Raw genomic sequence first — 56,885 nt, 5'->3', positions numbered from 1 at the left:
AATGTATGTTCGCAACATACAATGTACTACATGTGAACCATGCAACCGGTTAGGAGGCGAGTGTGATGAAACTGCTGAAGGTATATATCATGACAGTTCCGGCACCATTGCGCAAAATTATGCGGCTGTTTTACAAAACTACGTAAATAAGTGCTCTTTTCTTTATAACCGCTCCGGGTTGGGGCGGTTATTTAATTTATTTTCAATGAATAGACTGAAAAGAAGGAAAATTTAAACGACAAGGAGAAATGGAAAAATATTGCTTGTTTGTGTGTGTCTTTGTGCATGTCTTTGGTGCGAACTGCCAATATCTTGAGGAGGGGGTTCAGTATGAGGGATTATAAAGGCGACAGAATACGAAATGTAGGAGTTGTGGCTCATGGCGGTGCCGGCAAAACATCTCTGGTAGAGGCCTTTCTGTTTGACAGCGGCGCAGTAACCCGGCTGGGAAGGGTAGACGACGGTACGACTACGACAGACTTTGAGCCGGAGGAAATGAAACGCAAGGTGACGATCAGTGCGGCGTTGGCGCCCTGTGAGTGGAAAGAACACAAACTCAATTTTGTCGATACGCCCGGCTATGCCGATTTTGTATCGGAGGTTAAAGGTTCTTTGCGGGCTGTCGACAGTGTTCTGATGGTGGTATGCGCCGTATCGGGCGTGGAAGTGGAGACCGAAAAGGTTTGGCAGTATGCCCAGGATTTGAATAAGCCTTCCTTGCTGTTTGTTAACAAGATGGACCGAGAGAATGCCGATTTCTTTGCTGTTTTGGAGCAAATTCGCGCTTCCTTTGGCAGTCGGGCGGTACCTGTGCAGATTCCGATAGGCTCACAGGAAACCTTCCGCGGCATTGTTGACTTGCTGACAATGAAAGCTTTTTTTTCGGCTAATCCGGCGGGAACGCAGGTGCGGGAAGACGTTGTGCCGGAAGAAGTTATGGAACAGGCTCTGCAGGCCCGGCAACAGCTTATTGAGTGTGCGGCGGAAGCTGACGATGAACTGCTGGAGAGGTATCTGGAGGGGGAAGAACTAAGTGCGGAAGAAATCAGAAAGGGACTGCTGCTGGGTATAGCCCGGGCGGAAATTTTCCCTGTTTTATGCGGTTCAGCTTATAAGAATGTCGCTGTCCAGCCGTTGCTTGACGCAATCGTGGACTATCTGCCGGCGGCGGCAACCGCAGTGGCCGAGGGATATCATCCTGTCACCAGAGAAGCTGTGACGCGAAACAGTCAGGACCCCTTTTCAGCTATTGTGTTCAAGACGACGGCGGATCCGTTTGTTGGCCGTTTGACCTATATCCGGGTTTTTTCCGGCGCTCTCAAACCGGACAGCGCTGTATACAATGCTTCGAAAGGAAAAATCGAGCGCATTGGTAATGTCTTTACACTTCGCGGCAAACACCAGGATGCGGTGGGGGCTATTGGCGCGGGCGATATTGGGGTGGTTGCCAAGCTGCAGGACACGGCGACCGGTGATACCCTGTGCGATAAGGATAATCCGGTAGTCTTCCTGCCGATTGAGTATCCTCAGCCGATGTTCTCCATGCGCTTAGAGGCTAAAAACCGTAACGATGAGGATAAAATCGGCGGTGCGCTGGCCCGCCTGTTGGATGAAGACCCAACGCTCAGCGTGAAGAAGGCTACCGATCCGGTGCAACTGGTGGTCAGCGGAATTGGTGAGCTGCATATTGATATTATGGTGGAACGGCTGAAGCGGAAATTCGGTGTGGATGTAGTCCTGCAGTCGCCGAAAATTCCTTACCGGGAAACCATCCGGAATTCGGTAAAAATCGAAGGAAAGCATAAAAAACAGAGTGGTGGGCATGGACAATACGGACATGTCTGGCTCCAGATTGAGCCGCTGGCACCGGGAACCGGTTTTGAATTTCACGATTCTATCTTTGGCGGTGCTGTGCCGCGCCAATATATACCGGCGGTGGAAAAGGGCGTCAAGGAAGCCTTGCAGGGTGGTGTTCTGGCCGGCTATCCCATTGTGGACGTAAAAGTGACCCTGACCGACGGTTCCTATCATACGGTGGATTCCTCGGAAATGGCCTTTAAGATTGCCAGCAGCCTGGCCTTGCGCAAAGGAGTGCTTCAGGCTAAACCGGTACTATTGGAACCGGTCTACAATCTGGAAGTGGAAATACCGGAAACCGATATGGGTGATATTATTGGTGATATTAACAGCAAGCGCGGCCGGATATTGGGAATGGAAAACATCGGCAAAGGTCTCGGTGTCGTCCGGGCCCAGGTTCCGCTGGCCGAAGTCTTTCGTTACGCGCTGGACCTGCGGTCGCTGACACAAGGACGAGGCAGTTTTGCCATGAAGTTCTCCCATTACGAAGAACTGCCACAGCGCATTGCCGAACAGGTGATCAGCTCCAGTAAGAAAGACAAAGTGGCAGAAGAAGGCTAAAGGGCTATCTGACATGGTCAGGCCCCTCCCGAAAGGGAGGGGCTTTTATTTTAGGCATGGTAGTTTATGAATATGCTGTAAAAAGAGTGCTGTTTCTGTCTGAAAAGCAAGGAATTTGCGAAGAGGAATTTATTTCCATTTATCGAATATATGTAAAAAAATGGAAAGAAGGTTTTCGATGATCGCACCGGTGCCTTGCATTTACAAAGCAGAAATCAGGCAACAGCCCAAACCGGCTTTTGTCTGTACATCAAAGAAGAAGGAGGAGAAGAGTTTTAAAAATATACTAGACCATGCGGTGAAACGGGGGGAGGAATACAGCATAAGCATACGGATCTAAGCCGGATAACCGGTCGAACTACCTGAATGGGAGGAGGCTTGTTGGAAAAATTTTCGCTTTTTACTTATGAAATATTGCTTTATTAGCCATACTAGTACTGTAACAACTTTGAAACAGAAAGATAATGGCGTGGCAAAATTATGACCGTCAGCAAATTCTTATTTCAAGGTTGGTGCAACACTAGGATCAGGAGGTGATAAAGCGATGATTTGGTTTTTAGTAATCGGTCTGGTATCCGGTTGGCTGGCCGGTATGATCGCCAAAGGCGGCGGTTTCGGTATCTGGGGTGACCTGGTGACCGGTGTGATTGGTTCTTTTATTGGCGGCTTTTTATTTAATCTTTTGGGAATCAGCACTTATGGCACCATTGGGTCCATCATATCCAGTACAGTAGGAGCCATTGTGCTTTTATGGGTGATCCGCATGTTTTCCCATGTTGCACCGGCCGCTCAGAAAAAAGAGTAGAGCAAAGACGTTAGCAAAAGCCCTATCTGCTGTTGATAAGCGGATAGGGCTTTTTGTCGTCGGAAAAGCTTTGGCATTTTCCCCCACTACTTTTGGTTGGCGGATGTTTGTTTTAATTAAGATTTGAATTATAAAATATCAACCAAGGAAGAAATATATATGATATAATATATAAATTAGCTAATTTCTAAATGAGGGGGGAGAATTGATCGTAGAGGGATAATGAAAAGAGGGAATAACAATGGATTATCCGGCATTAGAAGATTTGTTGGAAAAAGTGGATTGTAAGTATACTCTGGCTGTACTCGCCGCCAAGCGGGCAAGAGAATTGAGAGAGGGTAAAACCTGCTTGGTCAATCCTAAGTCTTCAAAAATAGTTACAATTGCTCTGGAGGAAATTGCACAAGGGAAAATATCGTACCAACGGCATAAGGTGGGTATAAAATAGTATATAACCCTTGCAATATCAAATAAATTCTTAAGAAAAACCCATAAAACGGCAAGATAAGTCCCCGCTCCGGTTTAGACCGGGCGGGGATATTTATATTGCATATTAAATTTAGACGGAGTCTGGGGACTTTGACTAAAATAAAAAAATTCCAACCATTATGGCAAGAATTCTATTTGATACAGCATTATGCTTACTTCTGGTTATCCACAAGAACAATAAAAATAAGCATTTCATTATGGAATTTTAGTTGGCCCAACTATCGGGATTAGTTGAATAATAAGTGGTCGGGGCGACAGGATTCGAACCTGCGGCCTCTTAGTCCCGAACCAAGCGCGCTACCAAACTGCGCTACGCCCCGCTGCTCACATTTACATATTATACACATGAAAGGCGATATTGTCAACATAAGTATTAGTGAAAAGAATATTTTTATGGCGACTTAAAAAATGGAAGGATTTTGGAAAAAAATAAAGAATAGTTTCACTATTAAGAAAATACAAAGGGGGGTTTTATGAAAAAGAGCGGAAAAATCATTCTTTGTTGCTGTTTTTTTTGTTTAATGGTTTTGGCCATGATGCCGGCGGCACTGGCGCAGGTTGCGCTTAAGCAGGGAGCATCGGGTAATGAGGTTTTTATGCTTCAAACAAAACTAAAAGAAATCGGTTACTATCAGGGGGAAGCGGATGGAGCCTTCGGTTCCGGTACCCGCAGTGCGGTGATTAACTTCCAATTGGATTGCGGCCTGACTGCCGATGGCATAGTCGGGACACAAACCTGGCAGGCTTTACGGGATTACCGGGTGAGTGATACCAGCCGCGGACAGGTAGACCGGCGCTTAGGACAACGGATTGCCGGGTATGCCCAGAATTTTTACGGTGTGCCTTATGTCTGGGCCGGCCGTTCACCGTCGGGGTTTGATTGTTCAGGTTTTGTTTCCTATGTATTCGCTCAGAACGGAGTTTCTCTGCCAAGGATGGCAGATGAGCAGTACAATGTGGGTATGTGGGTGAACCGGGCGGATTTACAACCAGGAGATCTAGTGTTTTTTTCCACCTATGAGGCCGGAGCTTCTCATGTGGGGATTTACATCGGCAACGGACAGTTTGTTCATGCTAGTTCCGGGGCGGGACAGGTGGTCAGCACCTCTTTATATAGTCAGTATTATCAAGCCAGATATTTGGGCGCCCGTCGTGTCGCATAAAACAGCCGAGTTTTCGGCTGTTTTTTCATTTTTATAATTGTAAAAAAAGTATTGAAGAAAAGAAAAAACAGTGCTATTATTGGTATATACAACATATCAATATATCAAATTGCGGATATCGGATTATAGGCCAAACGGAGGTTGCTATGAAGAAAGTAGATAAAAATTCGCCTGTCCCGCTGTATTACCAGTTGAAAAATATTCTGGTTGAATTAATTGAGAATGAGGAATTGCAGCCCGATGATCCCATACCGCCTGAGCGGGAATTGTGTGAATATCATGGGGTTAGCCGCATGACGGTGAACAAGGCGATTATCAGCCTGGTCAATCAGGGCGTTTTATACAGGGAACAAGGGAAAGGAACTTTCGTGGCGACCCATAAAGGAAAGTATACGCTGTCCGGCTTGTTTGGCTTTACCGAAGATATGGAACGGCGGGGACTAAGTGTACGCACCACACTTATCTCTTTTGAAAAGAAGGCGGCGACGAAAAAAATCCAGGAAACTCTGAAACTGGAAGAGCACCAGCCGGTTTTTGAAATCACCCGGCTGCGTTATGTGGAGGAAGAACCGTATGCACTGGAAACGGCCTATATTCCGGTGTACCTGTGTGAAACGTTAACGGCCGACATGCTCCAGGATCATTCCCTGTATAGTTTGCTGGCCGGTGAGTTCGGTCTGCAGATTGAACATGCTTACCAGACCATCGAACCGGTGTTGATGAACGATTATGAGAGCAACATGCTGGATGTGAAGAAAAATAAACTGGCGTTGCTCTTTTCTCGGAGAACCTATATCAAGGGCACTATTCCGATGGAAATGACTAAAGCCATTTACCGGAGTGACCGGTACAAGTTTGAGGTCACCTTGCAGCGTTAGCCGGCACGTCGGGGGACGTGCAAAAAATAAAGGGGGTTAAGAGATGAGTAATTGGTTTGGAAGTGTGCAGAAGATAGGTAAAGCCTTGATGCTGCCAGTGGCAGTATTACCGGCTGCGGCCCTATTGCTGCGGTTTGGAGCGCCGGATGTTTTGAACATTCCGTTCATCATGCAGGCCGGCGGTGCCATCTTTGACCATTTGGCATTACTATTTGCCATTGGTATTGCCGTTGGGTATTCCCATGACAACGGCGGAGCAGCCGGTCTGGCCGGTGCTGTCGGGTATTTTGTACTGACCGAAGGGTTGAAGGCGATTAATCCCGACCTGGATATGAAGGTACTGGCAGGGATTATCACTGGTTTGGTTGCCGGTCTGATCTACAATCGATATTATAATATTAAACTTCCCGATTATTTAGGTTTCTTTGGTGGACGGCGGTTTGTGCCGATTGCCACCGCAGCGGCCGCCGTTGTGCTGGCCGGATTGTTTGGCGTGATCTGGGCGCCCATTCAGGCGGCCATCCATGCAATTGGCGAATGGATTATCGGTGCCGGTGCTCTTGGGGTATTCATTTTTGGCTTCTTCAACCGTTTACTGATCCCCGTTGGATGTCATCATATTCTCAATAGCTTTATCTGGTTTGTTTTTGGCAATTATACTGATAGCACAGGAAAAGTGGTTACTGGGGATTTGAACCGGTTCTTTGCCGGTGACCCCACAGCGGGCAATTTCATGGCAGGTTTTTATATCATCTTCATGTTTGCTTTACCAGCGGTAGCCTTTGCCATGTATACGACGGCTAAACCGGAAAACCGGGCTAAAGTAGGCGGTATGCTATTTTCCGTAGCCTTTACATCCTTCCTGACAGGCATTACCGAACCGATTGAGTTTATGTTTATGTTCTTGGCTCCGGCGCTGTATTTCTTCCATGCGGTGTTAACCGGTCTGGCTTTGGCGGTATCCTATTCTTTCGGGATTCTTCACGGTTTCGGTTTTTCGGCCGGGCTGATCGACTACTTGCTGAGTTGGAAACTGGCCACCAATGCCGGCATGATTATTCCACTGGGGCTGGCTTTTGCCGCTATTTATTATGTGACCTTCGTCTGGGCTATTCGCCGTTATGACCTGCCGACTCCTGGACGGTATGAGGATGAACTGGATAATTCGGCAACTGCTAATATCAATATCAGCGACTTCTCCGTTAAGATGTTGGAAATCCTTGGTGGCAAGGAAAATGTGGCTACACTGGATTCCTGCATTACCCGTCTGCGGATGAATATGAAAGATGCAGGTATTATCAATGAGGATAAATTAAAGGCTTTGGGTGTCCGTGGTGTTATCAGAAAAGGCGACAGTGTGCAGGTGGTTGTGGGCACGCAGGCCGAACTGATTGCGGAAGAATTGAAAAAGTTGATTAGATAAACAGTAAGAAGCGGGATTAACGAATGCGGTTTGTAGATCTGTCTTTAAAAACGGTGACGGCAAACCGCATTCTCTCGCAATATATGCATGGAGCAGGAGGATATATGAGTCAAATCAACGAGAAGACAGTGCATATTGATGAACTGGCCACGTGGGATATGGCCGCTCTTTTTAACCAGGAAGATAAAGTGGTGGCGTGGGCGGTGGAAAAATCCCTGAATGCTATCGCAAAGGCTATTGACAGGATTACCGTCTGTCTTGCCGCCCAAGGCCGGTTGTTCTATATCGGCTCAGGCAGTGGTGGCAAGATCGGGGTGCTGGATGCTACCGAATGTCCGCCGACTTTCGGGGTGAACGATGGAGTAGTGATCGGCGTGATTTCCGGTGGCGCCGAAGCGCTGGCCGGCTGGCGGGAGGATACGGAAGACGATGGGGAACTGGCGCGGTATGATCTGGAAGAACGGGAATTTTCGCGTAACGATATTCTGGTTGCCTTGAGTGCCAGCGGCAATACTCCTTACGTGTTGGCAGCGGTGGAATATGCCAAGAAACTGGGGGCGCCGACCATCGGTGTGTGCTGTAATCCCGGGGGGCTGTTGGAGTCGGTGTCCGACTTGTGTATTACGGTTGATGTGGGTCCTGAGGTCATTATGGGGTCAACGCGCTTGAAGGCAGGTACGGCGCAAAAGATGGTGCTTAATATGCTATCCTCCTGTGCCATGATTAAGCTGGGAAAGACGTATGGCAATCTAATGGTTGATGTAAGACCGATCAATCAGAAACTGAAGAAGCGAGTCATTGATATTGTGCAGATCGCTACAGGCAAAACACGGGAAGCTGTCATGGCCACTTTAGAAGCGGCTGAGGGTGATACAAAGGCCGCGATTGTCATGCTTCTCTTGGATGTGGCGGCACCGAAGGCACGTGATTTGTTAAAAGCGCATAACGGCTTTGTGAAGAAGGCAGTGAGAGAATATGATGAAAGCAATTGTTAATGCCAACATTGTCTTGGAAAATAGCATACTTACCGGTTATGCTATTTTGTTTACCGATAAGATCGTCGATATCGTGCCGGAGCAGGACATTGCCGGACATAACGACCTGGAACTCTTAGACGGAGCGGGCCAGTACGTATCGGCCGGATTTATTGACACCCATGTCCATGGTTGCGCCGGTGTCGATACGATGGATGAACAGGAAGATAGTATCGGCCATATCAGCCGGCATATTGTGCAAACCGGCGTAACAGCTTTTTTGCCGACTACCATGACGATGAGTCTGGACCGGATTACTCAGACGCTGGGCCGCATTAGGCAGTTTATGAAAGACGGCTTGGCTGACGGCGCTCAAGTGCTGGGCTGTCATTTGGAAGGTCCGTTTATTAATAGAGCCTACAAGGGAGCGCAAGCCGAAGAATATATTCTGCAGCCCGATTTTTCTTTGATTGAGCCGTTTGAGGATATCATTAAAATTGTCACTATGGCGCCGGAACTGGCCGGCAGCGAGAAATTTATCAGACAGTGCGTCCGGCGCGACATCGTCGTTTCCGTCGGACACAGTGCGGCTACCTATGAGGAGACAACCGCTGCCATTGCGGCCGGTGCATCCCATGTTACCCATATCTGTAATGCCATGCCTTTGCTAAATCATCGCCAACCCGGCATTTTGGGGGCGGCCTTTGAACATAAAGAAATGACCTGTGAGCTTATTGCCGACAACATTCACGTACATCCGGCTGTGCAGCGGCTGGTGCTTGCAGTGAAAGGCAATCATGCTGTACTGCTGATTACCGACGCTATGCGGGCTTGCCTGCTAGGCGAGGGAGAATACGATCTGGGCGGGCAAAATGTCATTGTCAAACAAGGAGAAGCCAGGCTGGCCAGCGGCGTGATTGCCGGCAGCACCTTGACTTTGAATAGGGCGGTCTACAATTTTATGAGAAATACAAACTTGAGCATCACGGAAGCCGTTGCGCTTGTCACCTCGAATCCCGCCAAAAAGATTGGCGCGTTCCGGCAGAAAGGAAGTATTGCTATCGGAAAAGATGCCGATTTTACTTTGTTTAATCAGGAGTTCGACGTTTTTGGCACGGTTGTTCGAGGAAATCTGGTGTATCGGAGGTAATGAGTATGCGTGTGTTTATTGTGAAGGATTATGAGGAATTGAGTGTGCAGGCGGCACAGATTGTGGCCGGCCAAATCTATGTGAAGCCGAACAGCGTGTTGGGGCTTGCCACCGGCAGCACCCCGCTATTTATGTATCATCATCTGATCAGAATTTACAAAGAGTATGGGCTGGATTTTTCCGAAGTGACTACCTTTAATCTGGATGAATATGTAGGATTGCCGGAAGCAGACAAAAAAAGTTATCATTATTACATGTACGACAATTTCTTCCGGCACGTGAACCTGGACCAAAAGAAAATTCATCTTCCTGATGGCATGGCTGCCAGTGTCGACGCCGAATGTCTGGCCTATGAGAAGGCTATTCAAGAATGTGGCGGCATTGACTTACAGGTGCTGGGCATCGGTCAGAATGGGCATATTGGCTTTAATGAGCCCGATGAAAAATTTGAAGCCTATACCCATGAAGTGAAGCTGAAACAAGATACCATAGAAGCTAACGCCCGCTTTTTTGCCGATATAAGCGAAGTACCGACCCGGGCCATCAGCATGGGAATAAAGACCATTATGCAGGCGAAAAAGGTAGTGCTGTTGGCCAATGGCAGCAATAAAGCGGAGGCTGTTTATCGCGCTGTCTGCGAAGGCATTACGCCGGAAATTCCCGCTTCCATTCTGCAATTGCACCAGGACGTTATCGTTATTATTGAGGAGGGGGCGGCCCAGTATTTAAAGGATAGATTGACTTTTCAACAAAAGGAAAAAATTCTTTTCTTTAACAAAATTCATGAATGCAGCAAGATTATTGCGTCGTAATTGACAGCTAGAGGTTTTGCAAAATGCCGGTAAATGGGCGGTTCGCTAAAAATATGAGGGCCGGGTGGGAAAAAACATGTTTAACTTTTTTGGTAAAAAGAAACAGGAAATCAGTCTGTATGCGCCGCTGCAGGGTAAAGTCATTGGCATTGAGGCGGTGGATGACCAGGTGTTTTCACAGAAAATCATGGGTGACGGTATTGCCGTCGAACCGACCAATAATCAACTAGTAGCCCCCTGCGACGGGCAGATTATATTGGTGGCAAAGACGAAGCATGCCATTGCTATCCGGGCGCAGGGCGGTCTGGAGGTTTTGCTGCACGTAGGAATGGATACGGTGGAGCTGGAGGGCGAGGGATTTACCTGCCATGTCCGGGAAGGGCAGGCAGTGAAGCGGGGCGAACTCCTGTTGGAATTTGACCGGCAACTGCTTGCGGCCAAGGGCAAAAAGCTGACTACACCGCTGGTGATTACCAACGGTGAGGAAAAGGTAAGTCAATTGGTCAGATCGAACCCGGGGGATTCCGGTCCGGTACTGCAAATTACTTTAAAATAGTTTATGCAAACCGGTGGGAATGAAGAAACGTTTCTTCGTTCCCACCGGTTTTGCATTTTCACTGCTTTTATGCCATAATTTGAAGTATAAATTTCGAGCATTATCAAGAAAAATATGTTAGAATGTAACGGTAGAGGTAGATATATGCGAATTATTACAGGAAGCGCCAGGGGAGCCAGACTGAAAGCGCCCCGGGGCATGGAGACACGTCCCACCGCTGACCGGGTGAAGGAATCGGTTTTTAACATTCTCGGGACGCGGGTGCGGGAAGCGCGGGTGTTGGATTTATTTGCCGGTACGGGCAATCTGGGATTGGAAGCTCTCAGCCGGGGAGCCAAGTCCGCCGTTTTTGTCGATAACGGCAGCTCCAGTGTTGCCGTTATCCGGGATAACGCCTGCCACACCAAACTGCAGGACAGAACAGTGATTTACCGGAAAGATGTATACAAGGCGATTGAGGCTGCGATACATAACCGGCAGATTTTTGATATGATTTTTAGCGATCCGCCATACAATAAGGGTTTGGCGGTTGCAACGATAGATAAACTGGATGCGGCCGGCATTCTGGCGCCTGACGGGATTATTGTCATAGAGCATTCTTGTCATGAGGCACTTGACGCAAAATGGAGCTGCCTGCGCAAGATTCGCAATGAAAAATATGGGGAGACGATGGTCAGTTTTTTTACCAATCAGGAGATACAGCAGTCAGTTAATGAACCAGGAGGAATACATGAAACAGATAGCCATATGTCCGGGCAGCTTTGATCCGATCACTAACGGACATCTTGATATTTTTGAAAGAGCTAGCCGGATGTTTGACGAACTGATTGTGGCGGTTTTTCATAACCCGAATAAAAAGCCGCTGTTTACCATGGAGGAACGGGTTGCGCTGCTGGCGGAGGCCACCGGACATATTCCCAATATCCGGATTGATTCATTTTCTGGTCTTTTAAATGTGTATGTCCGCGAGAAGAACGCCCACGTCATTGTCCGGGGATTACGGGCGCTGAGCGATTTTGAGTATGAGTTTCAGAGGGCACTGCTCATTAAAAAGATTGACCCGGTCATTGAGACGGTGTTTATGATGACCAGCAGTGAGTATTCTTTTGTAAGCTCCAGCGGAATCAAAGAGTTGGCCAAGTTTGGCGGTGTCATTACCGGCCTTGTGCCAAGTTGTGTGGAACGGGAAATTATGCGGCGAAGCGCCCAAATCTGAGATTATAATCTAGGCGGGAGATGGATCGATGAGTATTGAGCAAATATTGGACGAACTGGAAAATTTGCTTTTAGAAGCTGCCCGGGTGCCGTTTACCAATAAGCGGGTTGTAGAGGAAGATGAGCTGGCCCGTTTACTGGATGATCTGCGGGAGATCATACCGGGAGAGATTATGGAAGCCAGCCGAATCGTGAAGGATCGGCAGCGGATTATTGAGGATGCCCAGCGCGAGGCCCAGCAGATTGTCGAGCAGGCGAAGAACTATATTGCCAAATTGACGGACGAAAATGCCATCACTAAGCAGGCGCAGGAACAGGCCAACGAAATCGTCCTGCAATCGCGTAAGAGTGCGCGGGAACTACAGGTGGATGCCATTGGCTATGCCGAGAATGTGTTTAAGCATTTGGAAGATAATTTAACCAGAGCCCTGGAAGTTATCCATCAGGGGCATCATGAATTACAGCAATCAAAAAATGATCAGTCTAAAGCGGGATAAGGAGCCTAAAGCTCCTTATTTTTTTATGGCGTACGTGTAGACGCCGCGGAGAATATGCAGGGTGATGGACAGTGAGACAAGGATTGCTAAGAGAAGCAGGAGCTGATAGGAAACCTGTTCCAATCGGGTAAGCCAGTACGCTGCGGAAAGGTTGCCGGTCTGATCGAACAGTACGGGAGTTACGAACAGACGACTAACGGTATCCATATGATCAAAGAATAGCAAGGTCAAGAGTCCGGCCAATAGGGCATGCAGAAAACGGGCGACCATATAGGGAGCCATGCGGATGCCTGATTCAATAACAATACTGGCAACCTGACCATGTACCGATAAGCCGCTCCAGGCGATAATTGCGCTGGTCATAACGGTTTTTTGCCAGAGTGGAGCATCGGCTTGGCTGGCGGCCAGCGTCCCCAGGTCAATTTCAAATAGTCCGCTGACCAGTGATTCGGCCAGATTGCCGCTTAAACCCAACCATTGGAGTACTCCTGAGAAAATGGCTGCCAGCGTGTCGGTAGCTCCGATAATGGATAACATACGGAGAAAGACGGAAAATAGTATAATAAAGCCGCCAATCAGCAAAGCTGTATTCATGGAGCTTTTTACGGAATCACCAAGCAGCAGGCCGATAGGGCGGCCATCTTCCTGCTTTGCCTGGTAGAGAGCCCGGAAGGCTCGGCTGACCAAATTGCCGGAAGACTCCTGTTGCGATGGTTTTGGGGGAACATCACGGTCTGTACCGTGAAAACGGAAAATAATACCAACCAGAAAACTGGCGAGATAATGGGCCAAAGCCAGGATGACACCCAACTCGGGCATGCCGAACATGCCGACCGCCACAGCACCGAACATGAATAAGGGGTCTGCCGTATTAGTAAAGGATAAGAGCCGTTCGGCCTCGACTGCGCTGCAAAGCTGGCTTTTGCGGAATTTGCAGGTGATAACGGCGTCCATTGGATAGCCGGAAGCGAGGCCCATGGAAAGGGCAAACGCCCCGACGCCGGGGACGTTGAACAGTGGCCGCATGAGTGGCTCCAGCAGTACTCCGATAAAATGGACAACACCCAGCCCCATCAAAATTTCCGACAAAATGAAAAAAGGCAGCAAGGCGGGAAATACGACGCTCCACCATAAATTTAACCCCATGATGGCCGAGTCAAACGCATCTTTGGGGTATTGGACCATGCATAGAGTTATAAAAACAACACCAAAGGCCATAGAATAAGCAGAGAGACGGGAAAGGTAACGTTTGCTGCTCCGAAAATTCATAAATCACAATCTCCTCCTCTACTGCCGGAACCGCTGACAGGGTAACGCCGTGAGACAGGCAGCGCTTTCCAGACATTTCTGTAATATATATTGTGGCGGCGGGAGGAATATCACAAGAAAATCGCTGGGGAGGTCAGGTATGCGTCCGAAAGTTGGCTTGGCATTGGGGTCCGGAGGACTGCGCGGGTTGGCCCATGTGGGAGTGCTTCGCGTACTGGAACGGGAAAACATTCCGGTTGATTATATTGCCGGCTGCAGCATCGGCAGCATGATTGGCGCTTTATACTGCGCCGGCCAGCAACCCGATACCATATTAAAGCTGGCCCGCCATTTGAAAAGAAATTATTGGCTGGATTTTATCATACCGAAAATGGGGATTGTTTCCGGTGAAAAGGTGCTGCAGGTAATGCGGCTCCTAACCCAACAAAAGAGTTTCGCCGATTTAAAAACTCCCTTGGCCGTGGTAGCCACTGAGATCAATCACGGCAAGGAAGTCGTGTTTACCGAGGGTGATCTGGCTAAGGCGGTCAGGGCCAGTATTTCCGTCCCAGGCATATTTGTACCCTATCAGTGGGATGACATGCTGCTGGTAGACGGTGCGGTGCTGAATCCGACGCCGATTGATGTGGTCAGAAAGATGGGAGCAGACATTGTGATTGGTGTGGATTTGGCATACGCCTCAACCGTTTCCAGTATAACCAATATGTTTGATGTCATTATTCAGTCGATTGATATTATGGAACGGGAGTTGAGCAAGCACCGCCAGCCTCACTGTGATGTGCTGATCCGTCCCGAGATTTCACATATTTCACCAAGTTCTTTTGAGTCGATTGAAGAATGTGTTGCCTTAGGCGAGGCGGCGGCTGAACTGGTGGTGGGCGAGATTAGACGGTTGCTGGAGGGCGAGTCGTCAGATATACCGGAGACTGGCGAAAATCCCAGCCACCATAACGCAAGGCCGGATTAGCAAAGCCCAGGCTATAGATATCGCTGGCGGTACTATCTACAGCAAGCATTGTCTGCAGCGGTGTCAGCGGAGCCATATAACGCTGTTGGCTGTTTAAAAAATGAGTGGTTTTGGTAATCAGCGGAATAGTTGACTGCTGCGAGGCTTGCCGCAGCAGTTCTTTGCCTTGTTCGCTGAATGCCAGAACCCGGGCATACAGCGGACCGGCATGATCGAATTCTTCTATGGCCGCCTTAGTAGTGCCCAGCAAGGCGTGCAGCAGGATGCGCTGCAACCGGGTGTGGGTGTAGCGTTTGCATTTTATGGCGGACAGTAGTTCGTCCCAGCCGGTGGCGGTGAGAGCTGTGTCGGCAATTCTATGCTGCAGTCCTTCCGTTACATCAGGCAGTTCGGCGATGGCTGACAGCGGCATGGTGCGTAGCCTGGCCAGCAGCGCGGTTTCGAAAGCCCCGGCGATAACCGGACCGCGGCCGCTGTGGAGCGCCTTTTCGATGATTGTTTTACTGGCCGGTGGGATGACGGCCGCCGCAGTTGGCGGCACACAGCCGTTTTCCAGAACGGATTTTCTGATGGCGGTAGCGCTGGCAAAGGGAGCGCTGATGTCAACCTCGTGATACCCGGCATGTTGGCGTTTGACCGGGCAGGGAAGGATGGCGGCAGCATAGCGGTTGAGTGCCCGCAAGTATTCGATGGCCAATATATTATTAGGCGTGAAGGCAATCGTTGCCGGCTCTGCCTGACTTTGTGTCAGCAGTACCTGACCAAGTGCCGCCGGGTAGGAAAGGCCGGCTTTTAACTTTTGCCTGACCAAGGAACCGGTATTAGCCGTATCGGCTAGGTCCGCCAATTTTTTTAGAGCCGCCAGATTGTTATCCTCCACACCGAAGGAGAGATGGCTGATAATTCCCAGCGCCTGCAGCAGGCGGACGCCGCCGGCGGCAAAATACTGAGCGCTGCGCAACGCAAATACAGCCGGCAGTTCGATGACCAGATCGGCCCCTGAACGCACGGCCATTTCGGCCCGCAGCCACTTATCGAACAGGGCCGGTTCACCGCGCTGGACAAATTGACCGCTCATGACAATGACGGCTGCCGGACAGCCTGACAAGGATTTCGCTGTATTTAGCTGCCACTGATGGCCGCTGTGGAAAGGATTATACTCTGCAATAATACCTACTGCTTTCAAAGAAATATTCACCTCTAACGCATAAATATCCTTATTATATTATAACCTATTTCGGGTAAAATGCAGGCCGATTATTATTCGCGGTAAGCAGGTATCCGGCTTTTGGTGTCGAAGTGTGAACTTAATTGTAATATTATAAATTGCAGGTTGTTTTGAATAATTTAATTTTTGTACATAGGAGGATTGGAAATTGAAGATTTTGGTCATTAATTGCGGCAGCTCTTCCCTGAAATATCAACTCTTTGATATGACCGATGAATCGGTGCTGGCCAAGGGTTTAGTGGAACGTATCGGTATTGAGGGCTCGGTGCTTACACATCAGCCGGGAGATAAAGCCAAGGTAAAAATCACCGGTGCGGTGGATAATCACAGCACGGCGATTAAAATGGTTGTCGAAGCGTTGACTCATCCCGAATACGGTGTGATTAAAAGCATGCAGGAGATTGCTGCCGTAGGTCATCGCGTGGTACACGGGGCCGAGAAATTCGCCGATTCGGTCCGTATTACGCCGGCGGTTATGCAGGCGCTGGAAGAGTGTGCCGAAATGGCGCCGCTCCATAATCCGCCAAACATTCTGGGCATCAACGCCTGTGCCCAATTAATGCCGGGCATTGCCCAGGTAGGTGTGTTTGATACCGCCTTTCATCAAACCATGCCTCCTAAAGCCTATATTTACGGCCTTCCCTATGAAGTGTACGAAAAATACGGCATCCGCCGCTATGGCTTCCACGGAACGTCTCACCGCTTTGTATCGCAGCGGGTAGCCGAGGTTCTGGGAAAAGATATTAAAGACCTCAAGATTATCACCTGCCACTTAGGCAATGGCTCCAGCATCGCGGCGATTGACGGCGGCAAATGTGTGGATACCAGCATGGGCTTCACACCGCTGGAAGGCCTGGTCATGGGTACCCGCAGCGGCGACCTGGACCCGGCTATTTTGCCCTACCTGATGAAAAAAGCCGGTATGAGTGCCGATGAAATTGACAATTATATTAATAAAAAGTCCGGTGTCCTGGGGATTTCCGGTGTTTCCAGCGATTTTCGCGATATAGAAACGGCGGCTCAGGAAGGCAATGAACGGGCCCAACTGGCCTTGGATATCTTCTCCTACAAGGTATTGAAAGATATCGGTGCCTATGCGGCGGCCATGAACGGCGTGGATGTCATTGTGTTCACCGCCGGACTGGGAGAAAACTCCAAGGAAATGAGAGCGATGATTTGTAAGAACCTCAGCTATCTGGGAGCCGTCCTAGACGCTGAACGGAACAATGTCCGGGGGCAGGTCCGGGAGATCAGCACCGAAGCTTCCACGGTCAAACTGTTTGTTATTCCTACCAATGAAGAACTGGTTATTGCCCGTGACACAAAGGAAATCTGCGATCAAGGCGGATGCCGGATTTAATGCTGGCTTGACCGATATGCGGCAGGTTAATACTGCCGCTTTTCTTTTGCTATTCATTTCTTGACAAACCATATGGGGGTCGCTATAATAAATGAAGGTTGAGGTGGAAAATCAATGAAAATTAATGTAGCACAAGTTAAAAAAGAGATTGGCAGCCGACAACCGTTTACATTTATTACTCCCGCCTGCAATATGGATGTCAGCCAGTTGCGCTTCGAGCTTGTCGATGATGTGAAAGTGACAGGAGAAGTTGTTAACAACGGTCGTGCTCTGGAGGTTTCGGGAGTGATTTATGCCCGGATGGCGAGTCGTTGCGACCGTTGCCTGGAGGCATTTGACGCTCCTTTGGACATCGCGTTCCAGGAAGTTTTTCAGGAAACGGTTGACCAAGTTGCGGATGAAACAGCAGATGTAGCTTATTATCAAGATGACGAAATCGAACTGGCAGGCTTAGTGGAAGAAAACCTTTTAATGGCTGAACCTTTGAAGGCTCTGTGCAAACCTGGCTGCCTTGGTCTATGTCCTCAATGCGGTGTGAATCGAAATGTGTCGCCATGCCATTGTAGTCATGACGATATAGATCCGCGATTGGCTAAATTGCGACAGCTTTTAAAAGAATAGCTCGAAAGGGAAGGCTCAGCGGATGAGTCTGAATTTGTTTTATTGTTAAGGAGGTGTAGAAGTAAATGGCAGTACCAAAGCGTAAAATGTCTAAAGCACGCCGCGACAAGCGCCGCGCAAACTGGAAGCTCACTGTTCCCGGATTGGTGGAATGCCCGCAGTGTCATGAAAAGAAAATGCCCCATCGCGTTTGTCCTGAATGCGGTCATTATAACGGCAAGGCAGTTGTGAACGCGGAATAATAAAAGCGTATATAAGCAAGATAGAGTATATTTAGGTACTTTATCTTGCTTATTTCTTTTTGCTTGCATTTTGACAATGAACTGTCTATAATAAGTACTAGCAATTAGTCTTAGTACTAACTTATAAAAATAGGTGATGGTATGGCGCGTATCCAAAAAAAAATCAGACAACAGCTGCTAACCGAAAAACTGGACGCTAGCCCTTTTCTAACCGATGAGGAGTTGGCGGCACTGTTAAACGTGAGCGTACAAACAATTCGCTTAGATCGTTTGGAACTCGGCATACCAGAAGTCCGGGAACGGACCAAGAAGATGGCCGAAAACGTGCAAAGCAAGCTGAAGACGCTGGGTAGCGAGGAAATTATCGGCGAGCTTATTGATCTGGAATTGGGCCGTGCCGGCATCTCCATTATGAAAATTACCGCCGATATGGTTTTTGAAAAAAACCAGGTTGCGCGGGGTCACTATGTTTTTTCACAAGCTAACTCCCTGGCGCTGGCGGTTATTGACGCCAATGTTGCCGTAACCGGAGTGGCCAATATAAAATATAAGATGCCCATTCATGTTGGCGAAAAATTAATTGCCAAAGCAGAAGTTATGAAAAAAAGAGGAAATAAATATTTTGTATGGGTTAAAACTAGAAACGATAAACAGGAAGTATTCCGGGCTAAGTTTATTATAGTGTCTTTAGAACAGGATGAGAAGTGAATGGACTGACGAAGGGAGATTTCGGATGAGAATTGCCGTTGATGCCATGGGTAGCGATTATGCACCAAAAGAGATTGTACTGGGCGCGGTTGCTGCTGCAAAAGAGTATCAATGTGATATTATTTTGGTAGGCGATCAGGAGCAGATAATGCCCGTTTTAGATACATATAGCAATTGGCGAGAACTGGGGATTTCGGTGCAGCAGGCATCGGAAGTTATTGAAATGCATGAACATCCCGGCGTGTCCGTCCGCAAAAAAAAGGATGCCTCCGTGGTGGTGGCTACCCGGCTGGTCAAAGAGGGCATTTGTGATGCTGTGGTCTCCGCCGGCAGCACCGGAGCGGCTGTAGCGGCGGCGTTATTCGGTCTGGGGCGGATTAAGGGAATTGAGCGGCCGGCGATTGCGACCCATATCCCCAATTTAACCGGGACCACTATTATGCTTGATTCGGGCGCCAATGTGGACAGTAAGCCCAAAAACCTGGTGCAAAGTGCCATTATGGGTTCCATTTATGCCGAATATGTGCTGGGCATGAACCGGCCGCGGGTGGGACTTTTAAATATCGGTGAAGAAGATAGTAAGGGCAATGAACAGGTGCTGGCAACCTTCCCGCTGCTCAAACAATTAAAAACCATTCATTTTATCGGCAACGTGGAAGGCCGGGATACTTTTAACGGTTCGGTGGATATTGTTGTTTGTGACGGCTTTGTCGGTAATGTGGTGCTCAAGACAGGCGAAGGGCTGGTCAGTTTTCTGACGACACTTATAAAAAATACGATAAAAAACAGCGGCTGGCTTGCCAAGCTGGCGGCCTTTCTGCTGTTGCCATCCATAAAAAAGCTGAAAAAGAAGCTGGATTACGATGAATACGGCGGGGCACCGCTGCTCGGCGTTAATGGCGGCTTTATCATCTGCCACGGAAGCTCAAAAGCAAAGGCTATCAAAAATGCGATACGCGTTGCCTGCGAATTTTCGGAACAAAAAGTTGTGGAGCATATCAGTGAAAACATCGTAAAGGAAGGTGTTAGTGCGAATGAGTGAGCAAGGCATATCGGTAGGTATCGTCGGTATTGGTACCTATGTCCCCGATAAAATAATAACTAATCATGACTTGGAACAAATGGTTGACACCTCTAACGAATGGATTGTCGAACGTACCGGTATCCGGGAAAGGCATATTGCCGAACCGGATATGGCTACCTCCGATCTGGCTGTACTGGCCGCCAGAAAAGCGCTGGCCGATGCCGGGGTTTCAGCCGAGGAAATTAATTTGATTATTGTGGCTACGGCTACTCCCGACATGTTTTTTCCTTCTGTAGCCTGCATCGTACAGGACCAGCTTGGTGCCGTCAATGCCGCCGCCTTTGATCTGGGCGCAGGCTGCACAGGTTTTGTCTATGCTGTGGCAACAGGCAGTCAGTTTATTAAGTCGGGCTTATATAAAAAGGTCCTGGTCATCGGGGCCGAGACTTTATCCAAGGTGGTGGACTGGACCGACCGCAATACCTGCGTTCTGTTTGGTGACGGCGCCGGCGCTGTGGTGCTGAGCGAAGTAAAAGCGGGCTATGGAATTTTGAGCATTGACCTTGGTTCCGATGGTTCGGGCGGGGAGTTTTTGAAAATTCCGGCCGGGGGAACACGGGTGCCGACTACGGAGCAGACGGTCAGTGACAGGCAGCACTATTTGTATATGAACGGCAGTGAAGTATTTAAATTCGCCATCAAGGTTATGGGGGAAGCGGCTGTAAAAGCGTTGGATGCCGCCGGGCTTGATCATCACAGTGTAAATTGCCTGATCCCGCACCAAGCCAACATCCGCATCATTCAATCGGCGGCTAAAAGACTTAAGCTGCCGATGGAAAAGGTTATGGTCAATGTCGATAAATACGGAAATACTTCTGCAGCCTCTATTCCGCTGGCTTTGGAGGAAGCACTGAAAAGTTGTCGAATACAACAGGATGACATAGTTGTACTTGTTGGTTTCGGCGCAGGCTTAACCTGGGGTGCGTGTGTTATAAAATGGTGTAAGGAGGAAAAGACTATTGTTTAACAGTAAAATCTGTCAATTATTAAACATTAAATATCCAATTTTACAGGGCGGTATGGCATGGGTTGCCACGGCCGAACTGGCGGCAGCCGTATCTAATGCCGGCGGCCTGGGCGTAATTGGAGCGGGACATATGCCTCCTGATGCGCTGCGCAGCGAAATTGTCAAAGCAAAATCGCTGACAAATAAACCGTTTGGTGTCAATATCATGCTGATGTCTCCTTTTGTCAAGGAAGTCATGCAGGTGGTGATTGAAGAACGCGTGCCGGTTATTACCACCGGTGCGGGAAATCCCGGTGAATACATTCCGGCTCTGAAAGAAATCGGCAGCAAGGTGATCCCGGTGGTGGCTTCGGTAGCTTTGGCCAAACGATTGGAACGGGTTGGCGTAGATGCGCTGATTGCCGAAGGCATGGAAAGCGGCGGCCATGTTGGTGAAGTATCAACCATGGCGTTGATTCCGCAAATTGTTGATGCCGTCAGTATTCCGGTCATTGCCGCCGGCGGCATTGGCGATGCCAGAGGTGTCGTTGCCGCCTTGGCCTTGGGAGCCCAAGGCGTACAAATCGGTACTCGGTTTGTTGCTTCCGTTGAATGTACGGCTCATGATAACTATAAAGAAGCGGTGATTCGCGCTAAGGAGCGTTCAACAGTGCTTACCGGCATGACGACAGGCCATCCGGTGCGCGTTATCGCCAATAAGCTTACCCGCGAATACCTGGAACTGGAAAGAAACGGCGCATCGGTGGAAGAATTGGAGCGCCTGGGCGCAGGCAAGCTGAAAGCAGCAGTTCGTGACGGCGATGTGGAACGCGGTTCGATCATGAGCGGACAAATTGCCGGTATGGTGCGTGAAGTAAAACCGGTGGCGGCCATCATTGAGGAAATTGTCAGTGAAGTGCCTGCTATTGTCGCTGCCGTTCAAAAATTTACGCAAGGCTAACAGGAGGCTTGAGAATGAGTAAACGTGCATTTGTATTTCCCGGACAAGGTTCGCAGACAGTAGGGATGGGCCGGGAGCTTTACGAAAAGTTTGCCGTGGCGAAACAGGTGTTTGAGGCGGCTGATGCGGCGTTGGGGTTTTCCATTACCGATATGTGTTTTCAAGGGCCGGAGGAGGAGCTTCGCAAAACCTTTAATACACAGCCGGCTATTTTGACGGTCAGTGTTGCTTGTTATGAAGTTCTTAAGGAACATGGACTGCAGGCCGATATCGTTGCCGGCCACAGTCTTGGCGAATATTCGGCGCTGGTTGCTGCCGGTTCGCTTGCTTTTGCTGACGCCGTACGCCTGGTGCGTAAGCGCGGCCAATTTATGCAGGAAGCAGTACCCTTAGGGGAAGGCGCTATGGCGGCTATTTTAGGACTGGACCGTGCCAGTGTGGTGGAGGTATGCCAGCAGGTAGAGGCTGAAACCGGCTCGGTGCAGGCCGTTAACTTCAACTGCCCCGGACAGATTGTCATTGCCGGCAAGGTTGCGGCGGTGGAAAGAGCTGCCGAACTGTTAAAAGGCCGCGGTGCCAAACGGGCTGTTATGCTGCCGGTAAGCGCTCCCTTTCATAGTACACTGATGCAGCCGGCGGCGGAAAAGCTGGCTGCTGAGCTAGATAAAATCACGGTTCAGGACGCACAAATACCGTTGGTGGCCAATGTTAACGGTGAAATTGTTACCGCTGGTGGCCAGATTAAGAGCTTATTGGTCGAACAGGCGGCAAGTCCCGTCAAATGGGAGGATTGTGTGGCCCGGATGGTTGCTTTCGGCGCTGATGAGTTTGTTGAGGTCGGTCCGGGAAAGGTTCTTACAGGATTTACCAAAAAGATAGCGAAAGAAGTTAATAACAATAATATTGAGGATGCTGTTTCTTTGGAAAAAACCCTTGATTATTTCAAGGAGGTTCGCTAAAATGCTTTTAGACAATAAAGTGGCGGTTGTCACCGGGGCTTCCCGGGGGATTGGCCGGGCAGTGGCCCTGGCGCTGGCTCAGGCGGGCGCAAAAGTAGTTATTAACTACGCAGGCAATGCGGCGGCGGCCCGTGAAGTGGAAGAAAAGATCACAGCCCTGGGCGGGGAAGCATTGGTTGTACAGGCCGATGTGGCCCAACTGGAATCGGTTGAAGACCTGGTAAAACAGGCTATCGAGAAATTCGGCCGCATCGATATCCTGGTCAACAATGCCGGAATCACCAGAGACAATCTGTTGATGCGCATGAAAGAAGAAGACTGGGATGCCGTAATCAATACCAATCTAAAGGGCATTTTCAATTGTACAAAAACAATTGCTCGTGTTATGATGAAACAGCGTAGCGGTAAGATCATCAATATGAGCTCGGTGGTTGGTGTTACCGGCAATGCCGGTCAGGCCAACTACGCAGCAGCTAAGGCCGGTGTGATCGGCTTTACCAAGTCGATGGCCAAGGAACTGGCTTCGCGGGGTATTACCGTTAATGCGGTGGCTCCCGGCTTCATTGCTACCGATATGACGGCTGTGTTATCCGACCAGATCAAGGAGGAGCTGGCTGGCCGGGTACCGTTGGGACGCTTAGGCAGTGCCGAGGAAGTTGCTTCGGCAGTACTTTTTCTGGTTTCCGACGCAGCTACCTATATTACAGGACAGACTTTACATGTCGACGGCGGCATGGTAATGTAGCAGATGTGTAATTTTTGTTATTATGACATATAATCTTGGAAGGAGGTGAATTTATCATGACAACTTTCGATAAAGTAAAAGAAATCGTAGTTGAACAACTAGGTGTTGATGAAGCTGATGTTGCTATTGACTCTACTTTTATTGATGACTTGGGTGCTGACTCTTTGGACATTGTTGAATTGATTATGGCTTTTGAAGAGGAATTCAATATTGAGATTCCTGATGAAATAGCTGAAAAAATCAAAACAGTGAAAGACGCTGTGGGGTACATAGAACAGGAGAAGCAAGGCTAAAAGTATTACCTGTTCCAAAGGGAGTCCCGTGAAACGACAGTTCGCGGGACTTTCTTAAAGGTAGTACGCGTGAATGGAGGAGTAATTACTTGAAACTTCCAGAACTGAAAATTGGCCATTTGGTGGCCAAGATACCGATTATTCAGGGTGGCATGGCAATCCGCATCTCTACAGCCCGGCTGGCTGCTGCTGTGGCAGAACAGGGCGGTGTCGGTTTAATTGCTGCATCAGGTATGAGTTTTGATGAGTTGCGCAGCGAAATTCGTCTGGCGCGTTCCCTTACTAAAGGCATTGTTGGCATTAATATTATGGTTGCGGCGAGACAGTTTGCCGATATTGTAAAAACGGCGATTGACGAAGGTATTGACCTGGTAGTTGCCGGAGCGGGTTTTTCCCGTGATGTGTTTGGCTATGGAAAAGAATCGGGTACACCGATCGTGGCAATGGTTTCTTCTGTAAAGGCCGCTAAACTGGCTGAAAAGATGGGCGCTGCCGCTGTAGTCGTGGAAGGTAAGGAAGCCGGCGGGCATCTCGGCACTGATAAGTCGATGCGGGAACTGCTGCCGGATATAAAAAAAGCCGTTCAAATTCCGGTCATTGGTGCCGGCGGTGTCATTGACGGGCACGATGTAGTTGAAGTTATGAAGCTGGGAGCCGATGGCGTGCAAATGGGTACGCGTTTTGCTGCAAGTGTAGAATCCAATGCAGCTCCCGAATTAAAACAATTTTATTTGAAAGCAAAACATGAAGATGTCGTTTTAATCAAAAGTCCTGTGGGACTTCCTGGACAGGCCATAGGCAATCCCTTTGCTAAGAAAATTATTGAAGGTACTGTGCCTGCTCCTGATTCTTGTGACGCCTGTCTGAAGCACTGTTCGAAAAGTTTTTGCATTATCAAAGCTCTTATCCGTGCACAACAGGGCGATGTGGAATCCGGACTGGTGTTTACCGGCGAGTACATTCATCGAATAGAGGAAATACTTTCTGTTAAAGAGATTTTTAGCAGAATTCTGGCAGAAGTTGAAGCAAGCAATGGATAAACATAGACAAAAAGAATATGGTGAGGTGAAGAGTTTGAAGAGGCGAGTTGTAATTACAGGATTAGGGGCTATTTCACCGATCGGTGTAGGCAAGGATGATTTTTGGCAAGCTCTGATGGAGGGCAAATGTGGCATTGGACGGATTACCCGCTTTGATCCAAGCGAATATTCGACGCAGATCGCCGGCGAAGTAAAGGATTTTGATCCGGTTAAATATATTGATAAGAAAGAATCCAAGCGGATGGACCGGGCGTCGCAGTTTGCGATTGCCGCCACCAAAATGGCTTTTGAAGATGCGGCCATGGATTTGGACAAGGAAGACCGTACCCGTATCGGCACGTTGGTGGGAACCGGTATTGGCGGTATTGAAACGCTGCATGAACAATATAAGATTTTGTTTGAAAAAGGACCCAACCGGGTGAGCCCGTTTTTTGTGCCGATGATGATCGGCAACATGGTAGCAGGCCATACGTCGATTACCTTTGGTTTGCAGGGACCAAACAGTTGTGTGGTCACCGCTTGTGCCACCGGCACCAATGCCATTGGCGACGCTTTTAGAATTATTGAACGGGGCGAGGCCGATGTGATGGTAGCCGGCGGTACGGAAGCGGCTATTTCACCGGCGGCGGTTGCCGGATTCTGCTCGATGAAGGCTATGTCTACCCGCAATGACGAACCGGAAAAGGCTTCACGGCCCTTTGAAAAAGAGCGTGACGGTTTTGTTATGGGTGAAGGCGCCGGTATTGTTATCTTAGAATCGTTGGAGCATGCATTGGCCAGAGGAGCGCGCATTTATGCGGAAGTAGCCGGCTACGGCCACAATGCGGATGCTTACCATATTACTGCACCGGCTCCGGAAGGTGCCCAGGCAGCCAGATGTATGGCTATGGCTTTGGCCGATGCCGGTTTAAAACCGGAAGACGCCGATTATATTAACGCTCACGGAACATCGACACCGCTTAATGACAAAAATGAAACACTGGCCATCAAATCCCTGTTTGGCGATCATGCTTATAAGTTGGCGGTAAGCTCCATTAAATCCATGACCGGTCACTTGCTGGGAGCTGCCGGGGGGATTGAGTGCATCGCTACGGCACTTACCATTGCCAACAGCATGATTCCGCCGACCATCAATTACGATACGCCTGATCCGGAACTGGACCTGGATTATGTTCCTAACAAGGCGCGGGAAGGCGTAGTGAATGTGGCGCTGTCCAATTCGTTTGGTTTTGGCGGCCATAACGCTACCATCCTTTTGAAAAAGTACCAAGCGTAAGCGATGAAAACGTTGCTGGATAAACCACGGCTCCAGGCGTTGGCCGCCTTGAGCGGGGTATTAGGTGTCGAGTTTAAGGAAATTTCTTTGCTGAATCAGGCGCTTGTTCATACTTCATTCGCCAATGAGAATAAGCATATGGGCGTTATGCATAATGAACGGCTGGAATTTCTGGGCGATGCCGTTCTTGATCTGGTGATCAGCCAATTCCTTTTTAACCGCTTTCCCAACCTAACGGAAGGCGAACTGACCAAGGCGCGCGCCGTCATTGTCTGCGAGCCGACCCTGGCCCGACACGCGGCCAGACTGGGAATCGGCAAGTATTTGCTGCTAGGGAAGGGCGAGCTTAGCTCAGGCGGTAGGGACCGTATCTCCATTCTGGCCGATTCCTTTGAGTCTCTCATTGGCGCCGTATATCTGGATGGCGGCTTTGAGCGGGCGGCGGACTTTGTTCTGCAGCAGTTGAAAGAGGAACTGGTATTGGTTGAGCAGGGGCAGTATATAAAAGATTACAAGACTCTGCTGCAGGAATCCATCCAAAAGCATAATGACAGTAAAATTGTCTATGAAATTGTATCGGAACGAGGGCCTGATCATGATAAAGTATTTGAAGTATCCGTTGTGGTCAATTCAAATACCTTAGGATGGGGAACTGGGAAAAGCAAAAAGGAAGCGGAGCAGTTTGCCGCTAGACAAGCCTTGATCAAACTCCATATCATCGATGAAAAATAAACAGGGGCGGCCAGTGGGTCGCCCTTGCGTTCTACCTGAGAAGGGTAATATTAAGAGGGCTATATGAAGCACTTTATCATTCCTGTTTTTATCCCGCACTTTGGTTGTACTCACCAGTGCGTTTTTTGCAATCAAAAGAAAATTACCGGCAGCAGTGCCACAAGGTTAAGCGGCAAAGACGTTGCGGACTTGATTGAGCTGCATTTGGCCAGGCTTGACCGGCCGCGCCGGGTTGAAGTGGCTTTTTATGGCGGCAGCTTTACCGCTCTTTCTTTAAACTATCAGCGCGAGCTGCTGACACCGGCTGCTCAGGCGCAGCGGGAGGGACGAATCCATGCTATTCGCCTTTCGACCCGTCCTGATGCCATTTCCTCCGATATTTTGCAGCAGTTGATTTCTTATGGTGTCAGTATCGTTGAGTTAGGAGCTCAGTCGCTGGATGACGGCATCCTGGCGACCGCGGCGCGAGGGCATACGGTGAACGATATTGAGCAGGCGGTTTGCCTGCTGCGGGAAGCGGGACTGTCCTGTGGCCTGCAGCTGATGCTGGGGCTGCCCGGTGAAACCTGGGAGCTGTTGCCGCAGGTGGCGGCCCGGCTGCTGCGTTTGAAGCCCGATATAATGCGGCTTTATCCTACTCTGGTAATTGCCGGCACGCCGCTGGCTGATTTGTATCAGAACGGGCGCTATGTGCCGCTTGCCTTGGATGAGGCGGTGCGGCGGGCGGCTTTTCTCAAGCTGCTTTGCGAACAACAGGGAATTTCCGTCATCCGTACAGGGCTGCAGGCTACGGAAGAGCTTGATCAGCCTTCGGTGGTGCTGGCTGGGCCGTATCACCCGTCTTTTGGCGAAATGGTGGAAGCCCACCTTTTTTCTCTGATGTTTCAACGGTTTGCGGTCGGGAAAGAATTGAGCGGCCGTCAGCTTGCTATTCTACATCATCCGCGTGATCATTCAAAACTTCGGGGCTTAGGCAATGCCAATCTTAGAAATTGGCAGGAACAGTATGGTTTTAACAAGCTGAGCCTGTATCCGGCAGGGGATAAAGCGGGTGAACTGATAATCGAATATGAAGGTCTCTCCCATGTGGTAAACAAACAGATGCTCTGTCAGCTTTAGAGAACTACTGATTCATTCCCACTGTGCGTCCTGACGGAGCTTTTTTCGTCTGGCTGTGTCAATAGAACCTTGAAATAGCTGAGTTTTTTCAAGGTTGTCCCCGCTTGGCATATGGAAAAATTTCCCGTTATACCGGCAGGCTTAATACATCATCAGTTCCTTAGCTGACAAAAGAGGAATTTTTAGGAAACCTCCCGAATATCCTATTGATATACAAGAAAGTTTATACAGCCCCAATAGTTATTGATGAGGAGGTTTACTAATGGAAATCCTTAAAGTATCTGCACAATCGAGTCCTAAATCTGTAGCAGGTGCTCTGGCTGCCGTATTAAGAGAAAAGCATTCCGCAGAAGTGCAGGCAGTGGGGGCAGGGGCGGTCAATCAGGCCATTAAGGCTATTGCCATATCACGGGGGTTTGTGGCGCCAAACGGTATGGATCTCATTACAATACCTGCTTTTGCTGAAATTTCAATTGAGGGCGAAGAACGGACTGCAATCCGGTTTATTGTGGAGCCACGGTAAAGTTTTTTATTGGCGGAGACCTGTTTGCAAAATAAGCAAACAGGTTTTTTAATACATAGCTGAGAGGGACAGGCTTTATCTGAAAGTCTGTCCTGAGAAAAGTTTGGAATGTGTGGTGAATTTGTTGCTGTTACGTAGGTTGGAGGCTTATGGATTTAAGTCATTTGCGGATAAAACAGAAGTGGATTTTGGACCGGGCATTACGGTAGTGGTTGGTCCCAATGGCAGCGGGAAAAGCAATATCTCCGATGCCATACGCTGGGTGCTTGGCGAGCAGAATATCCGGAATTTACGCGGCTCCAGGGTAGAAGATATTATTTTTTCCGGCAGTACCGGACGGCGCGCGCTGGGCGTGGCGGAGGTTTCGCTGGTTTTTGATAATACCGACGGCGTGCTGCCGCTGGATTTTAATGAAGTAACGATTACCCGCCGGGTTTTCCGGTCTGGCGAGAGTGAGTATTTCATTAATAAGGCACACTGCCGCTTAAAAGATATTCATGACCTGTTGGCCGATACCGGACTGGGGCGGGAAGCTATGCCGGTTATCAGCCAAAACAAGGTAGATGAAATATTAAACAGCAAACCCGAGGAACGGCGCCTGATTTTTGAAGAGGCTGCCGGCATTACCCGTTATAAAAACCGGAAAAAGGAAGCTTTACGAAAACTGGACGATACGGAGCAGAATCTGGTCCGCCTGGAGGATATCATTTCGGAAATCGAATTACAGCTTGAACCGCTGGAGGCCAGTGCTGCCCGGACTTCGCGCTACCAAGAGCTGCAGGAGGAATTGACGGCCTGCCGCATTACTTTGCTGGTGGACAAGCTGAAAAAGGCGGAGCAGATGATGGAAAGCGCCACTTTGCAGGAGTTTGCTCTGAAAGAGGAAGAACTGACCGTGGGCAATCAGGTTCTGCTGGGCGAGGCCGAACTTGAACGTCTGACCGCTCAACTGGCGGAACTGGAAGAAAACTTGCGTGGAACTGGAGAGAGCCTGCAGCAGGCTTACCGGGAAACCGAGCGGCTGGAAGGCCGAATTGCCTTGCTGGCTGAAAAAATCTCCCAGGGCTCGGCTGTCGGCGAACGAATAGCAGCCGAAGAGCAACAGAACCGGGAACAGGCGAAAACTTTGCAAGACCGTCTAGCGGAAAGCGGCCGCCAACTGGCAGAAAAGCGCGAACAGGTTCTGGTGCTGCAGCAGAACCTGACCAAAAGCCAGGATGCCTATCAGCAGACTGCGGCGGACATCCAGGCGGCGGAAGCCCGGTTGGAGCTTTGCAAGGAACAGTCTTTTGATTATTTGCAGGAATTGGTTAGTGCCCGTAATGAGATTGGCACGTTGGAAAAAGATATGGCTAAACTGCTGACCAATCAGGGGGAGTACGCCCGGGAATTGGCGGGATACGGCGAGCAGCTTACACAGACCGGCCAGGCGGCGGAAACAGCGCTGGCTGAGAAGACCGGTTTGGCCGAAAGAATGGCTGAGCTACTCAAGGAGGAACAGCGGCTTGCTGAAGTAAAACAAGCTCTGGAAGCGGACTGCCGAGATTTGCAGAACAAAGAAAAGGCTTTGCAGGTAAAACTGAATGAGTTTGCTTCCAAACATAAAATCCTGTCTCACATGCAGCAGGATTTTGATGGATTTGGTCGCAGCAGCAAGAGTGTCCTGCAGAACCGGGCAGCCTGGCGCCAGGGAATTTGCGGCGCGGTGGCTCAATTAATTCAGGTGCCGGACCCTTATGTGACGGCGGTGGAGACTGCTTTAGGCGGTGCCTTGCAATATCTTGTTACCGAAGATGAAACGACAGCCAAGCAGGCCATCGCTTTTTTAAAGGACCAACGTCTGGGCCGGGCTACTTTCCTGCCGCTTACTACTATTCAGACCGGCACGCCGCGGGATTATGAACTAAAAGCAGCGGCGGCGGCCGGTTCACTGGGACTGGCCTCAGCCGTGGTTGGATGTGAACAGAAATACCGCAAAGTGGTGGAATTCCTGCTGGGAAGGACCATCGTAGCCGAAAATATTGACGCTGCGCTGGCTATTGCCAAGAACTATCAGTATCGTGTGAGAATTGTTACGCTTGACGGGCAGCAGGTTAATCCGGGCGGTTCTCTGACCGGCGGTAGTACGCATCGCCGGGAAAACAGCTTTTTAAGTCGCAGCAATGAAATTGCCGCGTTGGAAAAGACCATCGGGGAAACCAAGTCGTCCCTGGAACAAGCTCAGCAAGCGGTGAGTGCCGCCGAACGAAAGCGGCTGGAGCTGGATAAAACGGCGGAGGTTAAGCTGGCAGAAAAGCAAGCCCTGGAAGTGCGGCTGGCGCAGCTTGAAGTGCATGGGACCAATCTGCAGGGAGAACTGCGGCGTTTGCAAATGGCGGTAGATAGTCTGCAGGAGGAAATGGATTCTTTCACCGGTGAGAAAACGGCAATGCAAACTAAATTGGCTCAAAAACAAGAAGCTGTTCTTGTTTTGGAAAATCGTGATGCCGAGCATAAACAGGAGATGCTTCGTTGGCAGCAGGAACTTAAGCTGTTGAATGAGCAAAAAGATTTGGCCGGTCATGCGGTGACCGACTGCAGGGTTTCGCTTACAGCGCTGGAACAGCAAATGCAGGCTGCGGAAAGCGAAAGCCAAATGCTCCGGACGGAACTGGCAAAGACAGACGCCGTTCTGCAGCGATTGGCTAATGAAGCGGAAACGCTGCGGGAACAGACAGCCGGCTATGATGCCGAGCTGAAAGAAGTGAAGGAGCTGCACCGGACGACAGAGGGTCAGACTGCCGACTGCCTGGCGGCGAAGAAAGAACTGGAGTCCGGCAAGTATGCCGCGTTAACGGAACTTACCAAGCTGGAAAAGGAGATAAAGGATAAACGGCGGCGTCACAATGAAATCCAAAACCGGCTGCATGAATTTGAACTGATGGCCACAAAATACAAGTATGAATTGGAGACTTGCCGCAAGGAACTGACCGAACGGTGTAATGTTTCCTGGGAAGAGGCTGTAGCCCGCTGCCGCGAGGGCAGTGTAGCGGAGCTAACGGTGCAAGCTAAATGGCTGGAAGAGGAGATTGCTCTGTTGGGACCGGTTAATCATAGCGCGATTGAAGAATTTGCCCGCGTGCGGGAACGGTATGAGTTTCTGCGGAATCAATCGGAGGATTTAAAAAATGCCCGCGAATATTTAGCAACGATTATTCAAGATATCGACAAGAAAATGTCCAAGCAATTCAGCGTGGCCTTTAAAGAAATTAATCAGCATTTCAGTGGGATCTTTGAGCGCCTGTTCGGTGGCGGCAAGGCCTGGCTGTCTCTGCTGGAACCGGACAAACCGCTGGAAACGGGGGTTGAAGTCTGGGTGCAGCCGCCCGGCAAAAAGCAGCAAAGCCTGGTATTATTATCGGGTGGGGAACGGGCTTTGACGGTCATTGCCTTACTGTTTGCCTTTTTAACCTACCGGCCGGCACCGTTTACCATGGTAGATGAGATCGATGCTCCGCTTGACGAAGCCAACCTGCAGCGCTTCAGCGGCTTTCTGCGGGATTATGCCCAGAGTACTCAGTTTATTGTAGTCACCCACCGGAAGGGAACTATGGAAGTGGCCGATATCATTCACGGCGTTACCATGGAAGAGTCCGGTGTTTCCCGTCTGGTTTCCGTCAAACTGGTGGATGCTGCGGGATAAACAGAGGTAAGGGCGTGTGAAAAAATAGGAATTAGGTGGAATGAATATGGGCTTTTTTGATAAATTGAAAGTCGGTCTGGAAAAGACCCGCAAAGGCTTAACCGAGAAGATTGAACAGTTGATTGTCGGCTATGCCGACATTGACGATGAGTTTTTGGATGATCTGGAGGCTATCTTACTGACCGCCGATGTGGGGGTAAAAACAACAGCACAACTGCTGTCGGACGTCCGGGCCGGGATTAAGAACAAGCAAATTCAGTCGCCGGAAGAATTAAAGCCGTTTTTGCAGGAGAAAATCAGTGCTATTTTAATGAATGGTGAAACGGCGGAGCCCGAGGTACAGCCGCCCATGGTGATTATGGTGGTAGGAGTTAACGGTGTGGGAAAAACGACCACCATCGGCAAACTGGGCAATTACTACCGGGAGCAGGGTAAGACGGTCATGCTGGCGGCCGGCGATACCTTCCGTGCTGCGGCCATTGAACAATTGGAAATCTGGGGCGGCCGGATCGGAGCGGAGGTTATCAAGCATACGGAGGGTTCCGATCCGGCGGCCGTAGTGTTTGACGCCGTCCAATCGGCTAAGGCACGAAAAGTGGATGTGCTGATTATTGATACGGCGGGACGGCTGCATACTAAGTCCAACCTAATGGAGGAACTGAAAAAAATCTATCGGATTATCAACCGGGAGCTGCCGGGAGCGCCGCACAGCACCTTGCTGGTATTGGATGCAACTACCGGTCAGAACGCTGTAAACCAGGCCAAACTGTTTGGCGAAGCCGCTGCCGTGTCCGGCTTGGTTCTGACCAAGCTGGACGGTACGGCCAAGGGTGGCGTGGTGATTGCCATCAAGTCGGAATTGAATGTTCCCGTTCGCTGGATCGGTATCGGTGAAGGGCTACAGGATTTGCGTCCTTTTGATCCGGCGGCGTTCAGCCAGGCATTGTTTGCCGATTAATCATAAAAACAAGGATCTGTTAAAGAGATCCTTGTTTTTATTTATACACAGATACTAACTAGATAAACTAAATCAACAAAAACAAATTAAATTAACTAAAACATATTGACTCTATGGATTTGGTGTAGTATTATAAGACAAAAGCAAGTTTAATATTCTCTGGAGCAGGGTGTTTGGCAGTACTTTGCCTGGCAGATACGAAGGGGTATCAATGAACCGGAACGGTTCATTGATACCCCTTTTTTACAGCAGGCCGTTTTACTCGCGATACCACGAATATAGCGGGTAAAGAAAGCAGTCTTGCCTGGCGGCTAACTATTTAACGCTAAAAATAAAAGCTTCATGGATACCACGAATATCCATGAAGCAGAGGTAAATCTCCTATTCTCAGTGGCACTAAGTTTATTTGATTTGCCCATTTTGCATTATAGCAAAACAGGCAGGGAGTTTCAAGGTGTTCTTAGAGAAAAAGGTAGCTTTATTGAAATGAAAGGGGGTGGTTATCAAAAGAAGACTGTTAGAGCTGGTTAATAGGCAAAAATAACTGTACCGGAAGGAGCTGAGGATATATCGTCCATATATGCTTTAAAAACAAAAGCTTTGAGGATACCACGAATATCCGCAAAGCCGTTGTTAAACCCAGTGGCACTAGGTTTATTTAATTTGCCTGTTTCTATTATAACGGGAAGTATTTTGAATTTCAACTATAATTTTAAAAAATCTGTTAATTTAAAAGGAGGGCATACACATGCCAAGAAAAATTGCGATTTATGGTAAAGGCGGAATTGGTAAATCCACGACCCAGCAAAATACGGCAGGAGCTATGGCTCATTTTTACGATAAAAAGGTATTTATCCACGGCTGCGATCCCAAGGCTGATTCAACCCGGCTGATTTTAGGGGGAATGAACCAAAAAACCTTGATGGATATGCTGCGTGACGAAGGGGAAGACAAAATTACCACCGATAGAGTGGTAAAAGACGGTTATCTGGGAATCCGTTGTGTGGAATCGGGTGGTCCCGAGCCGGGAGTTGGTTGTGCCGGTCGGGGTGTTATCACGGCTATTGACCTGATGGAGAAAAATGGCGCCTATACAGATGATTTGGATTTTGTGTTTTTTGACGTACTTGGTGACGTTGTCTGCGGCGGATTTGCCATGCCGATCAGGGATGGCAAGGCGCAGGAGGTTTATATTGTTGCTTCCGGCGAAATGATGGCCATTTACGCAGCCAATAATATTTGCAAAGGCCTGCTGAAATACGCTAAACAAAGCGGTGTGCGGCTAGGCGGTGTTATTTGCAATAGCCGTAAGGTAGACCGGGAAAGAGAATTCCTGGAAGAGTTTACGGCAGCGATTGGTACCCAGATGATCCATTTTGTACCGCGGGACAATATCGTTCAGAAAGCTGAATTTAATAAGAAAACAGTTGTTGAATACGATGCAGATTGCAACCAGGCCAAAGAATACGGCGAACTGGCCCGCAAGATTATTGAAAACGATAAATTTGTCATTCCCAAGCCGCTCACCATGGATGCGTTGGAGGCTATGGTGGTCAAATACGGGATTTCAGATTGAGCAATCGACTGTGTAGCGGTAACCGGCTGTTTAACTTATAACGGTAACCGGTGGTAATTGTATCTGTATATGTATTGATTAACGATATGAGGGAGGACCTTGTCATGCCGTATCATGAGTTTGAATGCAGCAAATGCATTCCGGAAAGAAAAAAACACGCGGTGGTAAAAGGCCCCGGTGAAACGTTGGCCGATGCACTGCCGCTCGGCTATCTCAATACCATACCCGGCACCATTTCTGAACGGGGCTGTGCCTACTGCGGCGCGAAGCATGTTATCGGAACACCAATGAAGGATGTCATTCACATGAGTCACGGACCGGTAGGCTGTACCTATGACACTTGGCAGACTAAACGCTATATCAGTGATAACGATAATTTTCAGCTAAAATACACCTATGCTACGGATATGAAGGAAAAGCATATTGTCTTTGGTGCGGAAAAGCTGCTTAAGCAAAATATCATTGAAGCTTTTAAAGCGTTTCCCAATATCAAACGGATGACTCTTTACCAGACTTGTGCTTCGGCGCTGATTGGCGACGATATCAACGCCATTGCTGATGAAGTAATGGAGGAATTACCTGATGTGGACATTTTCGTCTGTAACTCCCCCGGCTTCGGCGGTCCTAGCCAGTCCGGCGGACATCATAAAATCAATATTGCCTGGATTAATCAAAAGGTTGGCAATGTGGAGCCTAAAATCACCAGCGACTACGTGATCAATTATGTCGGTGAGTATAATATTCAGGGCGACCAGGAAGTAATGGTAGATTATTTTAAACGAATGGGTATTCAGGTGTTGTCTACTTTTACGGGCAATGGATCTTATGATGATCTTCGGGCGATGCACAGAGCTCATCTTAATGTATTGGAGTGTGCCCGCTCGGCCGAATATATCTGTAACGAACTCAGGCAGCGCTATGGGACGCCACGGCTTGATATTGACGGCTTCGGTTTTGAGCCGCTGTCGGCATCCTTACGCAAGGTAGCGATGTTCTTTGGCATTGAGGAGCGGGCGGAAGCCATCATTGCCGAAGAAACGGCTCGTTGGAAGCCGGAATTGGACTGGTATAAGGAGCGCCTGAAGGGCAAGCGGGTTTGCCTGTGGCCCGGCGGATCGAAGCTTTGGCACTGGGCTCATGTTATCCATGCGGAAATGGGCGTTGATGTTGTTTCGGTTTACACCAAGTTCGGCCATCAGGGCGATATGGAAAAAGGCATTGCCCGCTGCGAAGAAGGGGCTTTGGCTATTGACGATCCAAACGAGTTGGAAGGTCTGGAGGCTATGTATAACTTAAAGCCTGACGTGATTTTTACCGGCAAACGGCCCGGCGAGGTAGCGAAGAAGATTCGTGTTCCCTATCTGAATGCCCATGCCTATCATAACGGTCCCTATAAAGGTTTTGAGGGCTGGGTGCGGTTTGCCCGCGACATCTATAACGCTATTTATTCGCCGATACACAAGCTTGCTTATCTGGATATCAGCAAGGATGAGATTGCCACAGATAAGGGATTTGAAACCCGGCAAATGCTTTCCGATACCAATTTGAGTCCGGAAATAACTGCTTCAACTGATCTGCGCCAATATACCGGGAAGTTTGACAGCGTCTCCGACCTACGGAGCAAAACCTATTCCAGCTTCCCGCCGGCGCAACCAAAACTTTCAGTGGTATAAGGGAGGTGCCGATCTATGGATGATGTTATGCGTGAGCGAATTGAACAGTTGGTTGATTATATTATGAAGAATTGCCTGTGGCAGTTTCATTCCCGGGCCTGGGATCGGGAAAAGCAAAATGAGGGGATTCTTACCAAAACGATGCAGATTTTATGTGACGAACCGGTTGAGAAGGAAACTCCTCAGGATAAATGCTACTGGGTTGATGCCGTCATTTTGGCTGAAGCTTACCGGCAGCGGTATGAGTGGATTCATGCTATGGATAAGGCCGAATTAAAACTGCTTATGCAGGGGCTGAAGGAGCGGATGGATTATCTGACGATTACCGGGTCGCTTAATGAAGAGCTAACCGTACCTCTCTATTAGGAAGGATGATATTATGGCTTGCGAATTAAAAGAAAAAGAGCGTGCTGGAATTATCAACCCCATATTTACCTGCCAGCCCTGCGGTTCCCAGTTTGTCAGCATTGGAATCAAGGATTGTATTGGCATCGTGCATGGTGGTCAAGGTTGCGTTATGTTTGTCCGATTGCTTTTCTCGCAGCATTTTAAGGAAAGCTTTGAAATTGCATCTTCTTCTGTGCATGAGGACGGCGCCGTATTCGGGGCGCTGAACCGGGTGGAGCAGGCGGTTGACGTGCTGTTGATGCGGTATCCCCATGTGAAAGTTGTGCCGATTATAACCACTTGCTCGACAGAAGTTATCGGTGATGATATTGACGGGGTTATAACGAAACTCAATAATGGACTGTTAAAAGAAAAATATCCTGGTCGGGAAGTATATTTAATCCCCATTCACGCACCAAGCTTTAAGGGAAGCATGGTCACCGGGTATGATGCGGCCGTAAAAGATGTGGTCAGCTATTTTGCCAAGAAGGGTGAGCCGAACGGGAAACTGAATTTGATTACCGGCTGGGTTAATCCCGGTGATGTAACCGAACTGAAACATTTGCTGGCGGCCATGGAAGTTGACACAACCGTTCTTTTTGAGATTGAAAGTTTCGACTCTCCGTTAATGCCTGACGGAAACCATGTCTCTCATGGCAATACCACCATTGAAGACTTAGCGGGAACGGCTAACGCGTTAGGCACGATCGCCCTGAACCGCTATGAGGGAGGGCAGGCTGCGGAATATCTGGAAAGCGAATTTGATGTACCGGCCATTATCGGCCCTACGCCGATTGGAATCCGCAATACCGATTCGTTTTTGCAGAATGTAAAAAGCCTGACCGGCAAATCAATACCACCTTCTTTAGTCAAAGAACGGGGCATTGCCATTGACGCTATTACAGATGTGGCCCATTTATTTCTGGCCGATAAAAAGGTTGCCATTTATGGGAATCCCGATCTCGTGATCGGTCTGGCCGAGTTCTGTCTTGATCTGGGAATGAAGCCTATGCTGCTGCTGCTTGGTGATGATCGTAAGGACTATCCCCTGGATCCCCGCATTAAAGCGCTCCAGGAAAATGTAGATTACGATATGGAAATTATCACTAATGCCGATTTGTGGGAATTGGAAAACCGGATAAAAAATGAAGGGCTTGAGCTGGATTTGATTCTGGGCCACTCCAAGGGACGGTTTACCTCGATTGATAACAATATACCCATGGTAAGAGTCGGTTTTCCCACTTATGACCGTGCCGGGTTGCACCGGTACCCCGTAGTTGGTTATGCCGGAGCCATGTGGCTGGCCGAGGCTATGGCCAATACCCTGTTTACTGATATGGAGTATAAAAAGAGTAAAGAATGGATGCTGAATGTTTGGTGAAAGATTAGGCAGCAATACCGTTAAAGACAACAAAAGTGCAGAAATCCAACAGTAACCTGCATACTGCCGGTTTGACTGAAAACCGGCAGTATGTAAGGAGAAAAGAGGCTGGTCATATGATGGACATAAGCGAAATCGATGTGGCGGCGTTTGAGGAAAACTACCGTAGCAGCAGGATGTATCATTTCCGGGCCCGACAATTTCTGGAAGAAGGCCAGCATGCCAGCGTAGTCTTTAACGTGGCCTCGGTTGCGCTGGAAAACTATCTGATTGCCTTGTGCCTGCTGTACGGGATTGAGCCGGAAAATCATAACTATATTTGCCTGATGGAGGCCGTCGAAGAAATAGACTGTCTGGTTGTTTCACCGGAACTGAATCAGTCGATCCGTTCGCTGGACCAGATTTTTGGTATCTGTTCGCTGGAAAATTATTTTCACGGCGCACCGGAGTTAACCGATATGGTGAAAGTGTTAGAGTTGTGTGAAGCCGTGGCGGAACTGTTCGATCCGATAAGGATCGGTGACGTACGGCGTTTTGCCCAGCAGCAGAAGGAAAGCTGCCCGACTTGACCGAATAAGGCCGATAAAAGTGTAGTTGATAGGACCTGAAGGGGGTTGCCATGAGAATTCATTATTTGCAGCATGTTCCTTTTGAGAACCCGGCCATGCTTGTCACCTGGGCGCATGAACGAGGACACCGGCTTACGGGTACGCACCTGTATAATTTTGAGGCGGTGCCTGAACCGGACCAGTTTGACTGGCTGGTGATTATGGGCGGTCCGATGAATATTTACGAAGAAGAGCAATACCCCTGGCTGGGTTATGAGAAGGACTGCATTCGAAAGGCCATTGAGCAAGATAAAGTAGTCCTGGGCATTTGCCTGGGGGCGCAGCTCATAGCCGATGTATTGGGCGGTAAAGTTACGAAGAATCCAGTGGCCGAAATCGGCTGGCTGCCGGTTACCCTGTACAAAGAAAAAATCCAGGGAAAATTTTTTGACGGATTTCCGGAAAGCTTTCCCGTTTTTCAGTGGCATAACGACACTTTCAGTATGCTCGGCGAGGAGTCGGTCTGCATCGCCTCCAGCGAGGGCTGCCCTCATCAAGCCTTTATGTACCGGGATCGGGTTTTTGGTTTCCAGTTTCATCTGGAAAGCACGGCCGCCAGCATTAACTCATTGCTTTATCATTGTGCCGACGAGCTGCGGCCGGGACCTTATGTGCAGACAGCTCAAGCCATTCGGGAGAATATGGGGATACTGGCGGTGGTTAATTCACTGATGACAGAATTTCTTGACCGTCTGGCAGCGTATACCGCAAACGAGAGGTGAACAAAGATGGAGCAAATCAGCTATACTCAGCGAATTTGTCATGATCAGGAAAAAGTCGAACGCTTCTTAGCCGAACAGCGGGTGGGGACACTGAGCATGTGCGATTCAAGCGGCATCCCCTATGCTTTACCGGTGAATTATGTGTATTGGAACGGCAAGATATACATCCATGGCATGGGGAGCGGCAGGAAACATACCGTTCTGGCTAAGCAGCCGTCAGTTTGTTTCACTGTCTTTGAAGAGTTCGGCACGGTGACTGACGCTCATCCGGCCAAATGTGATACGGCGTATCTGAGCGTGGTTATCTTTGGTAAGGCTTTGCCGGTAGTGGACACAGTGGAAAAAACGGCAGCCCTGAACCGGCTGTTGGAGAAATTTCTTCCCGGCTTTTTTAAGAGTCCATTGACCGGTGAATTTGTGGAGCAGTACCGGTCATCTTTCGATAACAAAACGGTTATGGTTTACGGCATCGAGGTGGCAGAACTCACCGCAAAGGAAAATCCGGTGGCCGGACAAGACCTGTTTAAGTAAAAATTCCTGTTCTGACGAAGACTGCAGTCAGCCAGGTATTATGGAAATGGAGGGGAGCATATGGAGCAGCCATGTCCCAAGACCGATCTGTCCGGTGAAGCGGTGGAACTGGCAGCCAAGACAGCTAAACATCCCTGCTATTCGTTCGAAGCGCACCAAAAGTTTGCCCGAATGCATCTGCCGGTGGCGCCGGTATGTAATATCAGTTGCAACTATTGCAACCGCAAATACGACTGTGTGAATGAAAGCCGGCCCGGCGTAACCAGTTCCGTACTGACACCGGAAGAAGCGCTGGCCAAGTTTACCAGGGTAAAGGCTGAATTACCGCAGCTCAGCGTAGTCGGTATTGCCGGACCGGGTGACGCGCTGGCTAACTGGAGAGCAGTCCGGAAAAGCATTGAACTGATTAAGGCTGCCGCACCGGATACTATCTTTTGTCTGTCGACCAATGGACTGATGCTGCCGCGCTATGCCCCAGAGATTGTGGAGCTGGGTATCCGGCACGTAACGGTCACGGTAAACTGTCTGGAGCCGGCTATTGGCGCGAGCATCTATCACCACGTCCATTATCAGGGGAACTATTACGTGGGGGAAAGTGCGGCGAACATTCTAATCAACAACCAACTGACCGGCATTGAACGGTTAGCCGCCAATGGTGTTTTGGTCAAGGTCAATACTGTGATGATCAAAGCAATTAACGGCAGTCACATTCCTGAGGTCGTGAAAGCAGTAAAGGAGCGGGGCGCGGCGTTGTCCAATATCATGCCGCTTATTCCGGCACCGGGCAGCGTGTTTAGACATTTTCCTCAGACCAGCCGCAAAGAAGTGGAAGCTTTGCGGGATCTGTGTCAGAGTGAATTGCCACAAATGCGGCACTGTCAGCAATGCCGGGCCGATGCCATTGGCCTTTTGAATGAGGACCAGTCCTATAAATTCCGGGATGCGAAAAAGGAATTGCCCGGCAACTGTCAGTCTAAGCACGGACTTTATAAGGTAGCCGTTACGTCCCGGAACAGGAGGATGATTGATTTGCATTACGGCTATGCCGAAGCTTTTCATATTTATGAGACTGACGGCAGCCGTAGTACCTTCCTGGAAACGAGGAATGTCGCAAAGTATTGTTCCGGGAAGGCCACCTGTGAGGAAAGTGAAGCGGTAAAGGCTGCTGTAGTGCAAAATTTTGCCGATTGCGATGCCGTACTGACCATGCGTATTGGCTATGAGGCTCAAAAACGTCTGCAGGAACGGGGCATTGCCGTGGTAGAATCCTGTGCCGGTGTGGAAGAAGGCTTGCTGCATGCCTTTCAGGTACTGGAAGCTGCCCGGACGCCCGGAATTGCCTAGGGAACCGCTGATTTAATGAGCCTGCCGGTCTAGTGAGAGATTTTTTCGGATGGCAGGGAAGTAAAACCGCAGGAATAGCGGTCCCTATTTCAAGAGTGGCTGACGCAGCCAGAGGGAAAAAGATCCGTTTGGGTGTGCGGTGTGAATAAATCAGTGGTTCCCTAGTATCGATGATAACACAATAAAAGAGAGCAGGAGGATGAGCATAGCATGATTATGATCAGAGCGATTATCAGACCTGAAAAAAGAGATGAAGTTCTGAACGAACTGGCTGCCGGGGGCTTTAATGCCGCTACCGTACTGGATGTGGTCGGCAGGGGGAAGCAGAAAGGTATTAAGCTGGCCGGCGTGGTTTATGATGAAATTCCCAAGACGATGATTATTATGGTAGTCCACGCCGCAGACCAGGAGGCAATTGCGAATATCATTCTACAGACAGCTAAATCGGGGGATCAGGGATTGTTTGGCGACGGAAAGATTTTTGTCTCACCGGTGGAAGAGGTGTATACTATTTCCAGCGGCAAAACCGGACTATAGGGGGCGGCATTATGAAAGAAATTATTGCGGTGGTAAGGATGGGCAAGGTCAGTGCTACCAAACGGGCCCTGGTTGAAGCCGGTGTGGCCGGTTTTACCGCCTCCAAGGTGCTAGGCAGAGGCAAGCTGGTCAAGGACCCTGCGGTAATCGAAGCCCGCAAACAGGAATTGCTGGCCCTTAACAAAAGCAAGGATAAACAAGAAGCGGAACTGTTGATTGATACCTTCCTGAATGGAGTCCGGCTGTTTCCGCGGCGATTGTTTAACGTCATTGCCCACGACGAGGATGTTCCCCGGATTGTGCAGGCGATTATGGCGGTAAACCGGACGGATAATCAGGTCGGTGACGGCAAAATTTTTGTCCTGCCGCTGAGCGATGCTATCCGGGTACGGACCGGCGAAACAGGTGACAGCGCGATTTGGTGAAATGATTATCATTCAACCAATAGAAAAAGCCCCAAGCAACGTGGTCATACCCTCGTTTGCTTGGGGCTGTATTGCTTTGGCCGTGGTTACAGTTCGGCGATGATTTCACCCATCTGAGAAATATCATAGCCGCTCATGCCCATGACTTCTTTACGGAATTCATCGGACCGTAAGATGGAAAGCAAGGTTTCAAAATGCTGGGGATTGATGTCCTGCGGTAAAATAACGAGATCATACCGTTCTTTTTGCAGTGGGATAAACTCAATGTTACGGACCTGCATCGCCGCCTTTTCCGTTCCGAGGCCGACGTCGGCTTCGCCTCTGGCGACACAACTGGCAACTGCCAGATGGCTTAATTCCTCACGGGAATATCCCTGGATGTTGCGGGAATCTATATTAAGCTTACGCAGTTTTTCATCTAAAAGCACTCTGGCACCGGCACCAAGGTTGCGATTGACGAAACGAATATCGGGCCGGATCAAATCATGCCAGTCTTTGATGTTTTTGGGATTGCCGGGAGCGATATAAAAGCCTTCGACGCGGGAGACCAAATTGACAACACAGGCTTTTTGTCCCGGTAAGTAGCGGCGGACAAAAGGCACGTTATATTCATCGCTGTCTCCGTCCCAAAGATGAGTTGTGGCAATATTAGCGGTGCGGTTGTAAAGCGAAATTAAACCGCTGATACTGCCGACATAGCGCCGCAAAAACTGCACGCCGGGAATTTGTTTTTCAAGATGGCCCGACAGTACATCAAGGATAACATCTTGTCCACAAATAATAAGGCCCGGATAGTGGGCTGGGGCAGACGGATCGGCAGGTAACCCCTCATGGCCGGTAAATAACTCGCTGCTGCGCGATTTCCGTTTATAGTTTTCAAGATCGGCGCTTTCAATACGCATGCTGCGTCCAATGCGGTAGGCCGGCAATTCGCCGCGCTTAATCAGACCATACACGGTAAATCTCGAAATATTAAGTATTTTTGCTACTTCCTCAGGCTTGTATAAATTGCTGGACATTTGTTATACCTCCACAAACTCATGAACATATAATACCATGCTTTTAAGCCTTTTCTCAACCTATGTCGAGCTATTTCCTGCTGTTTCTTTTTCGTAACCGGTAACAGATGTACATATTATCTTATCTTGTCAAAAATATACTTAAGAAGTGACAAGGTAAAATACTTGACAATGCCGGTGCCAGTCTGTATACTTAGAAAAGTAAAAAGCCGTTCTTCCTAAAGCATGAAGGGATCGTTTCAGTATGCTGGATAAAGTGCTGCGCATGGGATTTTTATATGATTTTTATGGCGCGTTGCTGACCGAAAAGCAGCGGCAGTGTCTGGAAATGCATTATCTCAGCGATTTGTCGCTGGCGGAGATGGCTGAGCAGCTTGGCGTGACCCGGCAGGCGGTACATGACATTTTGCGACGGGCTGAGCAGCTTCTGGACGAATATGAAACTAAACTTAAGCTGATTGAGCGGTTTCAACACGAGCAGCAGACAATCAGTCAGGTGTATGGCCTGATCAGCAGTCTGTCTGATGAAGTGAAGCAGTTGGAGCCGGTAAATCGGTCGCTACATATATTGGAACTTTTATTGGATTACGGTAAGGAGGCATAGCATGGTTTTTGAAGGCTTAGCCGATAAATTACAGCAAACATTTAAAAAACTGCGCGGCCGGGGCAAACTGACCGAGGCGGATGTGAACGAAGCCATGCGCGAGGTCCGGATGGCGCTCCTGGAAGCGGACGTAAACTTTAAGGTAGTGAAAGAGTTTATTGCCAAAATCAAAGAGCGGGCTATTGGCCAGGAAGTCATGGGCAGCCTTACACCGGTGCAGCATGTCATAAAGATTGTCAACGATGAACTGACCGAGCTGATGGGCGGGACACAAAGCCGTATCGCCATCGCCTCCCGGCCGCCGACCATTGTGATGATGGTAGGCTTGCAGGGGGCCGGTAAAACGACGACGGTTGCCAAACTGGCTAATTTGCTGGTCAAGAAGCAGAGCAAGCGCCCATTGCTGGTTGCGGCGGATATTTACCGTCCGGCAGCCATCAAGCAATTACAGGTGCTGGGCGAACAGCTTGATGTTCCGGTGTATGCCGCCGAACCGGGTACGAAACCCGTGGACATCGCTAAACAGGCACTGGAGTACGCCTTAGCCCATACGAGGGACATGGTGCTCATTGATACGGCCGGCCGTTTGCATATTAACGAAGAATTGATGCAAGAACTGAAAGATATCAAGCGCGAGGTCAAACCCCATGAAATCCTGCTGGTGGTTGATGCCATGACGGGTCAGGATGCCGTTACGGTGGCCGAGTCCTTCAACAATGAACTGGGCGTTGACGGTGTGATTCTGACCAAACTTGACGGCGATGCCCGCGGCGGGGCAGCTTTATCGGTCCGGGCGGTGACCGGACGGCCGATTAAGTTTGTCGGCATGGGCGAAAAGCTGGATGCCTTGGAAACCTTTCATCCCGACCGGATGGCGTCCCGGATTCTCGGCATGGGCGATGTGTTGAGCCTGATCGAAAAAGCGCAGAGTGCCATTGATCTGGAGCAGGCTCAGGCGATGGAAAAGAAGCTGCGCAAGGAAGAGTTCACGCTGGACGATTTTCTCGAGCAGCTGCAGCAGGTGCGCAAGCTTGGCTCCTTTGAGCAGATACTGAGCATGCTGCCCGGTATGGGAAATTTGAAAAAGCTGCAGGATATTGAGTTTGACGAAAAGGAACTGGTCCATGTAGAGGCGATTATCCGCTCGATGACCAAGAAGGAACGGCGTTCGCCGGACATCATCAACGGCAGCCGCCGCAAACGCATTGCTTTGGGCAGCGGGACGCGGGTACAGGATGTAAACAGGCTGCTAAAACAGTTTACCGAGGCCAGGAAGATGATGAAACGGTTTCAGGAAATGCAAAAAGGTGCGAAAAAGGGGCTGGGCTTTAAGCTTCCCTTTATGCGCTAATATATGTATACAGTGAGTATCCAAGCTTCGGATACTCTATAAAGGAGGTGAATGGAAATGGCGGTTAAAATTCGTTTGAAACGTATGGGTGCTAAAAAGAACCCGTTCTATCGCGTTGTTGTGGCTGACTCTCGCTCGCCGCGTGATGGCCGGTTTATTGAAACTCTGGGACATTATGACTCTACGGTTGAACCGGCAGTCATTAAAGTGGATGAGGAAAAAGCAATTAGCTGGCTGCAACAGGGTGCTCAACCTACCGATACGGTAAAAAGCTTGTTCAAAGCGGTTGGCATCATGAAAAAATGGGATGAAATAAAGCGTGCTAAGAAAGAGGCTTGATAACTATGAAGGATCTCGTTGAAGTTATCGCCAAAGCTTTAGTGAAAAATCCGGAACAGGTTGCTGTGACGGAGTTGGCTGAAGCGACCGGCACTGTTTATGAACTCAGGGTAGCTCCGGAAGACATGGGTAAAGTCATTGGTAAACAGGGTCGCATAGCTAAGGCACTACGCACCGTAGTAAAAGCTGCTGCCACTCGCGAAAATAAAAAAGTAACAGTGGAAATTATTTAGAAAATAAATAATCAGGAGTTTTGTTGTGAAAGGTTCAACTGTCAAATGCTTTGGCAGATGGGCCTTTTGCAATAAAAGAGAGGCCTGTTCTGAGACTGGTTGTGGAGGGTTTTAGAACAGGGCTAAAGAAAGGTGGATTAACGGGATGGAAAATATGAGCTTGAAATGCCCTGTCACGATCAAAGCCAAAGTAACGGAAAATCTCAAACAGCGTTTGGCAGCAGAAATTCAGGAAAATATTAAAAAAGTGGACATGGAATTGCAACAACTGGAGTTTCATGCCAAACGGGCGTTAGCCGATCAGGCTAAGCAGGATATGCAGGGATTGACCGCCATTCGTCAGCAGATTGATGCGGAACGTCAAAAACGTCTTGAATTTAAAAACCATATGATGGAAAAGCTAAAGGAAACGGCCCAATTGGAACTGGGAGCAGAAATTGCCCAGGGTACGTTGGAGAGAACCGTGTCAGTTGGCATCGGTGATGACTTGCATAAAATACTTGGTGAGGAAATCCTGATTGAAGACGGGATCGTTATCGCCTTCCGCAGGTAGGAAGAAAAAGCATGACAGAAAAGTTGATTTCCATAGGAAAGATTACTGCCCCGCACGGTGTGCGGGGTGAAGTGCGTGTTATACCGGACACCGACTTTCCCGAGCGGTTTGAACAGATGAAGACCATCCGGCTGGATGACGGCAGTGTATGGCCAGTGCTTGGTGTCAAATATCATAAGCATTTTGTACTGCTTACCTTAAAAGGTATTGACAGCAAGAATGCTGCCGAGCCACTCCGCAATAAGGTGATCCAGGTTAGACCTGATGAATTGGTACCGTTACCGACGGGTCATTATTATCATTTCCAGATCATCGGTTTAGAGGTCTTCACGGAAGACGGGGAATTTCTGGGGCAGGTAAAGGACATTATTACCACGGGCAGCAATGATGTGTATGTCGTGGAGCAGGAAGGGCAGCGGCCGGTGCTGGTGCCGGCGCTGAAAAGGGTAGTGCTGGATATCGACCTGCCGGGCGGAAAAATGAAGGTGAAACTTCAGGAGTGGGATGCGGAAGCATGATGCGCATTGATATCATTTCCTTATTTCCCGACATGTTTGCCGGACCTTTCGGGCACAGCATCATCAAGCGGGCACGGGAGGCCGGACTGCTTTCGGTGCAGGTGACCAATCCCCGCGATTTCGCTTTTGATAAACATCATATTGTTGATGATTATCCCTTTGGCGGTGGCGCAGGCATGGTGATGAAGCCTGATCCGGTTTTTCTGGCGGTCGAAAGCGTTACGGCCGAGCGGGAATCGGATAAGCGCCGGGTGATCTTAATGTGTCCCGGCGGGCAGTCTTTTACCCAGCAAAAGGCCAGGGAACTGGCCGGGTATGAGCAGCTTGTCTTTATCTGTGGCCATTATGAGGGTCTGGATGACCGGGTGCGCCAGCATCTGGCCGACGAAGCCGTATCCATCGGTGATTATGTACTGACCGGCGGTGAATTGCCGGCCATGGTCGTCGTGGATGCCGTGGCCCGTATGCTGCCCGGTGTATTGGGCGCCAGCGACGGGGCGGAGCAGGATTCCTTTTACAGCGGGTTGCTCGAATATCCCCAGTATACCCGGCCCCGTGACTTTCGCGGCTGGTCGGTGCCTGACGTGCTAATTTCCGGCGACCATGCCAAGATAGCCAGATGGCGGCGGAAACAATCGTTGAAAAACACGCTGGAACGGCGTCCCGATCTGCTGGTGGATTTTCCGTTGAATGCGGAGGATGCCGCCTTGCTGGAGGAAATCAAGAAAGAACGGTCTGGAGGCTAGTGCACTAATGTCAAGGGTTTACTTAGGACTGGTTCATTATCCTATTTATAATAAAAATAATGATGTGGTGACAACGGCCATCACCAATTTTGATGTCCACGATATTGCCCGGACATCACGTACCTATCATATTGCACGTTATTTCATCATTCACCCAGTGGAAAGCCAGGTCAAAATGGCCAGGGATATCGTGGAATACTGGCAGACCGGCTATGGCGGCGAGTATAACCCCGACCGGAGGGAAGCCTTCAGTATTTTGGACATAGTGCCGGATATCCGGGCAGCCGTTGAGCAGATTACGGCTGCAGAAGGCAAAGCGCCGGTCATTGTAACTACCGATGCGCGCCAATTTTCCAATATGGTGTCGTATCGAAAGCTCCGGACGCTGCTGCAGGAGGAAGATCAACCTTGTCTCTTATTGTTCGGGACAGGCTGGGGCATTGAAAAATCAGTAATGGAGCAGTTTGATTACATTCTGGAGCCTATTTACGGTCCCTGTGATTACAATCATCTGCCGGTGCGGGCGGCTGTGGCCATTATCCTTGACCGGTTGCTGGGCGAGGCCTGGTGGTCGTAATTAATACTTGAATATCCAAGCAATATATGATAAAATTATCGTCGTGTAAAACGGACGGTCCTCTGTCGCTTATCGGGCGGGTAAGAACGTCTAGTATAAGGAGGCACTATAAGTGAATATTATTCAGGCATTAGAACAAGAGCAACTTCGTAAGGACATTCCTACGTTCAGACCGGGAGACACCGTTCGCGCCCACGTAAAGGTAGTGGAAGGCAATCGTGAACGTATCCAGGTTTTTGAAGGTGTTGTTATCACCCGTCAGGGTGGCGGCGTACGTGAAACTTTCACGGTAAGACGTATTTCTTACGGTGTTGGCGTAGAACGTACTTTCCCGGTACATTCTCCCCGTTTGGAAAAAATCGAAGTCGTCCGCAGAGGTATTGTGCGCCGTGCTAAATTGTATTACCTGCGCAACCTTACCGGTAAAGCCGCACGTATTAGAGAAAGACGGTAGTAAACAGGGGACTGGCAGCAGTCCCTTTTCTCGCATGGCCGGAAGGTGTATTTTTTCGGTCATCAGTGGAAAGACTAAGGCTTCCGCCGGTGTCACACAGACTTGGCACAAGCCGGGTCTTTTCTTGCTTTTTGGGCTGTATAGAGACCGGCTTTATATCGAACACTAAGGTGGAGTTAGTACCTTGCGTCGCCTAAATAGATAGTTTCCTTTTTCGGCCTGAAGTGTTGTCGGCGTTTGCGTATATTTGCGCGACTACTTCGTTTTGCAGCACAAAAAATTCTTAAGCTTATCAGATGCTTTAAGTGACGCAGAGTATCCCCTTTACATAGAGAAGTGTTATCCGGTAGGAGGAATTCACCTTGAGTAATGCAAATCTAAAAAACGAAATAAAGGACTGGGTTATTTCCATCGTCATTGCCGTTGTACTGGCATTTTTTATCCGGTATTTTATTGTGGAACTGTATATGGTGGAAGGGCCTTCGATGCGTCCCACGTTAATGAACGGGGAACGCCTGGTGGTCAATAAATTCATTTACCGTTTTAAAATGCCTGAGTATGATGATGTTCTGGTTTTCCGCTATCCGCAGGACCCCAGCCGTGATTTTATCAAACGGGTCATTGCTGTGGCCGGTGATACGATTGAAATCAAGGAAGGCCGTGTGTTCCGTAACGGACAATTGTTAAATGAACCTTATATTTTGGAAAAGACTAAAGGCTCCTATCCGTTGGCTACCGTGCCTAGCGGAACCATCTTTGTCATGGGAGACAACCGGAATAATTCCGAGGACAGCCGGTTTAACGATGTTGGCTTTGTGCCGCTTAACTTGATTAAGGGCAAAGCCGTACTGGTATTTTGGCCCTTTGATCAGCTAAAAACTCTTCCTTAGTCAAACGTCTGACTGTAAGCCGTATGAAAAAGCGTAAGCCGTTTAAAACTAGTACCGTACTGCCGCTGTGAATGGTTGTACCATCACCATCTGTCAGCGCGTCAGGCGGACGGGGTTGAAACGGCTTTTTGTATACGGAGCCGGCCAAAGAACGAGCCGGTGAATGAATCTGCATATTGTGAGTGATGTATATGGAAAATAGCAAGGATAACATGCGTATAAACTGGTTTCCCGGGCATATGGCCAAAGCTCAGCGTATGATGCGTGAACACGTAAAGCTGGTCGATGTCGTCATTGAACTGGTAGATGCCCGCATACCACTGAGCAGTGCCAATCCAGTGATTGCCGATATCATTGAGAACAAGCCGCGCGTCGTTGCGCTAAACAAGGCTGACCTGGCTGAAACGGCCTGGACCGAACGCTGGATAGAAACATTCCGCAGTCAAGGCCTGCAGGCAGTTGCCATTGATTCCATGACAGGTAAAGGAACCAAGGCCCTGATCAGTAAGGTGGAGCAGGGCGCCAGCGCGGCCATTGCCAAACTTGTTGCCAAAGGAGTGCGGCCACGGGCTGTAAGAGCAATGATTCTGGGCATCCCCAACGTGGGAAAATCCTCCCTGATCAATCGCCTGCTGGGATCGGCCACTGTGCGTACAGCCGATAAGCCGGGTGTAACCAGGGGGAAGCAATGGATTAAAGTCTCCAATAACCTGGAGCTTTTGGATACTCCCGGCGTACTTTGGCCGAAGATAGAGGACCCGTCGGTGGCCCTGCGGCTAGCCATTACCGGGGCTATTAACGACGAAGTATATGATCTGGAGCAGGTAATGGCCAAATTTTTAACCATGCTGCGGGAGGACTACAGCGAACGGCTGAGCGAGAGATACAAGCTGACGCTGCCTTTGCCGGAAGACAGCGAGGAATTGCTGCGCCTGATCGGCAGCAAGCGGGGCTGTTTGCGCAGTGGCGGCGTGGTCGATTGCGACAAGGCCCGCAAAATCATTTTGAACGAATTTCGCGGTGGCAAGCTGGGACAGTTTACGCTGGACCGCCAATTGCCGGACCGGGAATAGATCAGAAGTGGGGAGGCTCGATCGAGTAAAGGGCAGCCTCCTTTATTTTTTAGGCAGCACCGGCAGGATTTTGTCTGGTCGATGGAATATAAGTTAAAGAGAATAGATGCTCTGTGAACAATTGATTAATTTGATTCAGTTGCTATTGTTCGACGGACAAGGAGGAAATAAAATGGAACAAGAAGAAAAACAAGGGAAATGGCAGGAGAAACTGTTAAAAACCCGGTCGATCATTATTGCCGGTGAGATCACGCAGGCTGTGGCGGAGAAAGTAACTGCTCAACTCCTCATTTTGCAGGAAATGAGTGATGAACCGATTAAATTATTTATTAACAGCCAGGGCGGTCATGTGGAGGCCGGTGACACCATTCATGATATGATTCGCTTTGTGACGCCGAGAGTCATTGTCATCGGTACCGGCTGGGTAGCCAGTGCCGGCATTACCATTTATCTGGCGGCCGCGAAAGAGGACCGCTACTCATTGCCCAATACCCGCTATATGATTCACCAGCCGCTCGGCGGGGTGCGCGGCCAGGCGACCGATATCAAAATAGAAGCCGATGAAATTATCAAGATGCGCCGCCGCATCAACCGTTTGATTAGCGACGGGACCGGACAACCGCTGGCCAAGGTGGAGCAGGATACGCAGCGTAATTATTGGCTGGATGCGGCAGAGGCAAAAGCCTATGGTATTGTAAGCCGTATTATCGCCGAGTATAAGGAAATAGAGTAAAGCAATACGGGGCATAGCCGGTTAATGGCTGTGTCCTTTTTTGTTGGGCAATGGATGGGGCTGTTTTTCTGGTGGAGAAAGGAATTTGTCTTTAACAGCAAGAATATAGCAAAAACGGAAGAATATTTTAAGGTGTGTGGACAATGAATACTCAGGCCCACACGCCCAGGATTGGCGGGGATTTTTTTGCGTATGGCTAACATGACGGTTGCGGAGATAACGGAATTGCTGGATCAGGCGGAGCTGCCGGAGGCTATTTTGGCGGAGCTACATACGGACCGACGTGTTTCGGTCATACGATTATTGGAGAAGTGGCAAAAAAGAAAAGCAAGCCTGACTAAGGAAGCGGCCCGCCTGCAGCAGCTTTTTCTGCCGGAGCAGGAACTGCGCCGTCAAGGCTATGAATGCATTGTCGGTGTCGATGAGGCAGGGCGGGGGCCGCTGGCCGGTCCGCTGGTGGTCGGTGCGGCGATTCTGCCGTTTGGCTGCAGCCTTCCTTCGTTGAACGATTCGAAAAAACTGTCGGCGGCGCAAAGGGCCGTATTATATGATGAGATTAAAAAGAAAGCGTTGTCTACCAAGACGGTCATTGTCGAAGTGGCGGATATTGACCGGTTGAATATCTATCAGGCTACTGTGCAGGCCATGTATCAGGCGATTAAGACCATTGAACTGAAACCGCAGGCCGCTTTGATTGATGCCGTGCCATTGCCGGAACTGCCGATTCCGGCCAATTCATTGATTGGCGGAGACGGGCTGAGTGCATCCATTGCGGCAGCCTCTATTCTGGCCAAGGTGGAACGGGACCGGCTGATGGAAGAGTTGGCGCTGATTTATCCGCAATACGGTTTTCAAAATCATAAAGGCTATGGGACCAGAGAACATTTAAGAGCATTGGCGGAATATGGGCCTTGCCCGATTCACCGGACCAGCTTTGAACCGATTAAATCATGGGGAGGCAGACAGGATGCGAGTTAGTAATCTTTCACCGGGACAGCTTCCGGCACCGGCCGAGCTGGAAGGACAGGCTAACGTGTCTGCGACGGCTCAGCCCCAAGCTCAGGCCGAGACCAATACACCGGGGCTGCAGGTTCAGCTTTTGATCCATGAAGCACTCGAAACGCTGCTAAGTAATCTGGGCGGAACAGTTGAAAACAGCCAGTTGCTACTGGCTTCGCTGCCTGACAGTTTGCAGCAAGAGGTGCGGCAAATTTTGCAGCAGGCAGCGCCCGACACCGGTGCTATTTCCCGGGGAATGTCTACCCTGGTACAACTACCAAAAAATCTGGCCGAACAACTGCAAAATATAGTGCAAACCCTGCAGGGAACACTTTATCTGGAAGAACAGCTTACTCCGGATATCTGGAATACGCTGGCGGAAAAGACTGAGACGGTTCTTGCCACGGTACGGCAGAATCCACCGCAACTGCCGCCTCAGACGGCACCGGTGACAGAACCGCCGGCAGCGGCACAGGATAACTTGCCGGCTCAATCCGCTATGCAGAATCAACCGGTGGAACCCAATAATACGGTGGAAACGGGAGCTTTTCGCCAGCCTGCGTTGCAACCTCTGCCGGAGAGTGTGGCAAAAACTGTTTTGCCGGTGCCGGAAGGCGGACAGGAACCGCAACAGGCTGCCAAGTTGACGATAACGGCTGAACCCAACATGCAACCAGCAACAGCGACGCCATTGGATGAGGCAACCCGTCCCCCAGTACCGCCGACCAGCAAACCGGTGACCGACTGGCCGGCCAAGGCCTGGCAGGTATTGGCTAACAATGAGCAGGACCGGGAATCGGTGTTGGCAGCCGTTCGACAATTGGCCGCCGAATTTCAGGATTTACCTGCTAAGGAGCAGACGGCAGGTAAACAGATATTGTTGACGCTGCTTAACCAGCCGGCGGGGGACGCGGGAGAAGATATTCAACCCCTTTTACTGGCAGTAAAACAACTGCAGACAGAAATTTCCCGGACAAGTGGAGAAAGCCGCACCGTGTTGCCGGAGCCGGCGGCAGGTGAAATGGCAGGAAAAACGTCTTCACCGGCCGCTGTTGTACCGGCCGGTCTCGCTGCGGCTCAGGAAGCCGAGGTGTGGACGGCAGCGACAATAACTAAAGTGGCCAAAGACATATTGGATGGCGGCGAAATTCCCGATGAGTTTCCTGCTACGCGTCTGGAAACACTGGATGTAACTGCAGCGGAACACCAGGAACTGCAGAAAGCTGTTAACTACTTGCAGGATTTTCTGCCGCAAACCGTTAGACAGGCGGCTGTGACGCATAATCTGCCGGAGTTGCCTGATCTATGGCTAATGTTTAAATTTTCCGAGGCTTCCAAATGGAAAGAACTGCCGGCGGAAACACTGCAGAAAGCCATTCGCACCATTCAGGAGTTGTCGGCTACCGTGCAGGATTCGCAAGCTGCTCTGCCGGAAAAAACAAATACTGCCAATACCATGTCCTTTACTATACCCATCTATTTTGGCGATGGCAGTACCGTTTATCCGGCTTATGTTCGTATCTATCATGAACAGCAAGGGACGGGTGGCTATAAAAGGGAGGCTCAACCGGAAACCTGGCTGCGCATTTTCTTTGATACCAACCATCTGGGCCGGGTGGACGCCATGTTTCATTTATATCAGGGCAATCTGTTGAGCGTGCGTACCGAATTTTCCACCGATGAGGCGGCGACTGCTTTTCGTGACATCGTTGCCCAGGTACGCAGCGCGTTGGGAGAACTGCCGCTGACACTGACTGATTTTAGTGTGCGCATTATACCGGGGGAGACAGCATGAGCGAACAGAAAGAAGAACGCAAACAGGCGGTTGCCATTCAGTATGACCGGGAGGCAGATAGTGCTCCTAGGGTTGTAGCCAAAGGAAAGGGTTTGGTTGCCGAGCAGATTATGGCTGTGGCCCAAAGCCAGGCGGTACCTCTATATAAGAATAAGGCGCTGTCCAATATGCTGATGGCCGTGGAACTGGACCGGGAAATTCCACCGGCTCTGTATAAAGCGGTGGCGGAGGTTCTGGCCTATATTTATCGTTTGGATCAGAATTTTGGCTGAAGAAATGGCTAAGTAGGCCTGCGGTGAAAAGCAGAGGTGTTGGGATGAACCATATAGCCTTGGGTGAAAAGGGGGAAGCGGTGGTAGTCGAATATTTGCGCCGCCATGGTTACGCTGTCCTGCAACAAAAATACCGAGCCAGGACGGGTGAAATTGATATTATCGCCAAGAAAGACGGTGTACTGGTTTTTGTCGAGGTAAAAACCAGGCGCAGCACGCGGTACGGGTTGCCGGCCGAAGCAGTAACCTATCGGAAACAGCAAAAAATCATCCAAACAGCGCTGTGTTATTTGGCCCAAACCCAGCAGCCGGACGTGCCCTGCCGAATTGATGTCATTGAGGTATATGAAGCTGACGGACGGATTAATCACCTTGTTAATGCTTTTGGGCGGCAATAGTGCGGAACCGATTGCCTTAGACGTAACCAAGCTGTTGCAGGAACGGAAATGAGGCCGATGGAGGTAGAATATGTTTGCGCAGACATTCGGAGCCACCACGTTTGGGTTAGACGGCATTGCTATTCATGTGGAAGTGGATATTACCAATGGGCTGCCGGGAATGGAAATTGTCGGACTGCCTGATACGGCTGTACGTGAATCACGGGAACGGGTCAGGGCGGCAATCAAGAATTCCGGTTTTGAGTTCCCGGCCCAGCGGATTACCATCAATCTGGCGCCGGCCGATATCAAAAAGGATAGCTCCGGTTTGGATTTACCCATTGCTATCGGCATATTGGCAGCCAGTGGACAGGTCGGAGAAAATTGCCGGCGCTGCCTGTTTGTCAGTGAACTGTCACTGGAAGGCAGGCTGCGCGCCGTATCAGGCGTATTGCCGATGGCCATGGCTGCGGCTGAGCAGGGCATCACCCAGTTGTTTGTCGCCAGGGAAAATGCCGGCGAGGCCTTACTGGTTGATGGCCTGACCGTGTATGCGCCGGACAAACTGGCCGAGGTAGTTTGGCATTTGCAGGAAAGACGGGCTTTGACACCGCAGCAAAAACGGGTGGAAGCCGCTGGTTTGCCTGTTTTGGGAGATGATTTTTCCGAAGTACAGGGTCAGGTGGTTGCCAAACGAGCGGTGGAAATCGCTGCCGCCGGTGGGCATAACCTGCTGCTTAGCGGATCGCCTGGCTCGGGAAAAACCATGCTGGCCCGGCGGGTGCCGGGCATTTTGCCGGCCATGTCCGACCAGGAGGCCTTGGAAGTTACCAAAATTTACAGCATTGCCGGCTTGCTATCGGCCAACACCGGTTTGGTTTCCGTACGTCCATTCAGGAGCCCCCATCATACCATATCGGATGCGGGCATGATTGGCGGCGGCAGAATCCCCAAACCAGGTGAGGTAACCTTAAGCCACCACGGTGTGCTGTTTTTGGACGAACTGCCGGAATTTCCCCGCGGCGTACTGGAAGTGCTGCGCCAGCCGTTGGAAGACGGGCATGTAACCATTTCACGCGTGCAGGCTTCCTCCTCTTACCCTGCCCGATTCATGCTCATCGCTGCGATGAATCCCTGCCCCTGTGGCTTTGCCGGTGATGGTCTGCAAACCTGCACCTGTACGCCAGCCGATATTCGGCGGTATGTGAAAAAAATATCCGGTCCGTTGCTTGACCGGATTGATATCCATGTCCATGTGCCACGGCTGGAATACAGTGAAATCGCGGCAACCGTACCGGCGGAGCCTTCGGCTGCCATCCGGGCCCGTGTAGCAGCCGTGCGGGATTTGCAGCGGGAGCGACTGGGACAGTACGGTCTATTCTGCAACGCCCAGATGGGACACAAACATCTCAAAAAATTCTGCCCCCTGACAAAGGAGGCGCAGGAACTGTTGAAACAAGCCTTCACTAAAATGAACCTGAGCGGCCGGGGTTACGACAGGATTATCAAGGTCTCCCGCACAATCGCCGACCTGGCGGGAGAACAAATCATCACCGGACAGCATGTGGCTGAAGCCATACAATTTAGAAATAATGCGCAGAAGTTTGATTAATAAGCGAAAGATAGGGCATTTGATATTAAAGTGTCTTAATTAGTGTAGAAAAGTTATTAGTGATAAGAAATGGGAAAAGCTCTCGTTAAAAACGGGAGCTTTTGTATCTCTTAATGAATATCACGCGGTGTAAATAGCAAAAAAAGTTGTCAAATAAGGAACGTCAGACTGTGCGAAAATCTCCTCTTTTATCTCACGGATAAGCTCCTAAATGGGATTGCCACAAAAAGAGCGGCAATCCGGCTATAGGAAAGTACCGTTCTTTTTCTAATCGCTTCGATTAATTTATTGGTTCCCAGCAAATTGATCACGCGTTTTAGGTTATACATTAAACAATGCATAACCGCTTCGCCTTTCACATTTTCAATTCCCCGTAGTAAAAAGTGAGTATAGCCGAAAGTACGCTTGATGGTGCCAAATGGATGTTCTACGATCCTTTGTCGTTGCTTGTACAATGCCATGT

The 56,885-nt window shown here is 49.5% G+C and carries 62 protein-coding genes and 1 tRNA gene; 58 read left to right on the top strand and 5 right to left on the bottom strand.

The features are described from left to right. Nucleotides 1–330 precede the first annotated feature (330 nt). The 3 genes from fusA (at nt 331) to rpoZ (ending at nt 3,671) form a co-directional block, all read left to right on the top strand. Complete coding sequence (gene fusA / locus BMW43_RS03605; RefSeq protein WP_091744042.1) at nt 331–2,418, top strand: elongation factor G; 2,088 nt, start codon at nt 331–333, stop codon at nt 2,416–2,418. Between the two features lie 544 nt (nt 2,419–2,962). Then, entirely contained in the window at nt 2,963–3,223 is a 261-nt protein-coding gene (locus BMW43_RS03600; protein ID WP_091744041.1) for a GlsB/YeaQ/YmgE family stress response membrane protein, read from the top strand. 241 nt (nt 3,224–3,464) lie between these two features. Continuing rightward, nucleotides 3,465–3,671, top strand: a complete 207-nt coding sequence (gene rpoZ / locus BMW43_RS03595; protein ID WP_091744040.1) for a DNA-directed RNA polymerase subunit omega — start codon at nt 3,465–3,467, stop codon at nt 3,669–3,671. 284 nt (nt 3,672–3,955) lie between these two features. Here rpoZ and BMW43_RS03590 read toward each other — a convergent pair. Further along, nucleotides 3,956–4,032, bottom strand: a tRNA-Pro gene (locus BMW43_RS03590). A gap of 153 nt (nt 4,033–4,185) precedes the next feature. Here BMW43_RS03590 and BMW43_RS03585 point away from each other — a divergent pair. From BMW43_RS03585 to BMW43_RS03540, 10 genes are all read left to right on the top strand, one after another. After that, nucleotides 4,186–4,875 (top strand): C40 family peptidase, encoded by a 690-nt coding sequence (locus BMW43_RS03585; protein ID WP_091744039.1) that lies wholly within the window; start codon nt 4,186–4,188, stop codon nt 4,873–4,875. Nucleotides 4,876–5,021: 146 nt separating this feature from the next. After that, nucleotides 5,022–5,753 (top strand): GntR family transcriptional regulator, encoded by a 732-nt coding sequence (locus tag BMW43_RS03580; RefSeq protein WP_091744038.1) that lies wholly within the window; start codon nt 5,022–5,024, stop codon nt 5,751–5,753. Nucleotides 5,754–5,796: 43 nt separating this feature from the next. Further along, the gene (nagE, locus tag BMW43_RS03575; protein WP_091744037.1) at nt 5,797–7,176 is read left to right on the top strand and encodes an N-acetylglucosamine-specific PTS transporter subunit IIBC; all 1,380 of its coding nucleotides are present in this window, start codon (nt 5,797–5,799) and stop codon (nt 7,174–7,176) included. A gap of 104 nt (nt 7,177–7,280) precedes the next feature. Beyond that, complete coding sequence (gene murQ / locus BMW43_RS03570; RefSeq protein WP_091744036.1) at nt 7,281–8,171, top strand: N-acetylmuramic acid 6-phosphate etherase; 891 nt, start codon at nt 7,281–7,283, stop codon at nt 8,169–8,171. Beyond that, a complete protein-coding gene (gene nagA, locus BMW43_RS03565; RefSeq protein ID WP_091744035.1) occupies nt 8,152–9,300 on the top strand; it encodes an N-acetylglucosamine-6-phosphate deacetylase in 1,149 nt (382 codons plus the stop codon). Before murQ ends, nagA begins: the two co-directional genes overlap by 20 nt. 5 nt (nt 9,301–9,305) lie before the next feature. Further along, a complete protein-coding gene (gene nagB / locus BMW43_RS03560; RefSeq protein ID WP_091744034.1) occupies nt 9,306–10,112 on the top strand; it encodes a glucosamine-6-phosphate deaminase in 807 nt (268 codons plus the stop codon). A 76-nt stretch (nt 10,113–10,188) separates the two neighbouring features. After that, nucleotides 10,189–10,668: a PTS sugar transporter subunit IIA gene (locus tag BMW43_RS03555; protein ID WP_091744033.1), complete on the top strand. Its 480-nt coding sequence runs from the start codon at nt 10,189–10,191 to the stop codon at nt 10,666–10,668. Between the two features lie 144 nt (nt 10,669–10,812). Beyond that, on the top strand, nt 10,813–11,433 hold the full coding sequence (rsmD, locus tag BMW43_RS03550; RefSeq protein ID WP_091744032.1) for a 16S rRNA (guanine(966)-N(2))-methyltransferase RsmD: 621 nt from the start codon (nt 10,813–10,815) through the stop codon (nt 11,431–11,433). Then, nucleotides 11,399–11,884 (top strand): pantetheine-phosphate adenylyltransferase, encoded by a 486-nt coding sequence (coaD, locus tag BMW43_RS03545; RefSeq protein ID WP_091744031.1) that lies wholly within the window; start codon nt 11,399–11,401, stop codon nt 11,882–11,884. Before rsmD ends, coaD begins: the two co-directional genes overlap by 35 nt. Nucleotides 11,885–11,912: 28 nt before the next feature. Next, on the top strand, nt 11,913–12,380 hold the full coding sequence (locus BMW43_RS03540) for an ATP synthase subunit B family protein (protein ID WP_091744030.1): 468 nt from the start codon (nt 11,913–11,915) through the stop codon (nt 12,378–12,380). Nucleotides 12,381–12,395: 15 nt separating this feature from the next. Here BMW43_RS03540 and spoVV read toward each other — a convergent pair whose 3' ends face one another. Continuing rightward, nucleotides 12,396–13,649, bottom strand: coding sequence for a dipicolinic acid transporter SpoVV (gene spoVV, locus BMW43_RS03535; protein WP_091744029.1), 1,254 nt, complete (start codon nt 13,647–13,649; stop codon nt 12,396–12,398). Between the two features lie 139 nt (nt 13,650–13,788). Here spoVV and BMW43_RS03530 point away from each other — a divergent pair, with 139 nt between their 5' ends. Beyond that, on the top strand, nt 13,789–14,616 hold the full coding sequence (locus tag BMW43_RS03530) for a patatin-like phospholipase family protein (protein ID WP_091744028.1): 828 nt from the start codon (nt 13,789–13,791) through the stop codon (nt 14,614–14,616). Here BMW43_RS03530 and BMW43_RS03525 read toward each other — a convergent pair. After that, the gene (locus BMW43_RS03525; protein ID WP_091744027.1) at nt 14,534–15,802 is read right to left on the bottom strand and encodes a nucleotidyltransferase; all 1,269 of its coding nucleotides are present in this window, start codon (nt 15,800–15,802) and stop codon (nt 14,534–14,536) included. The two genes, BMW43_RS03530 and BMW43_RS03525, sit on opposite strands and share 83 nt — an antisense overlap. Nucleotides 15,803–15,992: 190 nt before the next feature. Between BMW43_RS03525 and BMW43_RS03520 the strand changes: the two genes are divergently transcribed. From BMW43_RS03520 to BMW43_RS03385, 27 genes are all read left to right on the top strand, one after another. Further along, the gene (locus tag BMW43_RS03520; protein ID WP_091744026.1) at nt 15,993–17,204 is read left to right on the top strand and encodes an acetate/propionate family kinase; all 1,212 of its coding nucleotides are present in this window, start codon (nt 15,993–15,995) and stop codon (nt 17,202–17,204) included. A 114-nt stretch (nt 17,205–17,318) separates the two neighbouring features. Continuing rightward, nucleotides 17,319–17,825 carry a YceD family protein gene (locus tag BMW43_RS03515; protein WP_091744025.1) on the top strand — a complete coding sequence of 169 codons (507 nt, stop codon included), beginning with the start codon at nt 17,319–17,321 and terminating at the stop codon, nt 17,823–17,825. Between the two features lie 65 nt (nt 17,826–17,890). Then, nucleotides 17,891–18,067, top strand: a complete 177-nt coding sequence (gene rpmF / locus BMW43_RS03510) for a 50S ribosomal protein L32 (RefSeq protein ID WP_091744024.1) — start codon at nt 17,891–17,893, stop codon at nt 18,065–18,067. A 141-nt stretch (nt 18,068–18,208) separates the two neighbouring features. After that, nucleotides 18,209–18,775 (top strand): transcription factor FapR, encoded by a 567-nt coding sequence (fapR, locus tag BMW43_RS03505; protein WP_091744023.1) that lies wholly within the window; start codon nt 18,209–18,211, stop codon nt 18,773–18,775. 25 nt (nt 18,776–18,800) lie between these two features. Beyond that, entirely contained in the window at nt 18,801–19,817 is a 1,017-nt protein-coding gene (plsX, locus tag BMW43_RS03500) for a phosphate acyltransferase PlsX (RefSeq protein ID WP_091744022.1), read from the top strand. Further along, the gene (locus tag BMW43_RS03495) at nt 19,810–20,826 is read left to right on the top strand and encodes a beta-ketoacyl-ACP synthase III (RefSeq protein WP_091744021.1); all 1,017 of its coding nucleotides are present in this window, start codon (nt 19,810–19,812) and stop codon (nt 20,824–20,826) included. The genes plsX and BMW43_RS03495 overlap by 8 nt, the downstream gene beginning before the upstream one ends. A 52-nt stretch (nt 20,827–20,878) precedes the next feature. Next, a complete protein-coding gene (gene fabK, locus BMW43_RS03490; protein ID WP_245732222.1) occupies nt 20,879–21,766 on the top strand; it encodes an enoyl-[acyl-carrier-protein] reductase FabK in 888 nt (295 codons plus the stop codon). 14 nt (nt 21,767–21,780) lie between these two features. After that, nucleotides 21,781–22,725, top strand: coding sequence for an ACP S-malonyltransferase (fabD, locus tag BMW43_RS03485; protein WP_091744019.1), 945 nt, complete (start codon nt 21,781–21,783; stop codon nt 22,723–22,725). 1 nt (nt 22,726) lies between these two features. After that, nucleotides 22,727–23,470 (top strand): 3-oxoacyl-[acyl-carrier-protein] reductase, encoded by a 744-nt coding sequence (gene fabG, locus BMW43_RS03480; protein ID WP_091744018.1) that lies wholly within the window; start codon nt 22,727–22,729, stop codon nt 23,468–23,470. Between the two features lie 56 nt (nt 23,471–23,526). Continuing rightward, entirely contained in the window at nt 23,527–23,763 is a 237-nt protein-coding gene (locus BMW43_RS03475; RefSeq protein ID WP_091744017.1) for an acyl carrier protein, read from the top strand. 89 nt (nt 23,764–23,852) lie between these two features. Then, complete coding sequence (locus BMW43_RS03470; RefSeq protein WP_091744016.1) at nt 23,853–24,803, top strand: NAD(P)H-dependent flavin oxidoreductase; 951 nt, start codon at nt 23,853–23,855, stop codon at nt 24,801–24,803. A gap of 34 nt (nt 24,804–24,837) precedes the next feature. Beyond that, entirely contained in the window at nt 24,838–26,079 is a 1,242-nt protein-coding gene (gene fabF, locus BMW43_RS03465) for a beta-ketoacyl-ACP synthase II (protein WP_091744232.1), read from the top strand. Between the two features lie 3 nt (nt 26,080–26,082). Then, nucleotides 26,083–26,811 carry a ribonuclease III gene (gene rnc / locus BMW43_RS03460; RefSeq protein ID WP_091744015.1) on the top strand — a complete coding sequence of 243 codons (729 nt, stop codon included), beginning with the start codon at nt 26,083–26,085 and terminating at the stop codon, nt 26,809–26,811. A gap of 63 nt (nt 26,812–26,874) precedes the next feature. After that, nucleotides 26,875–27,930 carry an elongator complex protein 3 gene (locus BMW43_RS03455; protein WP_091744014.1) on the top strand — a complete coding sequence of 352 codons (1,056 nt, stop codon included), beginning with the start codon at nt 26,875–26,877 and terminating at the stop codon, nt 27,928–27,930. 262 nt (nt 27,931–28,192) lie between these two features. Beyond that, nucleotides 28,193–28,453 (top strand): stage V sporulation protein S, encoded by a 261-nt coding sequence (locus BMW43_RS03450; RefSeq protein WP_091744013.1) that lies wholly within the window; start codon nt 28,193–28,195, stop codon nt 28,451–28,453. Between the two features lie 124 nt (nt 28,454–28,577). Continuing rightward, nucleotides 28,578–32,135 carry a chromosome segregation protein SMC gene (gene smc / locus BMW43_RS03445; RefSeq protein WP_091744231.1) on the top strand — a complete coding sequence of 1,186 codons (3,558 nt, stop codon included), beginning with the start codon at nt 28,578–28,580 and terminating at the stop codon, nt 32,133–32,135. Nucleotides 32,136–32,181: 46 nt separating this feature from the next. Next, nucleotides 32,182–33,093, top strand: a complete 912-nt coding sequence (ftsY, locus tag BMW43_RS03440; RefSeq protein WP_091744012.1) for a signal recognition particle-docking protein FtsY — start codon at nt 32,182–32,184, stop codon at nt 33,091–33,093. A gap of 748 nt (nt 33,094–33,841) precedes the next feature. Next, nucleotides 33,842–34,669, top strand: coding sequence for a nitrogenase iron protein (gene nifH / locus BMW43_RS03430; RefSeq protein WP_091744010.1), 828 nt, complete (start codon nt 33,842–33,844; stop codon nt 34,667–34,669). A gap of 104 nt (nt 34,670–34,773) precedes the next feature. Continuing rightward, nucleotides 34,774–36,342: a nitrogenase iron-iron protein, alpha chain gene (anfD, locus tag BMW43_RS03425; protein ID WP_091744009.1), complete on the top strand. Its 1,569-nt coding sequence runs from the start codon at nt 34,774–34,776 to the stop codon at nt 36,340–36,342. A gap of 15 nt (nt 36,343–36,357) precedes the next feature. Beyond that, nucleotides 36,358–36,708, top strand: a complete 351-nt coding sequence (gene anfG / locus BMW43_RS03420) for a Fe-only nitrogenase subunit delta (protein ID WP_091744008.1) — start codon at nt 36,358–36,360, stop codon at nt 36,706–36,708. Nucleotides 36,709–36,721: 13 nt separating this feature from the next. Further along, nucleotides 36,722–38,110, top strand: a complete 1,389-nt coding sequence (gene anfK, locus BMW43_RS03415; protein ID WP_091744007.1) for a Fe-only nitrogenase subunit beta — start codon at nt 36,722–36,724, stop codon at nt 38,108–38,110. 116 nt (nt 38,111–38,226) lie between these two features. Continuing rightward, a complete protein-coding gene (locus BMW43_RS03410) occupies nt 38,227–38,679 on the top strand; it encodes a hypothetical protein (protein ID WP_218140588.1) in 453 nt (150 codons plus the stop codon). A 50-nt stretch (nt 38,680–38,729) separates the two neighbouring features. After that, the gene (locus BMW43_RS03405) at nt 38,730–39,440 is read left to right on the top strand and encodes a type 1 glutamine amidotransferase (protein WP_091744006.1); all 711 of its coding nucleotides are present in this window, start codon (nt 38,730–38,732) and stop codon (nt 39,438–39,440) included. 6 nt (nt 39,441–39,446) lie between these two features. Next, on the top strand, nt 39,447–39,971 hold the full coding sequence (locus tag BMW43_RS03400) for a pyridoxamine 5'-phosphate oxidase family protein (RefSeq protein WP_091744005.1): 525 nt from the start codon (nt 39,447–39,449) through the stop codon (nt 39,969–39,971). 60 nt (nt 39,972–40,031) lie between these two features. Continuing rightward, on the top strand, nt 40,032–41,315 hold the full coding sequence (gene nifB / locus BMW43_RS03395; protein WP_091744004.1) for a nitrogenase cofactor biosynthesis protein NifB: 1,284 nt from the start codon (nt 40,032–40,034) through the stop codon (nt 41,313–41,315). A 210-nt stretch (nt 41,316–41,525) separates the two neighbouring features. Further along, entirely contained in the window at nt 41,526–41,852 is a 327-nt protein-coding gene (locus BMW43_RS03390; RefSeq protein WP_091744003.1) for a P-II family nitrogen regulator, read from the top strand. An 11-nt stretch (nt 41,853–41,863) separates the two neighbouring features. Then, complete coding sequence (locus BMW43_RS03385; RefSeq protein ID WP_091744002.1) at nt 41,864–42,277, top strand: P-II family nitrogen regulator; 414 nt, start codon at nt 41,864–41,866, stop codon at nt 42,275–42,277. Nucleotides 42,278–42,363: 86 nt separating this feature from the next. Here BMW43_RS03385 and BMW43_RS03380 read toward each other — a convergent pair whose 3' ends face one another. Further along, entirely contained in the window at nt 42,364–43,296 is a 933-nt protein-coding gene (locus BMW43_RS03380) for a substrate-binding domain-containing protein (protein ID WP_091744001.1), read from the bottom strand. A gap of 244 nt (nt 43,297–43,540) precedes the next feature. On the opposite strand from BMW43_RS03380, the gene ylxM reads away from it, so the two are divergent. The 17 genes from ylxM to BMW43_RS03295 all read left to right on the top strand — a co-directional run bounded on the left by ylxM (nt 43,541) and on the right by BMW43_RS03295 (nt 56,422). Continuing rightward, on the top strand, nt 43,541–43,900 hold the full coding sequence (gene ylxM, locus BMW43_RS03375) for a YlxM family DNA-binding protein (RefSeq protein ID WP_245732208.1): 360 nt from the start codon (nt 43,541–43,543) through the stop codon (nt 43,898–43,900). A gap of 1 nt (nt 43,901) precedes the next feature. After that, nucleotides 43,902–45,251: a signal recognition particle protein gene (gene ffh, locus BMW43_RS03370; protein WP_091744000.1), complete on the top strand. Its 1,350-nt coding sequence runs from the start codon at nt 43,902–43,904 to the stop codon at nt 45,249–45,251. A gap of 57 nt (nt 45,252–45,308) precedes the next feature. After that, nucleotides 45,309–45,590 (top strand): 30S ribosomal protein S16, encoded by a 282-nt coding sequence (gene rpsP / locus BMW43_RS03365; protein WP_091743999.1) that lies wholly within the window; start codon nt 45,309–45,311, stop codon nt 45,588–45,590. Between the two features lie 5 nt (nt 45,591–45,595). Then, a complete protein-coding gene (locus BMW43_RS03360) occupies nt 45,596–45,823 on the top strand; it encodes a KH domain-containing protein (RefSeq protein WP_091743998.1) in 228 nt (75 codons plus the stop codon). Nucleotides 45,824–45,977: 154 nt separating this feature from the next. Next, a complete protein-coding gene (locus BMW43_RS03355; RefSeq protein ID WP_245732207.1) occupies nt 45,978–46,376 on the top strand; it encodes a YlqD family protein in 399 nt (132 codons plus the stop codon). An 11-nt stretch (nt 46,377–46,387) separates the two neighbouring features. Beyond that, nucleotides 46,388–46,894, top strand: coding sequence for a ribosome maturation factor RimM (gene rimM / locus BMW43_RS03350; protein ID WP_091743996.1), 507 nt, complete (start codon nt 46,388–46,390; stop codon nt 46,892–46,894). Then, the gene (trmD, locus tag BMW43_RS03345) at nt 46,894–47,640 is read left to right on the top strand and encodes a tRNA (guanosine(37)-N1)-methyltransferase TrmD (protein ID WP_091744224.1); all 747 of its coding nucleotides are present in this window, start codon (nt 46,894–46,896) and stop codon (nt 47,638–47,640) included. Before rimM ends, trmD begins: the two co-directional genes overlap by 1 nt. A 7-nt stretch (nt 47,641–47,647) precedes the next feature. After that, nucleotides 47,648–48,217: an RNA methyltransferase gene (locus BMW43_RS03340; protein WP_091743995.1), complete on the top strand. Its 570-nt coding sequence runs from the start codon at nt 47,648–47,650 to the stop codon at nt 48,215–48,217. A 112-nt stretch (nt 48,218–48,329) separates the two neighbouring features. Next, nucleotides 48,330–48,671, top strand: coding sequence for a 50S ribosomal protein L19 (rplS, locus tag BMW43_RS03335; protein WP_091743994.1), 342 nt, complete (start codon nt 48,330–48,332; stop codon nt 48,669–48,671). Nucleotides 48,672–49,033: 362 nt separating this feature from the next. Next, the gene (gene lepB, locus BMW43_RS03330) at nt 49,034–49,561 is read left to right on the top strand and encodes a signal peptidase I (protein ID WP_091743993.1); all 528 of its coding nucleotides are present in this window, start codon (nt 49,034–49,036) and stop codon (nt 49,559–49,561) included. Between the two features lie 185 nt (nt 49,562–49,746). Then, nucleotides 49,747–50,634, top strand: coding sequence for a ribosome biogenesis GTPase YlqF (ylqF, locus tag BMW43_RS03325; RefSeq protein WP_439331443.1), 888 nt, complete (start codon nt 49,747–49,749; stop codon nt 50,632–50,634). Between the two features lie 172 nt (nt 50,635–50,806). Beyond that, on the top strand, nt 50,807–51,367 hold the full coding sequence (locus BMW43_RS03320; RefSeq protein ID WP_091743992.1) for an ATP-dependent Clp protease proteolytic subunit: 561 nt from the start codon (nt 50,807–50,809) through the stop codon (nt 51,365–51,367). A 186-nt stretch (nt 51,368–51,553) separates the two neighbouring features. Further along, the gene (gene rnhB / locus BMW43_RS03315) at nt 51,554–52,345 is read left to right on the top strand and encodes a ribonuclease HII (protein ID WP_091743991.1); all 792 of its coding nucleotides are present in this window, start codon (nt 51,554–51,556) and stop codon (nt 52,343–52,345) included. Then, complete coding sequence (locus BMW43_RS03310) at nt 52,335–54,161, top strand: hypothetical protein (RefSeq protein WP_091743990.1); 1,827 nt, start codon at nt 52,335–52,337, stop codon at nt 54,159–54,161. Before rnhB ends, BMW43_RS03310 begins: the two co-directional genes overlap by 11 nt. Then, nucleotides 54,158–54,433, top strand: a complete 276-nt coding sequence (locus tag BMW43_RS03305) for an EscU/YscU/HrcU family type III secretion system export apparatus switch protein (RefSeq protein ID WP_091743989.1) — start codon at nt 54,158–54,160, stop codon at nt 54,431–54,433. Before BMW43_RS03310 ends, BMW43_RS03305 begins: the two co-directional genes overlap by 4 nt. A gap of 44 nt (nt 54,434–54,477) precedes the next feature. Further along, complete coding sequence (locus tag BMW43_RS03300; protein WP_091743988.1) at nt 54,478–54,831, top strand: YraN family protein; 354 nt, start codon at nt 54,478–54,480, stop codon at nt 54,829–54,831. Nucleotides 54,832–54,901: 70 nt separating this feature from the next. Next, nucleotides 54,902–56,422, top strand: coding sequence for a YifB family Mg chelatase-like AAA ATPase (locus BMW43_RS03295; RefSeq protein ID WP_091743987.1), 1,521 nt, complete (start codon nt 54,902–54,904; stop codon nt 56,420–56,422). A gap of 188 nt (nt 56,423–56,610) precedes the next feature. Here BMW43_RS03295 and BMW43_RS03290 read toward each other — a convergent pair. After that, on the bottom strand, nt 56,611–56,885 hold a 275-nt coding region (locus BMW43_RS03290; RefSeq protein ID WP_091743986.1), incomplete at its 5' end, for a transposase.

It is taken from the genome of Propionispora vibrioides, assembly GCF_900110485.1.
GTDB lineage: Bacteria > Bacillota > Negativicutes > Propionisporales > Propionisporaceae > Propionispora > Propionispora vibrioides.
This window is presented reverse-complemented; position numbering and strand designations above follow the sequence as displayed.

Coding starts and splice junctions, on each gene's coding strand:
- ffh (WP_091744000.1), top strand. CDS start 43,902: ATGGTTTTTGAAGGCTTAGCCGATAAATTACAGCAAACATTTAAAAAA.
- trmD (WP_091744224.1), top strand. CDS start 46,894: ATGCGCATTGATATCATTTCCTTATTTCCCGACATGTTTGCCGGACCT.
- BMW43_RS03305 (WP_091743989.1), top strand. CDS start 54,158: ATGAGCGAACAGAAAGAAGAACGCAAACAGGCGGTTGCCATTCAGTAT.
- BMW43_RS03380 (WP_091744001.1), bottom strand. CDS start 43,296: ATGTCCAGCAATTTATACAAGCCTGAGGAAGTAGCAAAAATACTTAAT.
- BMW43_RS03355 (WP_245732207.1), top strand. CDS start 45,978: ATGAGCTTGAAATGCCCTGTCACGATCAAAGCCAAAGTAACGGAAAAT.
- fusA (WP_091744042.1), top strand. CDS start 331: ATGAGGGATTATAAAGGCGACAGAATACGAAATGTAGGAGTTGTGGCT.
- BMW43_RS03390 (WP_091744003.1), top strand. CDS start 41,526: ATGATTATGATCAGAGCGATTATCAGACCTGAAAAAAGAGATGAAGTT.
- anfG (WP_091744008.1), top strand. CDS start 36,358: ATGGATGATGTTATGCGTGAGCGAATTGAACAGTTGGTTGATTATATT.
- BMW43_RS03585 (WP_091744039.1), top strand. CDS start 4,186: ATGAAAAAGAGCGGAAAAATCATTCTTTGTTGCTGTTTTTTTTGTTTA.
- BMW43_RS03385 (WP_091744002.1), top strand. CDS start 41,864: ATGAAAGAAATTATTGCGGTGGTAAGGATGGGCAAGGTCAGTGCTACC.
- anfD (WP_091744009.1), top strand. CDS start 34,774: ATGCCGTATCATGAGTTTGAATGCAGCAAATGCATTCCGGAAAGAAAA.
- rimM (WP_091743996.1), top strand. CDS start 46,388: ATGACAGAAAAGTTGATTTCCATAGGAAAGATTACTGCCCCGCACGGT.
- BMW43_RS03515 (WP_091744025.1), top strand. CDS start 17,319: ATGAAAATTAATGTAGCACAAGTTAAAAAAGAGATTGGCAGCCGACAA.
- spoVV (WP_091744029.1), bottom strand. CDS start 13,649: ATGAATTTTCGGAGCAGCAAACGTTACCTTTCCCGTCTCTCTGCTTAT.
- BMW43_RS03320 (WP_091743992.1), top strand. CDS start 50,807: ATGGAACAAGAAGAAAAACAAGGGAAATGGCAGGAGAAACTGTTAAAA.
- murQ (WP_091744036.1), top strand. CDS start 7,281: ATGAGTCAAATCAACGAGAAGACAGTGCATATTGATGAACTGGCCACG.
- fabG (WP_091744018.1), top strand. CDS start 22,727: ATGCTTTTAGACAATAAAGTGGCGGTTGTCACCGGGGCTTCCCGGGGG.
- BMW43_RS03450 (WP_091744013.1), top strand. CDS start 28,193: ATGGAAATCCTTAAAGTATCTGCACAATCGAGTCCTAAATCTGTAGCA.
- fapR (WP_091744023.1), top strand. CDS start 18,209: ATGGCGCGTATCCAAAAAAAAATCAGACAACAGCTGCTAACCGAAAAA.
- rpoZ (WP_091744040.1), top strand. CDS start 3,465: ATGGATTATCCGGCATTAGAAGATTTGTTGGAAAAAGTGGATTGTAAG.
- nagA (WP_091744035.1), top strand. CDS start 8,152: ATGATGAAAGCAATTGTTAATGCCAACATTGTCTTGGAAAATAGCATA.
- BMW43_RS03300 (WP_091743988.1), top strand. CDS start 54,478: ATGAACCATATAGCCTTGGGTGAAAAGGGGGAAGCGGTGGTAGTCGAA.
- nagB (WP_091744034.1), top strand. CDS start 9,306: ATGCGTGTGTTTATTGTGAAGGATTATGAGGAATTGAGTGTGCAGGCG.
- plsX (WP_091744022.1), top strand. CDS start 18,801: ATGAGAATTGCCGTTGATGCCATGGGTAGCGATTATGCACCAAAAGAG.
- BMW43_RS03580 (WP_091744038.1), top strand. CDS start 5,022: ATGAAGAAAGTAGATAAAAATTCGCCTGTCCCGCTGTATTACCAGTTG.
- rnc (WP_091744015.1), top strand. CDS start 26,083: ATGAAAACGTTGCTGGATAAACCACGGCTCCAGGCGTTGGCCGCCTTG.
- ylqF (WP_439331443.1), top strand. CDS start 49,747: ATGTATATGGAAAATAGCAAGGATAACATGCGTATAAACTGGTTTCCC.
- BMW43_RS03555 (WP_091744033.1), top strand. CDS start 10,189: ATGTTTAACTTTTTTGGTAAAAAGAAACAGGAAATCAGTCTGTATGCG.
- fabD (WP_091744019.1), top strand. CDS start 21,781: ATGAGTAAACGTGCATTTGTATTTCCCGGACAAGGTTCGCAGACAGTA.
- BMW43_RS03400 (WP_091744005.1), top strand. CDS start 39,447: ATGGAGCAAATCAGCTATACTCAGCGAATTTGTCATGATCAGGAAAAA.
- ylxM (WP_245732208.1), top strand. CDS start 43,541: ATGCTGGATAAAGTGCTGCGCATGGGATTTTTATATGATTTTTATGGC.
- BMW43_RS03540 (WP_091744030.1), top strand. CDS start 11,913: ATGAGTATTGAGCAAATATTGGACGAACTGGAAAATTTGCTTTTAGAA.
- BMW43_RS03340 (WP_091743995.1), top strand. CDS start 47,648: ATGTCAAGGGTTTACTTAGGACTGGTTCATTATCCTATTTATAATAAA.
- BMW43_RS03410 (WP_218140588.1), top strand. CDS start 38,227: ATGATGGACATAAGCGAAATCGATGTGGCGGCGTTTGAGGAAAACTAC.
- nifH (WP_091744010.1), top strand. CDS start 33,842: ATGCCAAGAAAAATTGCGATTTATGGTAAAGGCGGAATTGGTAAATCC.
- BMW43_RS03600 (WP_091744041.1), top strand. CDS start 2,963: ATGATTTGGTTTTTAGTAATCGGTCTGGTATCCGGTTGGCTGGCCGGT.
- coaD (WP_091744031.1), top strand. CDS start 11,399: ATGAAACAGATAGCCATATGTCCGGGCAGCTTTGATCCGATCACTAAC.
- BMW43_RS03495 (WP_091744021.1), top strand. CDS start 19,810: ATGAGTGAGCAAGGCATATCGGTAGGTATCGTCGGTATTGGTACCTAT.
- anfK (WP_091744007.1), top strand. CDS start 36,722: ATGGCTTGCGAATTAAAAGAAAAAGAGCGTGCTGGAATTATCAACCCC.
- BMW43_RS03310 (WP_091743990.1), top strand. CDS start 52,335: ATGCGAGTTAGTAATCTTTCACCGGGACAGCTTCCGGCACCGGCCGAG.
- BMW43_RS03455 (WP_091744014.1), top strand. CDS start 26,875: ATGAAGCACTTTATCATTCCTGTTTTTATCCCGCACTTTGGTTGTACT.
- rsmD (WP_091744032.1), top strand. CDS start 10,813: ATGCGAATTATTACAGGAAGCGCCAGGGGAGCCAGACTGAAAGCGCCC.
- BMW43_RS03405 (WP_091744006.1), top strand. CDS start 38,730: ATGAGAATTCATTATTTGCAGCATGTTCCTTTTGAGAACCCGGCCATG.
- rpsP (WP_091743999.1), top strand. CDS start 45,309: ATGGCGGTTAAAATTCGTTTGAAACGTATGGGTGCTAAAAAGAACCCG.
- nifB (WP_091744004.1), top strand. CDS start 40,032: ATGGAGCAGCCATGTCCCAAGACCGATCTGTCCGGTGAAGCGGTGGAA.
- nagE (WP_091744037.1), top strand. CDS start 5,797: ATGAGTAATTGGTTTGGAAGTGTGCAGAAGATAGGTAAAGCCTTGATG.
- BMW43_RS03360 (WP_091743998.1), top strand. CDS start 45,596: ATGAAGGATCTCGTTGAAGTTATCGCCAAAGCTTTAGTGAAAAATCCG.
- BMW43_RS03530 (WP_091744028.1), top strand. CDS start 13,789: ATGCGTCCGAAAGTTGGCTTGGCATTGGGGTCCGGAGGACTGCGCGGG.
- ftsY (WP_091744012.1), top strand. CDS start 32,182: ATGGGCTTTTTTGATAAATTGAAAGTCGGTCTGGAAAAGACCCGCAAA.
- BMW43_RS03295 (WP_091743987.1), top strand. CDS start 54,902: ATGTTTGCGCAGACATTCGGAGCCACCACGTTTGGGTTAGACGGCATT.
- rpmF (WP_091744024.1), top strand. CDS start 17,891: ATGGCAGTACCAAAGCGTAAAATGTCTAAAGCACGCCGCGACAAGCGC.
- fabK (WP_245732222.1), top strand. CDS start 20,879: ATGGCATGGGTTGCCACGGCCGAACTGGCGGCAGCCGTATCTAATGCC.
- BMW43_RS03475 (WP_091744017.1), top strand. CDS start 23,527: ATGACAACTTTCGATAAAGTAAAAGAAATCGTAGTTGAACAACTAGGT.